The sequence below is a fragment of the Streptomyces sp. NPDC048196 genome, from assembly GCF_040652715.1.
Lineage (GTDB): Bacteria > Actinomycetota > Actinomycetes > Streptomycetales > Streptomycetaceae > Streptomyces > Streptomyces siderophoricus.
On sequence record NZ_JBEZMM010000049.1, the window covers coordinates 1 to 57,176 of the forward strand.

Annotated in this window: 47 protein-coding genes, 1 pseudogene and 1 riboswitch; of the genes and pseudogenes, 18 read left to right on the plus strand and 30 right to left on the minus strand. The window is 70.3% G+C overall.

Annotated elements, in window-relative coordinates; genetic code table 11:
• Positions 1-96: pseudogene (locus AB0E02_RS31940) on the plus strand (LacI family transcriptional regulator); the annotation flags it as partial.
• Here the strand turns inward: AB0E02_RS31940 and AB0E02_RS31945 are convergent.
• From AB0E02_RS31945 to AB0E02_RS31990, 10 genes are all read right to left on the minus strand, one after another.
• Positions 96-1,805, minus strand: a complete 1,710-nt coding sequence (locus AB0E02_RS31945) for a proline--tRNA ligase (protein ID WP_362145824.1) — start codon at positions 1,803-1,805, stop codon at positions 96-98. The pseudogene AB0E02_RS31940 and the gene AB0E02_RS31945 sit on opposite strands and share 1 nt — an antisense overlap.
• Before the next feature lie 315 nt (positions 1,806-2,120).
• Positions 2,121-2,657 carry a GNAT family N-acetyltransferase gene (locus tag AB0E02_RS31950; RefSeq protein ID WP_362145827.1) on the minus strand — a complete coding sequence of 179 codons (537 nt, stop codon included), beginning with the start codon at positions 2,655-2,657 and terminating at the stop codon, positions 2,121-2,123.
• A 25-nt stretch (positions 2,658-2,682) separates the two neighbouring features.
• Positions 2,683-3,528 carry a GNAT family N-acetyltransferase gene (locus AB0E02_RS31955; protein WP_362145830.1) on the minus strand — a complete coding sequence of 282 codons (846 nt, stop codon included), beginning with the start codon at positions 3,526-3,528 and terminating at the stop codon, positions 2,683-2,685.
• A 172-nt stretch (positions 3,529-3,700) separates the two neighbouring features.
• Complete coding sequence (gene ispG / locus AB0E02_RS31960; RefSeq protein ID WP_201808235.1) at positions 3,701-4,858, minus strand: flavodoxin-dependent (E)-4-hydroxy-3-methylbut-2-enyl-diphosphate synthase; 1,158 nt, start codon at positions 4,856-4,858, stop codon at positions 3,701-3,703.
• A 171-nt stretch (positions 4,859-5,029) separates the two neighbouring features.
• Positions 5,030-6,331, minus strand: a complete 1,302-nt coding sequence (locus AB0E02_RS31965; RefSeq protein WP_362145834.1) for a site-2 protease family protein — start codon at positions 6,329-6,331, stop codon at positions 5,030-5,032.
• Entirely contained in the window at positions 6,328-7,602 is a 1,275-nt protein-coding gene (gene dxr / locus AB0E02_RS31970; protein WP_362145837.1) for a 1-deoxy-D-xylulose-5-phosphate reductoisomerase, read from the minus strand. The genes AB0E02_RS31965 and dxr overlap by 4 nt, the downstream gene beginning before the upstream one ends.
• A gap of 99 nt (positions 7,603-7,701) precedes the next feature.
• The gene (locus AB0E02_RS31975; protein ID WP_362145840.1) at positions 7,702-9,621 is read right to left on the minus strand and encodes an acyl-CoA dehydrogenase family protein; all 1,920 of its coding nucleotides are present in this window, start codon (positions 9,619-9,621) and stop codon (positions 7,702-7,704) included.
• Between the two features lie 573 nt (positions 9,622-10,194).
• Positions 10,195-11,655: an aldehyde dehydrogenase family protein gene (locus tag AB0E02_RS31980; protein ID WP_362145843.1), complete on the minus strand. Its 1,461-nt coding sequence runs from the start codon at positions 11,653-11,655 to the stop codon at positions 10,195-10,197.
• Positions 11,656-11,852: 197 nt separating this feature from the next.
• Positions 11,853-13,622: a PucR family transcriptional regulator gene (locus tag AB0E02_RS31985; RefSeq protein ID WP_362145845.1), complete on the minus strand. Its 1,770-nt coding sequence runs from the start codon at positions 13,620-13,622 to the stop codon at positions 11,853-11,855.
• Positions 13,623-13,887: 265 nt separating this feature from the next.
• Positions 13,888-16,071 carry an ATP-binding protein gene (locus tag AB0E02_RS31990; protein WP_362145847.1) on the minus strand — a complete coding sequence of 728 codons (2,184 nt, stop codon included), beginning with the start codon at positions 16,069-16,071 and terminating at the stop codon, positions 13,888-13,890.
• Between the two features lie 283 nt (positions 16,072-16,354).
• On the opposite strand from AB0E02_RS31990, the gene gabT reads away from it, so the two are divergent.
• Together gabT and AB0E02_RS32000 are read left to right on the plus strand one after the other, a co-directional pair.
• The gene (gabT, locus tag AB0E02_RS31995) at positions 16,355-17,704 is read left to right on the plus strand and encodes a 4-aminobutyrate--2-oxoglutarate transaminase (protein ID WP_362145850.1); all 1,350 of its coding nucleotides are present in this window, start codon (positions 16,355-16,357) and stop codon (positions 17,702-17,704) included.
• A 571-nt stretch (positions 17,705-18,275) separates the two neighbouring features.
• Complete coding sequence (locus AB0E02_RS32000; protein ID WP_362145933.1) at positions 18,276-19,004, plus strand: phosphatase PAP2 family protein; 729 nt, start codon at positions 18,276-18,278, stop codon at positions 19,002-19,004.
• Between the two features lie 65 nt (positions 19,005-19,069).
• Here AB0E02_RS32000 and AB0E02_RS32005 read toward each other — a convergent pair whose 3' ends face one another.
• The 6 genes from AB0E02_RS32005 to AB0E02_RS32030 all read right to left on the minus strand — a co-directional run bounded on the left by AB0E02_RS32005 (position 19,070) and on the right by AB0E02_RS32030 (position 26,474).
• Positions 19,070-20,491, minus strand: a complete 1,422-nt coding sequence (locus AB0E02_RS32005) for an FAD-dependent oxidoreductase (protein WP_362145853.1) — start codon at positions 20,489-20,491, stop codon at positions 19,070-19,072.
• A gap of 14 nt (positions 20,492-20,505) precedes the next feature.
• Positions 20,506-21,375 carry an ABC transporter permease gene (locus tag AB0E02_RS32010; protein WP_362145856.1) on the minus strand — a complete coding sequence of 290 codons (870 nt, stop codon included), beginning with the start codon at positions 21,373-21,375 and terminating at the stop codon, positions 20,506-20,508.
• Positions 21,375-22,310, minus strand: a complete 936-nt coding sequence (locus AB0E02_RS32015; protein ID WP_362145859.1) for an ABC transporter permease — start codon at positions 22,308-22,310, stop codon at positions 21,375-21,377. The genes AB0E02_RS32010 and AB0E02_RS32015 overlap by 1 nt, the downstream gene beginning before the upstream one ends.
• Entirely contained in the window at positions 22,307-23,470 is a 1,164-nt protein-coding gene (locus AB0E02_RS32020; RefSeq protein WP_362145862.1) for an ABC transporter ATP-binding protein, read from the minus strand. The genes AB0E02_RS32015 and AB0E02_RS32020 overlap by 4 nt, the downstream gene beginning before the upstream one ends.
• A gap of 62 nt (positions 23,471-23,532) precedes the next feature.
• Positions 23,533-24,780, minus strand: coding sequence for a spermidine/putrescine ABC transporter substrate-binding protein (locus tag AB0E02_RS32025; RefSeq protein WP_362145865.1), 1,248 nt, complete (start codon positions 24,778-24,780; stop codon positions 23,533-23,535).
• Positions 24,781-24,956: 176 nt separating this feature from the next.
• Complete coding sequence (locus tag AB0E02_RS32030; RefSeq protein WP_362145867.1) at positions 24,957-26,474, minus strand: gamma-aminobutyraldehyde dehydrogenase; 1,518 nt, start codon at positions 26,472-26,474, stop codon at positions 24,957-24,959.
• A 261-nt stretch (positions 26,475-26,735) separates the two neighbouring features.
• On the opposite strand from AB0E02_RS32030, the gene AB0E02_RS32035 reads away from it, so the two are divergent.
• From AB0E02_RS32035 to AB0E02_RS32045, 3 genes are all read left to right on the plus strand, one after another.
• A complete protein-coding gene (locus AB0E02_RS32035; protein WP_362145936.1) occupies positions 26,736-27,317 on the plus strand; it encodes an NADAR family protein in 582 nt (193 codons plus the stop codon).
• Positions 27,318-27,430: 113 nt separating this feature from the next.
• Positions 27,431-28,453, plus strand: a complete 1,023-nt coding sequence (locus AB0E02_RS32040) for an adenosine deaminase (protein ID WP_351536647.1) — start codon at positions 27,431-27,433, stop codon at positions 28,451-28,453.
• 148 nt (positions 28,454-28,601) lie between these two features.
• On the plus strand, positions 28,602-29,243 hold the full coding sequence (locus AB0E02_RS32045) for a DUF2690 domain-containing protein (RefSeq protein ID WP_362145870.1): 642 nt from the start codon (positions 28,602-28,604) through the stop codon (positions 29,241-29,243).
• Between the two features lie 31 nt (positions 29,244-29,274).
• Here the strand turns inward: AB0E02_RS32045 and AB0E02_RS32050 are convergent, their stop codons facing one another.
• Entirely contained in the window at positions 29,275-30,456 is a 1,182-nt protein-coding gene (locus AB0E02_RS32050; protein WP_362145873.1) for a spermidine/putrescine ABC transporter substrate-binding protein, read from the minus strand.
• A 146-nt stretch (positions 30,457-30,602) separates the two neighbouring features.
• Positions 30,603-32,057 carry a gamma-aminobutyraldehyde dehydrogenase gene (locus AB0E02_RS32055; protein WP_362145876.1) on the minus strand — a complete coding sequence of 485 codons (1,455 nt, stop codon included), beginning with the start codon at positions 32,055-32,057 and terminating at the stop codon, positions 30,603-30,605.
• Between the two features lie 198 nt (positions 32,058-32,255).
• Between AB0E02_RS32055 and AB0E02_RS32060 the strand changes: the two genes are divergently transcribed.
• The 4 genes from AB0E02_RS32060 to AB0E02_RS32075 all read left to right on the plus strand — a co-directional run bounded on the left by AB0E02_RS32060 (position 32,256) and on the right by AB0E02_RS32075 (position 36,218).
• Positions 32,256-32,729: an Lrp/AsnC family transcriptional regulator gene (locus AB0E02_RS32060; protein WP_018087114.1), complete on the plus strand. Its 474-nt coding sequence runs from the start codon at positions 32,256-32,258 to the stop codon at positions 32,727-32,729.
• A gap of 2 nt (positions 32,730-32,731) precedes the next feature.
• Positions 32,732-34,093: an aspartate aminotransferase family protein gene (locus AB0E02_RS32065; RefSeq protein ID WP_362145879.1), complete on the plus strand. Its 1,362-nt coding sequence runs from the start codon at positions 32,732-32,734 to the stop codon at positions 34,091-34,093.
• Positions 34,094-34,323: 230 nt separating this feature from the next.
• Positions 34,324-35,064: an ATP-binding cassette domain-containing protein gene (locus tag AB0E02_RS32070; protein WP_362145882.1), complete on the plus strand. Its 741-nt coding sequence runs from the start codon at positions 34,324-34,326 to the stop codon at positions 35,062-35,064.
• Positions 35,046-36,218: a hypothetical protein gene (locus AB0E02_RS32075; RefSeq protein WP_362145885.1), complete on the plus strand. Its 1,173-nt coding sequence runs from the start codon at positions 35,046-35,048 to the stop codon at positions 36,216-36,218. The genes AB0E02_RS32070 and AB0E02_RS32075 overlap by 19 nt, the downstream gene beginning before the upstream one ends.
• A 518-nt stretch (positions 36,219-36,736) precedes the next feature.
• Here the strand turns inward: AB0E02_RS32075 and AB0E02_RS32080 are convergent.
• On the minus strand, positions 36,737-37,171 hold the full coding sequence (locus tag AB0E02_RS32080; RefSeq protein WP_362145888.1) for a RidA family protein: 435 nt from the start codon (positions 37,169-37,171) through the stop codon (positions 36,737-36,739).
• A 111-nt stretch (positions 37,172-37,282) separates the two neighbouring features.
• Here AB0E02_RS32080 and AB0E02_RS32085 point away from each other — a divergent pair, with 111 nt between their 5' ends.
• From AB0E02_RS32085 to AB0E02_RS32105, 5 genes are all read left to right on the plus strand, one after another.
• Positions 37,283-37,690 (plus strand): MarR family transcriptional regulator, encoded by a 408-nt coding sequence (locus AB0E02_RS32085; protein ID WP_362145939.1) that lies wholly within the window; start codon positions 37,283-37,285, stop codon positions 37,688-37,690.
• A 10-nt stretch (positions 37,691-37,700) separates the two neighbouring features.
• Positions 37,701-38,846, plus strand: coding sequence for an LOG family protein (locus AB0E02_RS32090; RefSeq protein ID WP_362145891.1), 1,146 nt, complete (start codon positions 37,701-37,703; stop codon positions 38,844-38,846).
• Between the two features lie 163 nt (positions 38,847-39,009).
• Positions 39,010-40,080, plus strand: a complete 1,071-nt coding sequence (locus AB0E02_RS32095; protein WP_362145894.1) for a hypothetical protein — start codon at positions 39,010-39,012, stop codon at positions 40,078-40,080.
• Between the two features lie 416 nt (positions 40,081-40,496).
• Positions 40,497-41,651, plus strand: coding sequence for a histidine kinase (locus AB0E02_RS32100; protein ID WP_362145897.1), 1,155 nt, complete (start codon positions 40,497-40,499; stop codon positions 41,649-41,651).
• Positions 41,645-42,331: a response regulator transcription factor gene (locus tag AB0E02_RS32105; RefSeq protein WP_362145900.1), complete on the plus strand. Its 687-nt coding sequence runs from the start codon at positions 41,645-41,647 to the stop codon at positions 42,329-42,331. Before AB0E02_RS32100 ends, AB0E02_RS32105 begins: the two co-directional genes overlap by 7 nt.
• 108 nt (positions 42,332-42,439) lie before the next feature.
• On the opposite strand, the gene AB0E02_RS32110 is transcribed toward AB0E02_RS32105, so the two are convergent.
• The 6 genes from AB0E02_RS32110 to AB0E02_RS32135 form a co-directional block, all read right to left on the minus strand.
• Positions 42,440-43,528 carry an ABC transporter ATP-binding protein gene (locus AB0E02_RS32110; protein ID WP_362145903.1) on the minus strand — a complete coding sequence of 363 codons (1,089 nt, stop codon included), beginning with the start codon at positions 43,526-43,528 and terminating at the stop codon, positions 42,440-42,442.
• Positions 43,529-45,178 (minus strand): iron ABC transporter permease, encoded by a 1,650-nt coding sequence (locus AB0E02_RS32115; RefSeq protein ID WP_362145942.1) that lies wholly within the window; start codon positions 45,176-45,178, stop codon positions 43,529-43,531.
• Between the two features lie 56 nt (positions 45,179-45,234).
• Entirely contained in the window at positions 45,235-46,311 is a 1,077-nt protein-coding gene (locus AB0E02_RS32120; RefSeq protein ID WP_362145906.1) for a thiamine ABC transporter substrate-binding protein, read from the minus strand.
• A 103-nt stretch (positions 46,312-46,414) separates the two neighbouring features.
• A riboswitch (TPP riboswitch) is annotated at positions 46,415-46,535 on the minus strand.
• A 33-nt stretch (positions 46,536-46,568) separates the two neighbouring features.
• On the minus strand, positions 46,569-47,675 hold the full coding sequence (gene rlmN, locus AB0E02_RS32125; protein WP_362145909.1) for a 23S rRNA (adenine(2503)-C(2))-methyltransferase RlmN: 1,107 nt from the start codon (positions 47,673-47,675) through the stop codon (positions 46,569-46,571).
• 218 nt (positions 47,676-47,893) lie between these two features.
• A complete protein-coding gene (locus AB0E02_RS32130; RefSeq protein WP_362145912.1) occupies positions 47,894-48,466 on the minus strand; it encodes an RICIN domain-containing protein in 573 nt (190 codons plus the stop codon).
• 661 nt (positions 48,467-49,127) lie between these two features.
• Complete coding sequence (locus AB0E02_RS32135) at positions 49,128-49,760, minus strand: TetR/AcrR family transcriptional regulator (protein ID WP_362145915.1); 633 nt, start codon at positions 49,758-49,760, stop codon at positions 49,128-49,130.
• An 80-nt stretch (positions 49,761-49,840) separates the two neighbouring features.
• Here AB0E02_RS32135 and AB0E02_RS32140 point away from each other — a divergent pair, with 80 nt between their 5' ends.
• Positions 49,841-50,068: a hypothetical protein gene (locus tag AB0E02_RS32140; protein ID WP_362145918.1), complete on the plus strand. Its 228-nt coding sequence runs from the start codon at positions 49,841-49,843 to the stop codon at positions 50,066-50,068.
• On the plus strand, positions 50,065-50,307 hold the full coding sequence (locus tag AB0E02_RS32145; RefSeq protein WP_362145920.1) for a hypothetical protein: 243 nt from the start codon (positions 50,065-50,067) through the stop codon (positions 50,305-50,307). Before AB0E02_RS32140 ends, AB0E02_RS32145 begins: the two co-directional genes overlap by 4 nt.
• A 184-nt stretch (positions 50,308-50,491) precedes the next feature.
• On the opposite strand, the gene AB0E02_RS32150 is transcribed toward AB0E02_RS32145, so the two are convergent.
• The 5 genes from AB0E02_RS32150 to rpsB form a co-directional block, all read right to left on the minus strand.
• Positions 50,492-51,664: a phosphatidate cytidylyltransferase gene (locus AB0E02_RS32150; RefSeq protein ID WP_362145923.1), complete on the minus strand. Its 1,173-nt coding sequence runs from the start codon at positions 51,662-51,664 to the stop codon at positions 50,492-50,494.
• Positions 51,664-52,221, minus strand: a complete 558-nt coding sequence (frr, locus tag AB0E02_RS32155; protein WP_006602824.1) for a ribosome recycling factor — start codon at positions 52,219-52,221, stop codon at positions 51,664-51,666. The genes AB0E02_RS32150 and frr overlap by 1 nt, the downstream gene beginning before the upstream one ends.
• 175 nt (positions 52,222-52,396) lie before the next feature.
• A complete protein-coding gene (gene pyrH, locus AB0E02_RS32160) occupies positions 52,397-53,167 on the minus strand; it encodes a UMP kinase (RefSeq protein WP_362145926.1) in 771 nt (256 codons plus the stop codon).
• Between the two features lie 163 nt (positions 53,168-53,330).
• On the minus strand, positions 53,331-54,167 hold the full coding sequence (gene tsf, locus AB0E02_RS32165) for a translation elongation factor Ts (protein ID WP_030413723.1): 837 nt from the start codon (positions 54,165-54,167) through the stop codon (positions 53,331-53,333).
• A 106-nt stretch (positions 54,168-54,273) separates the two neighbouring features.
• A complete protein-coding gene (rpsB, locus tag AB0E02_RS32170; protein WP_362145930.1) occupies positions 54,274-55,164 on the minus strand; it encodes a 30S ribosomal protein S2 in 891 nt (296 codons plus the stop codon).
• A 748-nt stretch (positions 55,165-55,912) separates the two neighbouring features.
• Here rpsB and AB0E02_RS32175 point away from each other — a divergent pair.
• Positions 55,913-56,950: a M23 family metallopeptidase gene (locus tag AB0E02_RS32175; RefSeq protein WP_362145945.1), complete on the plus strand. Its 1,038-nt coding sequence runs from the start codon at positions 55,913-55,915 to the stop codon at positions 56,948-56,950.
• The last annotated feature ends 226 nt before the right edge of the window (positions 56,951-57,176 follow it).

Sequence of the window (57,176 nt, forward strand, 5' to 3'; positions counted from 1 at the left end):
TGCGAGCGGGTCGGGCAGGATCCGGTCTACGAGTCGTACCCGGCCCACGACCCGTGTGCGGGCGCGGTGGCCGCCGACCGGCTGCTGGCCCGCCCTCAGGCGCTGAGCCGGGCGACGGCCTCCTCGACCGTCAGCTCCTCGCGCTCGCCGGTGCGGCGGTCCTTGACCTCGACCACACCCTCACCGGCGCGCCGGCCGGCGACCACGATGGTCGGCACGCCCAGCAGTTCGGCGTCGGTGAACTTCACGCCCGGCGAGACCCCGGCCCGGTCGTCGACCAGGACGCGCAGGCCGGCGTCGCCGAGCAGGTCGCCGATCTCCAGCGCCAGCTCGGTCTGCTTGGCCTTGCCCGCCGCGACGACGTGCACATCGGCCGGGGCGACCTCGCGGGGCCAGCACAGGCCCTTGTCGTCGTGGGTCTGCTCGGCCAGCGCGGCGACCGCACGGGAGACGCCGATGCCGTACGAGCCCATGGTGACCCGGGCCGGCTTGCCGTTCTGGCCGAGGACGTCGAGCTCGAAGGCGTCCGCGTACTTGCGGCCGAGCTGGAAGATGTGGCCGATCTCGATGGCGCGGTCGATCTTCAGGCCGGTGCCGCACTTCGGGCAGGGGTCGCCGGGCTCGACGACGACCACGTCGAGGTACTCGTCGACCTCGAAGTCGCGTCCGCAGACCACGTTCTTGGCGTGCACGCCCTCCTTGTTGGCGCCGGTGACCCAGGCGGTGCCGGGGGCGACGCGGGGGTCGGCGAGGTAGCGGAACGCCTTGCCGGCCAGGCCCTGCGGGCCGACGTAGCCGCGGACCAGGTCCGGGCGGTCGACGAAGTCCTCGGCGGTGACCAGCTCGACGGTGGCCGGCGCGAGGTGCTCGCCGAGCTTGCCCAGGTCCACCTCGCGGTTGCCCGGAACGCCCACCGCGACGATCTCGCCGTCGACCTTGACCAGGAGGTTCTTCAGCGTCGCGGAGGCCGGTACGCCGAGGAACTCGGCGAGCGACTCGATGGTCGGGGTGTCGGGGGTGTCCAGCTCCTCGACGGGGCCGTGGGCGGAACCGTCGGCGGGCTCGACCTTGACCGTGACGGCCTCGGTGTTGGCGGCGTAGTCGCAGCTCGGGCAGTCGACGAAGGTGTCCTCGCCGGCGGACGCGGGCGCCAGGAACTCCTCGGACGCCGAGCCGCCCATGGCGCCGGAGACGGCGGAGACGATGCGGTAGTCCAGGCCCAGGCGCCGGAAGATCTTCTCGTAGGCCTCGCGGTGCAGTGCGTACGACTGGGCCAGGCCCTCGTCGGTGGTGTCGAAGCTGTACGAGTCCTTCATGTGGAACTCGCGGCCGCGCAGCACGCCGGAGCGGGGGCGGGCCTCGTCGCGGTACTTGATCTGGATCTGGTAGAGGATCACCGGCAGGTCCTTGTAGGACGTGCACTGGTCCTTGACCGTGAGGGTGAAGATCTCCTCGTGGGTGGGGCCGAGGAGGTAGTCGGCGCCCTTGCGGTCCTTGAGGCGGAAGAGCAGGTCGCCGTACTCCTCCCAGCGGCCGCTGGTCTCGTAGGGCTCCTTGGGCAGCAGCGCCGGCAGCAGGACTTCCTGGCCGCCGATGGCGTCCATTTCCTCGCGGACGACGCGGGAGACGTTCTCCAGGACCTTCTTGCCCAGCGGCAGCCACGTCCAGATGCCGGCGGAGGAGCGGCGGACGTACCCGGCGCGGACGAGCAGCTTGTGGCTGGCGGTCTCGGCGTCGGCCGGGTCGTCGCGCAGTGTCTTGATCATCAAGCGGGACATGCGCTGGACCTGTGCGGCGTTGGCCATGGGAGTTTCTCCTGCGTAAGAAAGGTGACTCCCTGGAGGTTAGCGGGAGGGGTGTGTCCGGCGAAAATGCGTTGGCGCTGCGCTGGGCGTTTGGCCCACGTTTTTGGCTTCGCCGCCGTGGGGGTTTTGCGTCGTTGCGCCTGCGGCGGGCTGGGTTTGTGGTGGGTGCGGTGACGGGCCTCCGGGGCCGGGGTGTGGGACTGCTGACGCTTTACGTCCCACACCCCGGCCCCTCCGGCCCGTCCCCTCCCGTGTGTGGAAAGGGGAAGGCCGGGGGGCGTGCCCTTGATGTCGACTGCGGCCTTGCGGGGGCGGTCAGGGACGTTTCAGAGGCAAGGGGGCTCCCATGACCGCGTACGGGGTGGGGGCGCTGGGGAAGAGGACGCGGCGGGCCAGGTCGCGGTAGCCGAGGGAGCGGTAGAGCTTGCGGGCGGGGCTCTCTACGTCGATGGCGGAGAGGATGGAGCGGGGTTCGCCGGCTCCGTCGGTGATCCGGGTGATCAGTGTCCGGCCGAGGCCGCGGTGCTGGTAGGCGGGGTGGACGTGCAGCTCGGTGATGGTGAAGGAGTCGTCGAGCCAGTGGTCGAGGCCCTCGCTGCGCAGATAGGGCTCGACGACCGTGGACCACCAGTGGGTGCGGTCGTTGGGCATGCCGTAGATGAAGCCGACGAGCCGGCCGGCGGGGGTGGTGGCGCCCAGCGCGCGGGCGCCGGGGCAGCCGAGGTGGCGCAGGACGATGTGCCGGCGGACGGCGATCTCCTCCTCGCTGAGGCCGAAGGCGAGCGCCTGTACCGCGAGCGCGTCGTCCACGCGGGCGGCGAGATCGAGGGGGCCGACCGCGACGTCATCCATGGTCGCGAGCGTACAAGGCCGCGGGTCAGAACAGTACGCTCATGAACGCGCCGACTTCCTCGAAGCCCACCCGGCGGTAGGCGGCCCGGGCGGCGGTGTTGAAGTCGTTGACGTAGAGGCTGACGACGGGGGCGACGTCGCTGAGGGCGTAGCGGAGCACGGCGGCCATACCGGTTTCGGACAGGCCCTTGCCGCGGTGGGCGGGGTCGACCCAGACGCCCTGGATCTGGCAGGCGCGCGGGGTGGCGGCGCCGATCTCCGCCTTGAAGATGACCTTGCCGTCCTCGACCCGGGCGAAGGAGCGGCCGGCGCCGACGAGTTCGGCGACCCGGGCCTGGTAGAGCAGCCCGCCGTCGCCCGCCATCGGGGAGATGCCGACCTCTTCGGTGAACATGGCGACGCAGGCCGGCATGATCAGGTCCATCTCGTTCTTGCGGATCCGCCGGACGTACGGGTCGGGGGCGATCTCGGCGGACGTCGAGGTGGTGACCATCAGCGGCTGGTGGGCGCGGAGCTCGCGGGCCGGGCCCCAGTACGGCTCCAGCAGCGACCAGAGTTCGGCGGTCGGGCCGGCCGGGCCGACGATGGAGGAGCAGCGCCGGCCCTGGCGGCGGGCCCGCTCGGCGAAGCCGCGGACGGCCTCGGAGGTGGCGCAGACGGGGACGAGGTTGGCGCCGGCGTAGCAGAGCGATTCCAGCCGGCCGCCGACGTACCAGCCCCACATCTCGCCGCCCAGCCGCCAGGGGTCGAGGCCGGCGACCTGGACGCGGGCGGCGACGAAGGCGTTGGCGACCGGGTCGCGGTCGAGGACCGCGAGCGCATCGTCGAGGTCCCCTGGTTCGAGGACCTTGATGGTGGTGGTCGTCAGCACGTCTCGGTTTGCCTCACCGTTACGGGCCTGGAAGGCCAGGCGGGAGCAGGTCTTGGCACTTTACCTCGCGCCTGCGCGGGGCACCCTGTGCGCTGCCCGCGGGGCCGCTGCGGGCAGCCGGGAGCCCCGCGGCCCGGGTGGGCGGCGGGGCTCGGGAGGGCTGTGGGACGGGTCAGCCGGCGGCGGTGACGACCGGTTCGCCGGAGGCGACGCCGTCCTTCTCCATCTGCTCGGCGATCTTCATGGCCTCTTCGATGAGGGTCTCGACGATCTTCGACTCGGGGACGGTCTTGATGACCTCGCCCTTGACGAAGATCTGGCCCTTGCCGTTGCCGGAGGCGACGCCGAGGTCGGCCTCGCGGGCCTCGCCGGGGCCGTTGACGACGCAGCCCATGACGGCGACCCGCAGCGGCACCTCCATGCCCTCCAGACCCGCGGTGACCTCGTCGGCGAGCTTGTAGACGTCGACCTGGGCGCGGCCGCAGGACGGGCAGGAGACGATCTCCAGGCGGCGCTGGCGGAGGTTGAGCGACTCCAGGATCTGGATGCCGACCTTGACCTCTTCGGCGGGCGGTGCGGACAGCGAGACCCGGATGGTGTCACCGATGCCCTCGCTGAGCAGCGCGCCGAAGGCGACCGCGGACTTGATGGTGCCTTGGAAGGCGGGGCCGGCCTCGGTGACGCCGAGGTGGAGGGGGTAGTCGCACTGGGCGGCGAGCTGGCGGTAGGCGTTGACCATCACGACCGGGTCGTTGTGCTTGACCGAGATCTTGATGTCGCGGAAGCCGTGCTCCTCGAAGAGGGACGCCTCCCACAGCGCGGACTCGACCAGCGCCTCGGGGGTGGCCTTGCCGTACTTCTGCAGCAGGCGGCGGTCGAGGGAGCCGGCGTTGACGCCGATCCGGATCGGGGTGCCGGCGTCGGCGGCCGCCTTGGCGATCTCCTTGACCTTGTCGTCGAACTGCTTGATGTTGCCGGGGTTGACCCGGACCGCGGCGCAGCCGGCGTCGATGGCGGCGAAGACGTACTTCGGCTGGAAGTGGATGTCGGCGATGACCGGGATCTGGGACTTCCTGGCGATCACGGGCAGCGCGTCGGCGTCGTCCTGGGTCGGGCAGGCGACCCGGACGATCTGGCATCCGGAGGCGGTCAGCTCGGCGATCTGCTGCAGCGTCGCGCCGATGTCCGAGGTCCGCGTCGTCGTCATCGACTGCACCGAGACCGGTGCGTCTCCGCCCACGGCGACCGGACCGACGTGGATCTTGCGGCTGACCCGGCGGTCGGCCAGCTTGGTCGGTACGTCCGGCATTCCCAGTGAAATGGCAGTCATCTGGCGAGCAACCCCAAGGTGTGGATCAAGGCCCCGCATCGGCGGGCTCCGGCCTCCGAGATTACGGCACCGGGATCGCCCGGGGCACATCGAGGCCGTGCGCCCCCACCAATGGGGCGGCCGGGCACGCCCATACGGTCCTGGCGGGCCCGGCCGTCACGGATGTCCGGTTCAGGTGAGCTTTACCGGGTTCACCACGTCCGCCACCAGCACCAGCAGCGTGAAGCAGATGAAGATCCCGGCGACGACGTAGGCGACCGGCATGAGCTTGGCCACGTCGAAGGGTCCGGGGTCCGGCCGGCGGACGATCTTGGCGAAGGCCCGGCGGATGGCTTCCCACACGGCGCCGGCGATGTGTCCGCCGTCGAGCGGGAGCAGCGGCAGCATGTTGAACAGGAACAGCGAGAGGTTGAACCCGGCGACCAGGAAGAGCATGGTCGCCACCCGCTGCTCCGGCGGGATGTGCAGCGAGAAGACCTCGCCGCCGACCCGCGCCGCGCCGACCACGCCCATCGGGGAGTCCTGCTTGCGCTCGCCGCCGTTGAAGGCCGCGTTCCACAGGTCCGGGACCTTGCCGGGCAGGTTGACCAGGGAGGACACGCCCTGCTCGACCATGTTGCCCATGCGGTCGACGGACTGGCCGAAGGACTGCTGGACGACGCCGCTGGCCGGGGTGAAGCCGAGGAAGCCGGCGGTGACGAACTGGCCGGGGACGTAGCCGCCGTGTCCGTCGGTCTTGGCGACCTTGTTCTTGATCAGGTCGGCGTGCAGGGTCTTGCGGGCGCCGTGCCGCTCGATGACCAGCGTCGCGGGTCCGGTGGTGTCCCGGATCTGCTGCTGGAGGGTGCCCCAGTCGGGGACGTCGTGGCCGTTGAACGTGACGATCTTGTCGCCGGCGCGCAGGCCGGCGGCCTTGGCCGGGGAGTCCTTGGCGCCGGCCGGGCACTTGTCGGTCTTGGCGGCGGCCGAGATCACGCAGTCGGAGACGGAGCCGACCTGGGTGGTCTGGGTGTTGATGCCGAAGCCCATCAGGACGCTCATGAAGATCACGACCGCCAGGATCAGGTTCATGAACGGCCCGGCGAACATCACGATGACGCGCTTCCAGGGCTTGCGGGTGTAGAAGAGCCGCTTCTCGTCGCCGGGCTGCAGTTCCTCGAAGGCCGCCGAGCGGGCGTCCTCGATCATGCCGCGGAACGGCGAGGTGGAGCGGGCCTGCAGCTTCCCGTCGTCCCCGGGCGGGAACATCCCGATCATGCGGATGTAGCCGCCGAGCGGGATGGCCTTGATGCCGTACTCGGTGTCGCCCTTCCTGCGGGAGAAGATCGTCGGCCCGAAGCCCACCATGTACTGCGGCACGCGGATGCCGAACATCTTGGCCGTGGAGAGATGGCCGAGTTCGTGCCAGGCGATGGAGAACAGCAGGCCGACGACGAAGACGACTATGCCGAGGATGGTCATCCAGGTCGTCATGCGCGAGCCTCCGAGGGTGTCCGTGCCGCACGGGCGGCCAGTTCGCGGGCGCGGGCGCGCGCCCAGGTCTCCGCCTCCAGGACGTCCGCGACGGTCAGGGAAGTTCCCCTTGCGGGCGTGCCGTGTTCGGCGACCACATCGGCGACGGTATCCACAATCCCTGTGAACGGCAGCCCGCCCTTGAGGAACGCGTCCACACATTCCTCGTTCGCGGCGTTGAAGACGGCCGGTGCGGTGCCGCCCAGGGAGCCGACGTGGCAGGCGAGCGGGACGGACGGGAAGGCCTCGGCGTCCAGCGGGAAGAACTCCCAGCTCTGCGCCGTGGTCCAGTCGACGCCGGGGGCGGCGTCCGGGACCCGGTCGGGCCAGCCCAGGCCCAGTGCGATCGGCATCCGCATGTCGGGCGGGCTGGCCTGGGCGAGGGTGGAGCCGTCGGTGAACTCCACCATCGAGTGGATGAAGGACTGCGGATGGACGACGACCTCGATCGCGTCGAAGGGGACGTCGAAGAGCAGGTGCGCCTCGATGACCTCCAGACCCTTGTTGACCAGGGTCGCGGAGTTGATCGTGACGACCGGACCCATGGACCAGGTGGGGTGGGCCAGCGCCTGCTCGGGGGTGACCCCGGCCAGCTCGGCCCTCGTCCGGCCGCGGAACGGACCGCCGGAGGCGGTGACCACGAGCTTGCGGACCTCGGCGCGGTCGCCGCCGGTCAGCGCCTGGAAGAGCGCGGAGTGCTCGGAGTCGACGGGGATGATCTGCCCCGGCCGGGCGACGGCCTTGACCAGCGGGCCGCCGACGATCAGGGACTCCTTGTTGGCCAGCGCCAGCACCCGGCCCGCCTTGAGGGCGGCCAGGGTCGGGGCGAGACCGATGGAGCCGGTGATGCCGTTGAGGACGGTGTGGCAGGGGGAGGCGGCGAGTTCGGTGGCGGCGTCGGGGCCGGCCAGGACCTCGGGGAGCTTCTCGCCCGGGCCGTAGCGGTCGGCGAGCGCGGCGCGCAGCGCGGGGGCCGCGTCCGCGCGGGCCACCGCGACGGTGTCCACCCGCAGCCGGTGCGCCTGCTCGGCGAGCAGCTCGGTCCGGCCGCCGGCCGCGGAGAGCGCGGTCACCCGGAAGCGATCGGGGTTGCGCAGCACGATGTCGATCGCCTGGGTGCCGATCGAGCCGGTCGAGCCGAGGATCACCAGGGAGCGGGGCCCGACCGGGCCGCCGGGGTCGCCGGCGGCCGGCTCGAAGCGCAGGTGCGGATGGGCGAGGGAGTCCGTCATGGGGTCCATTGTGGCCGGTCGCGGGGGTGCCGTGGGCACCAAGGGCACACGCCGGGCCCGGTCCGGCCGATCAACGGCGGGACCGGGCCCGGGTGGGGTTCAGCCGATGGGGCGGTGGACGTTGTCCTTGGCGCTGGGGCCGGGGGTGGCGTCGGCGATCCACGGGCCGTCGCCGCTGGGGTCGACGATGCCCTCCTCCAGCCAGCCGTAGCTGCCGTCGAGGACCCCGGAGACGACCTTGCGGTCGAGCTCGTCGGTGTTGGTCCACAGCCGGCCGAAGAGCTCCTCGATCCGGATCCGCGCCTGCCGGCAGAACGCGTCGGCCAGCTGCTGCGCCTCGCGGCCGTGGTCACCGGTCTCGCGCAGGTGCTCGGCGCGGACGCAGGCCGCGCTCATGGCGAAGAGTTCGGCGCCGATGTCGACGATCCGGCCGAGGAAGCCCTGCTTGGTCTCCATCTTCCCCTGCCACCGGGACATCGCGTAGAAGGTGGAGCGGGCGAGCTTGCGGGAGGTCCGCTCGACGTACCGCAGGTGGCCGGCGAGGATGCCGAACTCCTGGAAGGTGCGCGGGAGTTGGCCGGGTCCGGCGACGAGCTTGGGCAGCCAGCGGGCGTAGAACCCGCCGGCCTTGGCGGCCGCCCTGCCCTTGTCGGCGAGGGACTTGTCGGGGTCGATGAGGTCACCGGCGACGGACAGGTGGGCGTCCACCGCCTCCCGGGCGATCAGCAGGTGCATGATCTCGGTGGAGCCCTCGAAGATCCGGTTGATCCGCATGTCGCGCAGCATCTGCTCGGCGGGGACCGCGCGTTCGCCGCGGGCGGCGAGCGAGGGGGCGGTCTCGAAGCCGCGGCCGCCGCGGATCTGGACCAGTTCGTCGGCCATCAGCCAGCCCATCTCGGAGCCGTAGAGCTTGGCGAGGGCGGCCTCGATGCGGATGTCGTTGCGGTTCTCGTCGGCCATCTGGGAGGACAGGTCGACGACCGCCTCCAGGGCGAAGGTGGTCGCCGCGATGAAGGAGATCTTGGCGCCGACGGCCTCGTGCTTGGCGATCGGCCTGCCCCACTGCTCGCGGGCCGCGGACCACTCCCGGGCGACCTTCAGGCACCACTTGCCGGAGCCGACGCACATCGCGGGCAGCGAGAGCCGTCCGGTGTTGAGCGTGGTCAGGGCGATCTTCAGGCCGGCGCCCTCGGGGCCGATGCGGTTCGCGGCCGGGACCCGCACCCGGTGGAAGCGGGTGACGCCGTTCTCCAGGCCGCGCAGGCCCATGAAGGCGTTGCGGTTCTCGACGGTGATGCCGGGCGAGTCCGCCTCGACGACGAAGGCGGTGATGCCGCCCTTGTGGCCCTCGGAGGCGGGCACCCGCGCCATCACCACCAGCAGGTCGGCGACCACGCCGTTGGTGGTCCACAGCTTGACCCCGTCGAGGACGTAGTGGTCGCCCTCCGGGACGGCGGTGGTCGCCAGCCGCGCCGGGTCCGAGCCGACGTCGGGTTCGGTCAGCAGGAACGCCGAGATGTCCGTACGGGCCAGCCGCGGCAGGAAGGTCTCCTTCTGCTGCGGGGTGCCGAACAGCTTCAGCGGCTGCGGTACGCCGATCGACTGGTGGGCGGAGAGGAGCGCGCCGATGGCGGGGCTGGCGGTACCGACCAGGGACAGCGCCCGGTTGTAGTAGACCTGGGTGAGGCCGAGGCCACCGTATTTGGGGTCGATCTTCATGCCGAGCGCGCCGAGCTCCTTGAGCCCGCGCACGGTCTCGTCCGGAATCCTGCCCTCGCGCTCGATCCGCGCGCCGTCGATCTGCGTCTCGCAGAATTCCCGCAGGGTGGCGAGGAACTTCTCACCGCGGCGCACGTCGTCCACGGCGGGCGTGGGGTGCGGATGGATGAGGTCGAGCCGGAAGCGCCCCAGGAACAGTTCCTTGGCGAAGCTCGGCTTGCGCCAGTCCTGCTCGCGGGCCGCCTCGGCGACCTGGCGTGCTTCGCGCTCGGAAACGTTGCGGATGGATGGAGCGGTCATCAGGAGCTCACCTCGCCGCGGGGTCGGGAGTTCAGCGCCGGCGGCCGGTCGGCCGCTGGACAGCGCTACTTGTGAGAGTTACCCGATCCACGCGGCTTGCACCACTGGAGGTACCGGCCGCTGCGGGCCGCAACGGCGCCTTACGGCCATGGGGGGCCTGCGCCCCGGCGGGCCCGGCGATCCGGCCCGCCGACATCGGCCCTTCGGGGGGTGTGCGCATACCGCGCTGGTTGTACGTACCCGCGGGTGTCCCCCCGGGGACACGGTCGCGATTCCACCTGGGACAGGAGGCGCCGGGGCGGTCCGCGCCGTACGGTCAAGATCCGGCACGACGGGGGAACGGTGCCGAGAACGGGGGACGCGGCGCGCTCCGGAAACAGGGTGCCGGAGCGCGCCGCGTCGAGGGGGCCGGCGCCGGGGGGTGCGCCGGCCGGGGTCAGGACGGTGATTCGGCCCGAGGGAAGGCCGTCGCTGTCCACCGGTCCCGACCTGGTCGGGGGTGCGCAGGAGTGATGCGGCACCGGCTCTCGGTGCCGCCGGACGGTGCCCCTCGCGGGGCACCGGGTCCGGGTCCTACAGGGCCAGGCCGGTGAGGACCAGCACCCGCTCGTAGGTGTAGTCGTCCATGGCGAACCGGACGCCCTCGCGGCCCACGCCGGACTGCTTGACGCCGCCGTACGGCATCTGGTCGGCGCGGTAGGACGGCACGTCGCCGATGACCACGCCGCCGACCTCCAGCACCCGGTGGGCGCGGAAGGCGGTCTTGGCGTCGTGGGTGAACACGCCCGCCTGCAGGCCGTACTTGGAGTCGTTGACCGCCGCGAAGGCCGCGTCGACGCCGTCGACCTTGGTCAGGGTGAGCACCGGGCCGAAGACCTCCTCGCAGGCGAGGGTCGCGCCCGCGGGCACGTCCGCCAGCACGGTCGGCGCGTAGGAGGCGCCGTCGCGCTTGCCGCCGGCGAGCAGCTTCGCGCCGCCCTGCACGGCCTCGTCCACCCAGGCCTCGACGCGCTTGGCGGCGTCCTCGTTCACCAGCGGGCCGACCTCGGTCGCGTCGTCCGACGGGTCGCCGGTGACCTGGGCCTCGACGGCCGCCACGATCTTCGGCACCAGCCGGTCGTACACCGAGGCGTCCGCGATCACCCGCTGCACGGAGATGCAGGACTGGCCGCCCTGGTAGTTGGAGAAGATCGCGATCCGCTGCGCGGCCCAGTCCAGGTCCTCCTCGGAGGACCAGTCGGGCAGGACGACGGCCGCGCCGTTGCCGCCGAGCTCCAGGGTGCAGTGCTTGCGCGGCACCGAGTCGAGGATCGCGTAACCGACCTTCTCGGAGCCGGTGAAGGAGACGACCGGCAGCCGCTCGTCCTGGACCAGCGCCTCCATGCGCTCGTTGGGCACCGGGAGGATCGACCAGGAACCGGCCGGCAGGTCGGTCTCGGCGAGCAGTTCACCGAGGATCAGACCGGACAGCGGCGTGGCCGGGGCCGGCTTGAGGATGATCGGGGCGCCGGCGGCGATGGCCGGGGCGACCTTGTGGGCGCAGAGGTTGAGCGGGAAGTTGAACGGCGCGATGCCGAGGACCGTGCCGCGGGGGAAGCGGCGGGTCAGCGCGAGCCGGCCGGCGCCGCCCGCGTCGGTGTCCAGCCGCTGCGCCTCGCCGCCGTTGAAGCGGCGGGCTTCCTCGGCGGCGAAGCGGAACACGGAGATCGCCCGGCCGACCTCGCCGCGCGCCCACTTGATGGGCTTGCCGTTCTCCGCGGAGATCAGCTGCGCGATCTCCTCCGTGCGCTCGACGAGCCGGCGCTGCACGTGGTCCAGCGCGGCCGCCCGTACGTGCGCGGGGGTCGCCGCGAACTCCTCCTGGACCGCGACGGAGGCCGCGACGGCCTCCTCGACCTGGTCCTCGGTGGGCACGCTCACCGTGCCGACGAGACGTCCGTCCCACGGGGAGGTGACATCGAAGGTGGCCTCGCCGGTGGCCTCGCGGCCGGCGAGCCAGAAGGCGGTGGGGGCTGCATCAGTGGGGATCGGCACAGTGGAACCCGGCCCTTCAGACGTGGTGGGTGGTGCGCATGGCTCGGCGAGCGGCTCTGCGGTGTGGACTGCTGCCCCCACGGTAGGGGCGCGCCGCCACGATGGCGTTTGTCCGAAGCGGCGTAATCAGGGGGCGGGGCTCTCCGTGGTGGAGGGGGTGCCCGGGTCCCGCCGGAGGCCACTGCCCTCCCTGGAAGTCATTCCTCTCCCCGGGGCTGCGCCGCCGACGCGTTCGACGAGGTCGCCTTCAGCGCCAGCCACAGCTCCATCCGCACGTCCGCGTCGTCCAGCGACCGGCCCAGGATCTCCTCCACCCGCCGCATCCGGTAGCGCAGCGTGTGCCGGTGGACGCCCAGGTCGGCGGCGGCCGCGTCCCACTGGCCGTGCCGGGCGAGCCAGGCCCGCAGCGAGGCCACCAGATCCCCGCGGCCGGTCGCGTCGTGCTCGCGCAGCGCCCGCAGCAGCCCGTCCGCGAAGGCCCGGACCGCGTCGTCGGCGAGCAGCGGGAGGACGGACCCGGCGGCCACGTCCTCGTGCTCGACCAGCACCCGGCCGCGCCGCCGGGCCACCGACAGCGCCTGCTCGGCCTGCCGGTACGCGTTCGCGGCGGCCGCCGGCCCGGTCGGCGCGGACAGCCCGACGGCCAGTCCCTCGCCGCCGCCCGGTTCGGTACGGCCCGCCCGGCCCCGTGTGCGGGCCTGCGCACCGGCCCGGGCCTCGGCCTGCGCCGCGTACGACGCGCAGGCGTCGGCCGCCGCGCCGCCGTCCGTGACCAGCACGATCAGCCGGCCGCCGTCCGGCACCGCGAGCACCGCCTCACCGGTCCGCGCGGCCGCCGAGTCCATGGCATCGGCCAGCGCGTCCAGCGTTCCGCCCGCGCCGGTGGCCCGAGTGCTTGCCGTCCCCCGCGACGTACCGGCCGGGCTCCCCGACGGACCGCCGGTGCCTCGCGACGTACCGGAGGTGCCTCGCGACGTACCGGCGGACGAGGAGCCGGCCGGCCCGCCGCCCTCCTCCCCCGCCAGCGCTTCCGCGACCACCATCCGGAACGGCGCGTCGAGCAGCCCGCCGTACAGCCGCCCCGCCACCGCCCGTGCATGATCCGGCTCGCCCGCCAGCAGCATCTTCAGCACCGCGGCACCCAGCCGCTGCTCGGCGTCCTGCAGTGCCCGGGACCGCTCGGTGGTCAGCGTCAGCAGCGCGACCGCGGAGTGCACCGCGTACCGCCCGGCCGTCCCGAGCGGCGCACCGGTGCCCACCGCGAGCACCCCGCGCGCCCGTCGTCCGGTGCCCAGCGACTGCAGCTCGACCCGGTCGTCGCCCTCGGCGTCGCTCACCACCGAGCTCGCCGGCGCGGGCCGCTCCCGCAGCCGCGCCACGTCCTCCGCGAGCCGCGCCGCCCGCCGTGCCGCCCAGTCGGGGGCGGCCGCCACGACCGCCCCCGACGCGTCGTACAACGCCGCCCAGCCGTCCAGGTGCGCGGCCAGCCGGGCCAGGAGTTCGGCCGGGCCCTCGGCACTGAGCGCCGCCCGGGTCAGCTCCCGCTGCGCCTCGAAGCCCGCGGTGACGGCGCGGTACTGATCGGCGGCCACCGCCGCCGACACGGCCTTGCTGATCGCGATGAACGGCGTCCGGCGCGGCACGCCCAGCAGCGGCAGCCCCTGCTCCCGGGCCGCCGCCACCAGCGGCTCCGGCACGTCCTCGTAATTCACCCCGACCGCGAAGCCCAGCCCGACCACCCCGGCCTCCGCCACCCGCCGCACGTACCTGCGGGTGGCCTCCGGATCCTCGGCGTCCAGCTTCAGCGCCGTGATCAGCAGCAGCTCGCCGCCCTCCATGTACGGCACCGGATCGATCAGCTCACTGGCATGCGCCCAGCGCACCGGCACGTCCAGCCGCTCCTCGCCCGCGAGCACGGTCAGCTTGAGCGCGGTGTGGTTGACCAGAGAAGCGAGCGTGTGCGGCATAGGACCTTCGATGGCTTCGGTGACTTCGGCGGCTTCGCTGACGTGGATGACCTCGACGAACCCGAACGGACAACCGATCGTCGACCACCCGACAACCGGCCCACGCCCCATTCTTTACGCCGCCCCGTACGAACGGCCACTGCCGATTCTGCCTCAACGGAGGAATCGGGGGGACTGGGGTGCGAGGGACTTGGGTGCGGGGGGCAGGGGGGCGGCGCGGGGGTCGGGGGTCGGGAGTCGGGGGGCGGGGGTCAGGGGCCGGGGGTCAGGAGCGGAGGTCCACCAGGACGGGTGGGGCGTGTTCCCCCTTCACGCTCGTCACCGAGAGCACCGCGTGTCCCGCCGGGACGGAGTTGGCGAGGTCGGAGGCGGACCAGCGTTCCCGTTCCACGGTCCGCACGGTGACGGCCTTGGCGGTGGCGGCCTTGCCGGTGACCAGGTGACGGAAGATGTGGAACGCCTTCCCCGCGGCGCTCTCCGCGATGATCTGACGGTCCGTCACATCACGGGTCTCCACCCACTCCTTGCCCCAGACCTCGGCGAACCGCGCGCCGTCCCAGGTCGTGACGCCCGCGAACGCCATCCGGCAGCCGACCGTGCCGAGCAGCGTGCCGCGCAGCGCGTCCGGGACGTCGTCGAGGGAACGCAGGGTGAGCACCACCCCGGCATTCGCCGAGCGCAGCCGCTGGAGACCACGGAGCGCCTCGGCGGTGATGGTGTGCCCGGCCTCGTCCAGTACCAGGCAGGCGAACAGCGAGCGGTCACTACGGGCCACCGCGCATTCGGTGAACTGCGCCAGCACCAGCCGGGCGAGGATCCGCGAGGCCTCCACATGGCCCCGCTCGGGCAGTTCGATGCGTACCCGCAGCGGATGGTCCAGGGCGTGCAGCGAGACCTGGCGGGTGCCCCCCGTCGGGTCGAAGAACGCGGCGAAAGCGGGCCGGTCCAGGAGAGCGAGGCGGTCGGCGAGGAGGACGGCGGCGTCACCGGGGCGCTCGGCCTGACGGGCCCGGGCGTCCAGTTCCCGCAGCAGGGTGTGGGCCTCGGCCTCCTCCAGGGCGGTGCGCAGCGCGGTCATCGCCTCGGGCGCCGCGTCCAGGAGCGCCCGCAGCTCGGGAACCGTCGGGAAGCGATCGTGGGCGGCCCGGAAGGGGCCGAGCAGCTGGGCCAGCGCGGTGGCGGCCCGTCGGCTGTCCCCGCCGGGCAGCTGCTCGGCGAGGTCACCGACCAGCGCCTCCGCGAGGATGCCCGCCGCTTCGTCGGGGTCCGTGGTGCCGCCGTAGAGATCGAGGTCGCAGTCCGGGTCCGAGCGACCGATCCGGACCACCACGTCGAACGCCTCGTCCGGGCCCAGGTCCGAACCCGCCGGTCCGACGGCGATCACGGCGCACTGCCCGGCCAGCGCCTGCAGACACATCGACTCCACGACCGGCTTCACGACCCGGGTGGTCTTCCCGCTCCCGGCGGGCCCGACGGCCAGCAGGGACGTGCCCAGGACACCGGGCTCAAGGGCACAGCCGACACCGCGGTGCTGGTAGGGGTTACGAGGGTGATCGGCGGCGGTGCCGATACGGACCTGGTGGGCGAGCAGGTCGTGCGCGGCGGTCCGGCGGGGCAGGTCACGCCGGCCCGAGGGATGCGCACAGGCGGCCGCGCCGTGCCGCAGCACGGTGTCGGTGAAGGTCGCGAGGGAGTTCTTGCCGGACCGGACGGACCGCCAGGCCCGCTCGATCCTGGCCACGTCCACGTCGTTCATCCGCCCGGCCCGCGCTTCGGCAGCCAGCTTCTCGGCCGCGTCCGGCGCACCGTGCGCCCGCAGCTCCGGCCACTGCGCGGGATCGGAGGCGGGTGGGGGCTTGGGGGCGGCTGCGGGGGTGCGGAGGCGGCGGAAGGCGGGCCCGAACAGGCGGCGGACGAGCTCGGGCCAGCGGCCGAGGCGGCCGAAGATGACGACCAGGAGCGCCACCACGAGCCCGTCGTAGATGTATGCGGCCCAGACGTAGTTCATCTGGTCGCCGCCGGCCTCACGCCAGGAATCCGGCGTGAAGAACAGCAACGGCAAAAGCCAGTAGTCGCCCAGGTACCCGTTCCACAACAACGACCACAACAGCCACCCGCACAGAAACGAGATCACCGCCCCGCTGACCAGCTGGCGTCCCGGGACCCGGTCCGGCTCCTCCGCGGGGCGGGGGCGGTGCCCGTACGTCCAGACGCCGGGTGCCGCCGCCGGGCGGGGCATGCGGAGCCAGCTCAGGACCGGTGGCTCGGGCGCGCCCGGGCCGGCGGTCGGTGGGAGGGGAGGCACGGCCGGTACCGCCGGCGGGGCGGAGGGCGGTGGCGGTGCGGCGGGCGGGGCCGCGGGACGCGGCACGGTGGGTTCGGTGCGGTGCGCTCCACCCGATGGCTGGGGAGCGGTGTGACGTGCGTCGTGCGTGCCCTCGGTGTCCATCCGGTGCCCCTTGTCCCCCTTGAGCCGTGGCCTGGTGTGCGGTGCGGCGGTGCCGGTGGCCGGCGGTGCCGCGTTGTCATTGTCATGCCCGCGCTGGTGGGCGCCGCTGCCGGGCGCGCCGGCGCTCAATCTACTGGCCGGGAGCCGTCGCTATGTCCGGTGCGGACAACGCAACACGCGCACTTCTCCCGAACGGAACATGCCAGACCCGCTCCCCCGCCCCTAGCCTGCGAGAACAAGACTCAAGACGTCTGTCCGTTCCCGTTCCATCCAGGAGACTGCCATGAGCGAACTGTCCGGAGGCCCCGCCCTTCCCCAGGAGCGTCGCGTCGTCACCGCGATCCCCGGCCCGAAGTCGCAGGAGCTGTGGGCCCGTAAGCAGGCCACGGTGGCCAGTGGCGTCGGCGCCGTGCTCCCCGTCTTCGTGAAGCGTGCGGGTGGCGGCGTCCTGGAGGACGTGGACGGCAACTCCCTGATCGACTTCGGCTCGGGCATCGCGGTGACCTCGGTCGGCAACAGCGCGGAGGCGGTCGTCCGCCGGGCCACCGCGCAGCTCGCCGACTTCACCCACACCTGTGTGATGGTGACCCCCTACGAGCCCTACATCGAGGTCTGTGAGGCGCTGGCCGAGCTGACCCCGGGCGACCACGAGAAGAAGTCGGCGCTGTTCAACTCCGGTGCGGAGGCGGTCGAGAACGCCGTCAAGATCGCGCGGGCGTACACCAAGCGGCAGGCCGTGGTCGTCTTCGACCACGGGTACCACGGCCGGACGAACCTGACGATGGCGCTCACCGCCAAGAACATGCCGTACAAGCACGGCTTCGGCCCGTTCGCGCCCGAGGTCTACCGCGTGCCGCTGGCCTACCCCTACCGCTGGCTGACCGGCCCGGAGAACTGTGCGCAGGAGGCCGCGGAGCAGGCCATCTCGCAGATCACCAAGCAGATCGGCGCCGAGAACGTCGCGGCGATCATCATCGAGCCGGTGCTCGGCGAGGGCGGCTTCATCGAGCCGGCCAAGGGCTTCCTGCCCGCCATCGCGAACTTCGCGAAGGAGAACGGCATCGTCTTCGTCGCGGACGAGATCCAGTCCGGCTTCTGCCGTACGGGCCAGTGGTTCGCCTGTGAGGACGAGGGCATCGTGCCCGACCTGATCACCACCGCGAAGGGCATCGCCGGCGGTCTGCCGCTGGCGGCCGTGACCGGCCGCGCGGAGATCATGGACGCCGCGCACGCGGGCGGCCTGGGCGGCACCTACGGTGGTAACCCGGTGGCCTGCGCCGCGGCGCTCGGCTCGATCGAGACCATGCGCGAGCAGGACCTCAACGGCAAGGCCAAGCGCATCGAGGAGGTCATGAAGGGCCGCCTCGTCGCGATGCAGGAGAAGTACGACATCATCGGCGAGGTCCGCGGCCGCGGCGCCATGATCGCGATCGAGCTGGTCAAGCCCGGTTCGAAGGAGCCGAACGCGGAGGCCACCGGCGCGCTCGCCAAGGCGTGCCACCAGGAGGGCCTGCTCGTCCTGACGACCGGTACGTACGGCAACGTGCTGCGCTTCCTGCCGCCGCTGGTCATCGGCGAGGACCTGCTCAACGAGGGCCTGGACATCCTTGAGGCGGCGTTCGCGAAGATCTGATCCGCCCGGGAGTCGATCCCGCCAGGAGTGAGCGGCCCGCGGCCTGTCCGCGGGCCGCTTTCCGTTGTCCGGACGGGCCGCTTCCCCTTGCCTTTCCCTTGCCCCGCTTTCCCTGGGCAGCTGGCCCCGGACAGGCTTTCCCAAGCGGGTCGCCGCAGGTGGTGGCCGTCGGTGGCGAGCCCGGCCCGATCACCCCCTTCCCGGTGGACGCGCGTAGCTGGAGGCGCCGAGTGAAGAAGATGTGGGGGGCCGATGGCGGGCGGGTGATGCGGCTGTCCGGTGCGCTCCCGGTGCCGTACGGTTTCTGCAGATGAGAGAAACACCCCGCCCGCAGGGGACTGCGGGCGACGCCCGGTCGGCGCTTCCCCGGCTCCGGCCAGGCCGTGCCCTCGCGCACAAAGCCGGTCCTCCTCGCGAGAGGGGCTCCGGGAATCCTCACCGATCGGATGTCCGCCCGCCCCATACCCCCCGGGGCGCGCGGGACACCGGTCAGCGCGGCCGCCTCGGAACCACCCCCCCTGTTCCGAGGCGGCCGAACCTTTTCCCGGGCCTGTTCACCACCTGGTCCGTGATGCTCCTCTGCGCGCTGCTGTTCGCCGTGCTCACCTGGCAGGTGGCGGCGCACGGTCCGCTGCGGGCGTACGACGAGCGGCTCGGGCGTGGTATCGCCGGTGCTCGCGAAATCCCCTCCCCCGTCGCCGGGTTCTTCGCCGATCTCGGCAACACGGTCGTGGCGTTGCCCTTGTTGCTGGGGATCATGGGGCTGGTGGTGGTCCTGGCGTGGGTCGGGTGGCGGTCACGACGGTGGGCCGGGGCGACCGGCGGTCCGCCCGGGCGGTGGTGGCTGCCGCCGCTGGCCGCCGGGCTCGCGCTCGCCGCGGTACCCGCGCTCGTCGTCCCGCTCAAACTGTGGCTCGCCCGGCCGGGCCCGCCGCAGATGGCCGGCGGTGGCCAGGACGGCTTCTTCCCGTCGGGCCATGCCGCCACGGCGGCGGTCGCCTACGGGGTGGCCGCGTTGTTGCTGGTCCGCGGGCCGGGGCGCGCGACGGGGCCCGGCACGGGCCGGGCCGGCCGCAGGAACCGGGGGCTGCTTTCCGTGGCGGTGGCCACTGCGGCCGTGCTGCTCAACCTCGGTGTCGGCGTGGGGCTGGTGCGCCGCGGCTATCACTGGCCGCTGGACGTCCTCGGCAGCTGGTGCCTGGCCGGGGTGGTGCTCGCCCTCTGGTGCGCCGTCTGCGACCGCTGGGCGCCGGAGGTCACCGCCTCCTCCGCACCCGTCAGCGCTCCCACCGGCGGATAGGAAGCGGATCAGGAAGGGGCGGACTGAAGTCGTCCGCCCGCCCCCGTAGCGCCCCCCTGTCAACCTCAGCTGTCGAAGCCCAGCCCCACCTTGTCCATCGCCTTCAGCCACAGGTTGCGGCGTCCGCCGTGGTTGTCGGCGCGGGTCATCGACCACTGGGTGATGCCGATGCCGGCCCAGCGCAGCGGCTCGGGCGGGAAGGGCAGCGGCTTGCTGCGGACCATCTCCAGCTCGGTGCGCTCGGTGCGTTCGCCGGCGAGCAGGTCGAGCATCACATCGGCGCCGAAGCGGGTGGCGCCCACGCCGAGGCCGGTGTAGCCGGCGGCGTAGGCGACCCGGCCGGCGTGGGCGGTGCCGAAGAACGCCGAGAAGCGGGCGCAGGTGTCGATCGCGCCGCCCCAGGTGTGGGTGAAGCGCAGGCCCTCCAACTGCGGGAAGCAGCGGAAGAAGTGCCGGGCGAGCTTCTCGTACGTCTCCGGGTGGTGGTCGTACTCGGCGCGGACGCCGCCGCGGTAGCGGTAGACGATGTCGTAGCCGCCCCACAGGATGCGGTTGTCGGCGGTGATGCGGAAGTAGTGGAAGTGGTTGTTGGAGTCGGAGAGGCCCTGGCGGTTCTTCCAGCCGATGGCGGCCAGTTGCTCGTCGCTCAGCGGCTCGGTCATCAGCGCGTGGTCGTAGACCGGGACGATGTACGGGCGGATCCGCTTGACCAGGGACGGGAAGGCGTTGGTGCCGAGCGCGACATGGCGGGCGAAGATCCGGCCGTACGGGGTGCGGACGGCCATGCCCAGGCCCTCGGAGGCGAGCGCGGTGGCGCGGGTGCGCTCGTAGATGCGCACGCCGAGGCCCAGGCAGGCCTGCTTCAGGCCCCAGGCGAGCTTGGCCGGGTTGACCATGGCGACGCCGTCGCGGTCCCACAGGCCGGCCCGGAAGGTGGGCGAGTCGACCTCGGCGCGCAGTTCGTCCTCGTCGAGGAAGGTGTGCCGGTCCAGGCCGAGCTTCGCGGCGTCCTCGGCGGCCTCCTGGAGCTCGGCGATCTGGTGCGGCTCGGTGGCGATGTCGATCTCGCCGGTGCGCTCGAAGTCGCAGTCGATGTCGTAGCGGGCCACCGCCTCCCCGATGGCGTCGAGGTTGCGGATGCCGAGTTCTTCGAGCTTGGCGAGTTCGCCGGGCCAGCGGGCCAGTCCGTTGCCGAGGCCGTGGGTGAGGGAGGCGGCGCAGAAGCCGCCGTTGCGTCCGGAGGCGGCCCAGCCGATCTCGGCGCCTTCGACGAGCACGACCTCGCGCTGCGGGTCGCGCTCCTTGGCGAGCAGTGCGGTCCACAGGCCGGAGTAGCCGCCGCCGACGACCAGCAGGTCGCAGTTCTCGTCGCCGACGAGGGCGGGCTGCGCGGCGGGGCGGGCGGGGTCGTCCAGCCAGAAGGGCGTGGGGGCGGCGTCCGCGAGCGCGTGGACGGGGGACGGGGCGTTCATGGCAGCTCGTGCCATGGTTCTCAGCTCCTCTAGCTCCTCTTACGGCGTTTGCCGGCCAGTTGGCCGACCACTACGCACACCACGGCGACCAGGAACATCGCCGTACCGATGACATTGATCTGAACGGGTGTGCCCCGCTGTGCCGATCCCCAGACGAACATCGGGAAGGTCACGGTGGAGCCGGCGTTGAAGTTGGTGATGATGAAGTCGTCGAAGGAGAGCGCGAAGGAGAGCAGGGCGCCGGACGCGATGCCGGGCGCGGCGATCGGCAGCGTCACCCGCAGGAAGGTCTGCGTGGGCGAGGCGTAGAGGTCCTGGGCGGCCTGTTCGAGCCGCGGGTCCATGCTCATCACGCGGGCCTTGACGGCGGTGACGACGAAGCTCAGGCAGAACATGATGTGGGCGATGAGGATCGTCCAGAAGCCGAACTGGATGCCCATGTTGAGGAAGAGGGTCGCCAGCGAGGCGGCCATGACGACCTCGGGCATGGCCATCGGCAGGAAGATCAGGGTGTTGACGCCGGCCCGGGCGCGGAAGCGGTAGCGGGCCAGCGCGAACGCGATCATCGTGCCGAGGACGGTCGCGCCGACCGTGGCCCATACGGCGATCTGCAGGCTGAGGCCCAGCGAGCCGCACAGGTCGGCGACTCCGCAGGGGTCGGTCCAGGCGTCCGTGGAGAACCGCTGCCACTGGTAGTTGAAGCGGCCGTTGGGCTTGTTGAACGAGAAGACCATCACGACGAGGTTGGGCAGGATGAGGTAGCCCAGGGTGCCCAGCCCCGCGAGGGTGATGATGTTGCGGCGCAGCCAGCGCAGGCCCTTGTTGGGCGTGCGGCCGTTCGTGGGCGCCGTGGTTGCCGTGCTCGTGGCCGTGGTGGCCGTGGTGCTTGTCGCCGCCATCAGACCAGATCCTCCGTCCCGGACTTGCGGATGTAGATCGTGACCATGGCGAGGATGGCCGCCATGAGGATGAAGGAGAGGGCGGCGGCGGTCGGGTAGTCCAGGACGCGCAGGAACTGCGACTGGATGACGTTGCCGATCATCTTCTGGTCGGTGGAGCCCAGCAGTTCGGCGTTGATGTAGTCACCGGCGGCCGGGATGAAGGTGAGCAGGGTGCCCGCGACGACGCCGGGCATCGACAGCGGGAAGGTCACCCGGCGGAAGGTGGTGGCCGGGCGGGCGTAGAGATCGCCGGCCGCCTCGTGCAGCCGCGGGTCGATCCGCTCCAGCGAGGTGTAGAGCGGCAGGACCATGAACGGCAGGAAGTTGTACGTCAGTCCGCAGACCACCGCGAGCGGGGTGGCCAGCACCCGGTGTCCCTCGGTGATGCCCAGCGCGCTGGTGACGTCGAGGAGGTGCAGCGAGTTCAGGGCGGCGACGACCGGTCCGCCGTCGGCCAGGATCGTCTTCCAGGCCAGCGTGCGGATCAGGAAGCTGGTGAAGAACGGGGCGATGACCAGGATCATCACGACGTTGCGCCAGCGGCCCGCCTTGAAGGCGATCAGGTACGCCAGCGGGTAACCCAGGAGCAGGCAGAGCGCGGTGGCGATGCCGGCGTAGCCGACCGAGCGGACGAACTGCGGCCAGTATTCGCCCAGTGCGTCCCAGTAGGTGGCGAAGTGCCAGGTGACCTTGAAGCCCTCTTCGAGGGAGCCGGTCTGGATGGAGGTCGACGCCTGGTAGACGAGCGGGGCGGCGAAGAAGACGATCAGCCACAGGATGCCGGGCAGCAGCAGCCAGTAGGGCACCAGCCGTTTGCGGGCCGGGGTCTTGCGCACCTCCAGGGGTGCGGTGCTCTGCTCCTGTGGTGGCGCGGGGGCTTCGGTGGTGGTCACGCGGCCTCCTCGTCGAGGTCCGCGCCGGCCTGGATGTCCTGGGTGGCGTCCAACCCGAAGGTGTGCGCCGGGCTCCAGTGCAGCACGGTCTCCGCGCCGGGGACGAGCCTGCCGTCGCGCTCGATGTTCTGCTCGTAGACGGCGAGTTCGCCCAGGCCCGGAACGTCGACGACGTACTGCGTGGAGACGCCGATGAAGCTGGCGTTTTTGATGCGGCCGGGCAGCCGGTTGTGGCCCTCGGTGATGGACCCGGCGTCGTCGGCGTGCCGCAGGGCGACCTTCTCGGGCCGGACGCCGGCCAGCACCTTCTCGCCCGTGCGGGCCGAGGCGCTGCATCGGGCGGCGGGCATCCGGAGCTTGGCGTCCGCGGCCTTGAGCAGCAGTTCGTCGCCGCCGGCCTCGACGACCTCGGCCTCGATGAGGTTGGAGGTGCCCAGGAAGTTGGCGACGAAGGTGGTGGCGGGGTTCTCGTAGAGGTCGGCGGGGGCGCCGAGTTGCTCGACCCGGCCGCCGTTCATCACGGCCACGGTGTCGGCCATCGTCATGGCCTCTTCCTGGTCGTGGGTGACGTGTACGAAGGTGATGCCGACCTCGGTCTGGATGCGCTTGAGCTCCAGTTGCATCTGGCGGCGCAGCTTGAGGTCGAGGGCGCCCAGCGGCTCGTCGAGGAGCAGCACCTGCGGGTGGTTGATCAGCGCACGGGCGACCGCGACGCGCTGCTGCTGGCCGCCGGAGAGCTGCTGCGGCTTGCGGCGCGCCATCGGGCCGAGCTGGACCAGGTCGAGCATCTCCTCGACCTGCTTCTTGACGGACTTGATGCCGCGGCGGCGGAGTCCGAAGGCGACGTTCTCGTAGATGTCGAGGTGCGGGAAGAGCGCGTAGTTCTGGAAGACGGTGTTGACCTGGCGCTTGTAGGGCGGCAGGACGGTGACGTCCTGGCCCGCGAGTTCGACGGTCCCGGTGGTGGGCTCCTCCAGGCCGGCGATCATCCGCAGGGTGGTGGTCTTGCCGCAGCCGGAGGCGCCCAGCAGCGCGAAGAAGGAGCCCGCGGGGACGGTCAGGTCGAGCGGATGGACGGCGGTGAAGGAGCCGTAAATCTTGCTTATCCCTTGGAGGCGGACGTCGCCGCCGCTGCTCTGGGGGGTCGCGGTCTTGGTCATGTCGGTCGTCCCGTGGGTCGGTGGGCGAAACGGCTCGGGGGCGGGCCCGGTGCGTGGTGGGGTCAGGCGCCGGTGAGGTCGGAGAACTTCTGGCTGAACGCCTTGTTCTCCTTGGCGGTCAGCGCGCGGAAGGAGTGGGACCTGGCGGCCATTTCCTTGTCCGGCAGGATCAGCGGGTTGTCCGCCGCCTTCTTGTCGATCTTGGCGAGTTCCTCGCGGACGCCGTCGACCGGGCAGACGTAGTTGATGTACGCCGCGAGCTGCGCCGCCACCTTCGGCTCGTAGAAGTAGTCGATGAGCCGTTCGGCGTTTTCCTTGTGGCGGGCCTTGTTCGGCACCATCAGGTTGTCGGTGGACGTCATGTAGCCGCTCTTGGGGACCACGTACTCGATGTCCGGGTTGTCGCTCTGCAGCTGGACGATGTCGCCCGCCCAGGCCACGCACGCGGCGAGGTCGCCCTTGTCCAGGTCCGTGGTGTAGTCGTTGCCGGTGAAGCGGCGGATCTGCTTGGAGTCGACGCCCTTCTGGAGCCGGGCGATCGCCGCGTCGAAGTCGTCCGCGGTGACCTCCTCGGGCTTCTTGCCCATGTCCAGGAGGGTCAGCCCGATGGAGTCGCGCATCTCGGAGAGGAAGCCGACCCGGCCCTTGAGCTGCGGATCCTCCAGCAGCTGGCTGACCGAGTCGACCTTCCGGCCGCCGGTGGCCTTCTTGTTGTACGCGATGATCGCGGGGATGCCCTGCCACACGTAGGAGTGCGCCCGGCCGGGGTCCCAGGCGGGGTCGCGGAACTGCGCCGAGAGGTTGGCGTAGGCGTGCGGCAGATTGGCCGGGTCCAGCTTCTGGATCCAGCCGAGGGAGATCATCCGTGCGCACATCCAGTCGGTGAGCACGATCAGGTCGCGGCCGGTGTCCTGGCCGGCCGCCAGCTGCGCCTGGACCTTGCCGAAGAACTCGTCGTTGTCGTTGATGTCCTCGGTGTATTTGACGGCGATGCCGGTGCGCCGGGTGAAACGGTCCAGCGTCGGGTGGTGCTTGCCGTCGTCGCTGACGTCCATGTACTCGGTCCAGTTGGAGAAGTTGAGCCGCTTCTCCTTCCGGGAGTGGTCCTGGGACGCCACGGCGTCGGTACGGCCGGCGGGCGGGATGCCGCAGGCCCCCAGGGCGCCCAGGCCGCCGGTGACGGCCGCCATGGCACTGCCCGCGCGCAGCAGCGAGCGGCGGGTCATGGCGAGCCGGCCGTTGGTCGCGCTCCGGCGCACGGCGGCGAGTTCGACCGCCGACAGGGGTTCGGGCTGCTGGTGGTGCTCCATGCGCGGTGCCCTTTCAGGGGTGAGCCCGGCGCTCGGCCGGCGGTGACGGTGCCGTGCGGCCGCTGGCCGCGGGATTGCGCCCGTACGGGCGGGGAACGGGCGGGGCGAGGTGGGGGCTCGCTCCGGGGAGGCGTCCGGGGACCGGTCCGGGGGCCGTACGGACCCCGGTGGTCCCGTCAGGCGCGGTCCCCGAAGATCGTGCGGTGCCAGTCCTTCCTGGCGACCGCGGTGTTGTCGTACATCACGTGCTTGACCTGCGTGTACTCCTCGAAGGAGTAGGCCGACATGTCCTTGCCGAAGCCGGACGCCTTGGCGCCGCCGTGCGGCATCTCGCTGATGATCGGGATGTGGTCGTTGACCCAGACGCAGCCCGCCTTGATCTCGCGGGTGGCGCGGCCGGTGCGGTAGACGTCCCGGCTCCAGGCGGAGGCGGCCAGCCCGTACGGGGTGTCGTTGGCCAGGGCGATGCCCTCGTCGTCGCTGTCGAAGGGCAGCACGACCAGCACCGGGCCGAAGATCTCGGACTGCACGACCTCGCTGTCCTGGGCGGCGCCGGCGATCAGCGTGGGCAGGTAGTACGCGCCCTTGGCCAGCTCGCCCTGGGGGGCCGCGCCGCCGGTGACGACGGTGGCGTAGTCGCGCGCCCGGTCGACGAAGGCGGCCACCCGGTCACGCTGGGTGTGCGAGATCAGCGGGCCCAGGTCGGTGGACGGGTCGAAGGGGTCGCCGAGCCGTACGGTCGCCATGAGGTCCGCGACGCCGCTGACGAAGGCGTCGTAGAGCGGGCGCTGGACGTAGGCGCGGGTGGCGGCGGTGCAGTCCTGGCCGGTGTTGATCAGCGCTCCGGCGACCGCTCCGTGGACGGCCGCCTCCAGGTCCGCGTCGTCGAACACGACGAACGGGGCCTTGCCGCCGAGTTCGAGGTGGAGGCGCTTGACGGTTCCGGTGGCGATCTCGGCGACGCGCTTGCCGACGGCGGTCGAGCCGGTGAAGGAGGTCATCGCGACGGTGCGGTGGCCCACCAGGTGCTCACCGGCGTCCCGGCCGGCCCCGGAGACGATGTTGAGCACTCCGTCGGGCAGCCCCGCGCGCTGGGCTGCCTGCGCGAAGAGCAACGAGGTCAGCGGGGTGATCTCGGCCGGCTTCAGGACGATGGTGTTGCCCGCGGCGATGGCCGGCAACACCTTCCACGCGGCCATCTGGAGCGGATAGTTCCAGGGCGCGATGGAACCGACGACGCCGATGGGCTCGCGGCGGATCACGGAGGTGTGGTCGGCGCTGTATTCGCCGGCCGCCTTGCCCTCCAGATGGCGGGCCGCACCGGCGAAGAATGCGGCATTGTCGATCGAACCCGGCACATCGAACTCATTGCTGAGCTTGATCGGCTTTCCGCAGTTCAGTGATTCGGCGAAGGCGAGATCGGCGGCGTCCTCGGCGAGCGCGGCGGCGAAGCGGTGGAGGGTGTCGGAGCGCTCGCCGGGCGTGGCCCCGGCCCACTCCGGAAAGGCCCGTCCGGCCGCCTCGACGGCCGCGTCGACATCGGCCGTACCTGCGAGTTCGTAGCGGTACACCGTCTCACCGGTCGCCGGGTCCACGACCTCCTGGCTGCGGCCGGAGGTGCCGCTCCGGAGGCTGCCCGCAATGAATTGCGCGCCCTGGGCGAATCGCTCGGTGACGTCGAATCGGTGATCCATGGTGCTCTCCTCCGCCGGGCGCCGGGGCGGCTCCGCGGCACTGCCTGGCGTAGCTATTTCCGGAATCGATGGCCGATCTTGACAGAGTAGAACAGCCTCAACAAGGGATTCCGTTGTTGCCTTTTGGTTACGCGACGAATTCTGCGATTTCTGCGGTGCGGACCCCGACACGTTGTCAGTGCCCGCTGACAGAATCCCGGCATGATGCACGACAGCACGGGGAGTGATCCGGGGCGGGCCCCCGGGATCGCCGGGGGGATCATGGGCGGGCGCGCCGCGGACGGGCCGCGCTCGGTCGAGGAACTGCGCCGGGAGACATCCGCCAGCAAGCGTCCGAAATACGTCTTTTTCTGGGGGCACCGCCCGCATCGCGACGGCGGCCTGAGCCCGAGCTGCTTCAGCCAGTGGTGGCCGGCCCCCTTCACGGTCGACGGGACCACCTACGCCACCGCCGAGCACTGGATGATGGCCGGCAAGGCCCGGCTCTTCGGCGACGCGGAGGCGGAGCGGCAGGCCGTCGCGGCCGGCCACCCCAAGCAGGCCAAGGACGCCGGCCGGAAGGTCCGGGGCTTCGACGAGGAGGCCTGGCGGCGCCACCGCTTCGCCCTGGTCGTCGAGGGCAGCCTGCACAAATTCGGCCAGGACCCCGCCCTGCGGGACTTCCTGCTGGGCACGAACTCCCGGGTCCTGGTCGAGGCCAGCCCGCTGGACCGCATATGGGGCATCGGCCTGGCCGCCGACGACGAACGCGCCGCGGCCCCGGAGCGCTGGCGCGGGCTGAACCTGCTGGGCTTCGCCCTGATGGAGGCCCGCCAGCGGCTGCGCGAGGACGCGGCGGCGTAGCGGGCGGGGCGCCCCCGAGGGCAGCCCCCTGGCCCGTCACCCGCCCGGCATAGCATGACGGGGCCGACCGGGCCGTTCCGCTCATCCCGCCCATCCCTGACCAGGAGGATCCGTTGTCCGATCTCGATGCCTTCATCGCGGGCCTGCCCAAGGCGGAGCTGCACGTCCACCACGTCGGCTCGGCCTCGCCGCGGATCGTCTCCGAGCTGGCCGCCCGGCACCCGGACTCCGCCGTCCCCACCGACCCCGAGGCGCTGGCCGACTACTTCACCTTCCGCGACTTCGCGCACTTCATCGAGGTCTACCTCTCCGTCGTGGACCTGATCCGCGACGCCGAGGACGTCCGGCTGCTGACGTACGAGGTCGCCCGGGACATGGCGCGCCAGCAGATCCGCTACGCCGAGCTGACCATCACGCCGTTCAGCTCCACCCGCCGCGGCATCCCCGACGCCGCGTTCGTCGAGGCCATCGAGGACGCCCGGAAGTCCGCGGAGTCCGAGCTGGGCGTGGTGCTCCGCTGGTGCTTCGACATCCCCGGCGAGGCCGGTCTGGAGGCCGCCGAGGAGACCGCCCGGATCGCCTGCGACCTGCAGCCCGAGGGACTGGTGTCGTTCGGGCTCGGCGGACCCGAAATCGGCGTCCCGCGCCCGCAGTTCAAGCCGTACTTCGACCGCGCGATCGCCGCCGGACTGCACTCCGTACCGCACGCCGGCGAGACCACCGGCCCCGGCACGATCTGGGACGCGCTCCGCGACCTCCGCGCCGAGCGCATCGGGCACGGCACCAGCGCGACCCAGGACCCCGCGCTGCTCGCCCATCTCGCCGAGCACCGCATACCGTTGGAGGTCTGCCCCACCTCCAACATCGCCACCCGCGCGGTCCGCACCCTGGACGAGCACCCGATCAAGGAGATGGTCGACGCGGGCGTCCTGGTCACCATCAACAGCGACGACCCGCCGATGTTCGGCACCGACCTCAACACCGAATACGCCGTCGCCGCCCGGCTGTTGGGCCTGGACGCCGCCGGGCTGGCCGCCCTGGCCAAGAACGGCGTCGAGGCCTCCTTCATGGACGCCCCGGCCAAGGCCCGGCTGGCCGCCGAGATCGACGCGTACACCGCCTCCTGGCGCGGCTGAACGGCACCTCCGGCCGCCGACCGGCGGCGTTCCCCCGCGGGGACGCCGCCGTCATCGGCGACACAACGACCGGATCTGCCCGCGTCATATCCGGCCAATCGCCTTATCCTGCCCTCCTGACGAAGAGTCATACGGTGCAGGAGGTCGCGTGCCCGGCTCACGAGGCGATGCGGATGATCCCCAGGACGGCACGGACCACTCGGGACCGGGCCCGCGTACGGCCCCGCCCGTCGAGCGCTCGTGGCTGAAGCGGCACGGCCCCGAGACGCTGATCGGTTCGGTGATCGTGGCCGCGGTGACCACCGTGCTGACCGTGGCGATCCCGCTGCTCGCGGGCGGTGAACGGGACGACGACCGCGGCGGCGGGGCCGGTCCCGCCGTCCCGTCCGCCGTCACGGCCGCGACCGAGCCCCCGACCTGCACGATGATCGAATGCGACGGCCTCGACCCCAAGGACACCCACTGCGACCGGGGCGCGGTCACCCTGGCCCGGGAGCTGGCCGGGAGCATGCAGGTCTCGGTCCGCTACAGCCCCGGCTGCCGCACGGTCTGGGGCAAGCTGGTCGGCGCCGAGGAGGGCGACACGATCGAGATCGCCACCTCCCCGACCAAGAAGGAACGAAAAGCGGTACACACCGGGCACACCCAGTACACGGCCATGCTCCCGGCCGGCAGGACGTTCTCCGCCCAGGCCGTCGGCACCAGCCTCAAGGGCCAGCCCTCCCACGACCTCCCGCCGGGCAACCAGGTGCGCATCGGAGCCGGCCAGAACGACATCCCGCCGCTCTAGACGCCGCCCGCACCGCGCTCCGCACCCCTCCCTACAGCCCCACGATCCCGTTCCACTCCTTCGCGAACTCGGTCCGCTCCTTGGACGTGATGTCCCGGGCGATGGCCAGCCGCTTGCGCATCGCGTCATCGGGGAAGATCAGCGGGTCCTCGGCGAGCGCGGCCCGCTCCTTGTCCTTGGAGGAGGCCAGCACGTCGCGCGCGGCCGGTACGGGACAAACGTAATTGACCCAGGCGGCCAGGTCCGCGGCGACCTCCGGCGCGTAGTAGTAGTCGATCAGTCGCTCCGCGTTGCGCTTGTGGTCGGCGAGGTTGGGGATCATCAGGCTCTCCGCCCACAATTCGGCGCCCTCCTGGGGCACCACGAACTCGATGTCCGGGTTGTCCGCCTGGAGCTGGATCACATCGCCCGAGTAGGCCTGGGCGGCGAGCACGTCCCCCGAGTCGAGGTCCTTGATGTAGTCGTTGCCGGTGAAGCGCCGGATGTGGCCCTTGTGGACCAGGCCGCGGATCTGGTCGGTCATCCGGTAGAAGTCGTCCGCCGTCCAGCGGGTGATGTCGGCCCCGTTCCCCTGCATGAGCAGGGCGAACGCCTCGTCGAGCCCCGAGAGCAGGGTGATCCGGCCGCGCAGATCGGGCTTCCAGAGGTCCGAGGTGTGCTTGATCTCCCGGCCGAGCTTCTTGCGGTTGTAGGCGATGCCGGTGATCCCGGACTGCCAGGGCACCGAGTGCAGCCGGCCGGGGTCGAAGTGCGGGGTGCGCAGCAGCGGGTCGAGGTATTTGGCGACATTCGGCTGGGCGGCGCGGTCCATCTTCTGCACCCACCCGAGCCGGACGAACCGCGCGCACATCCAGTCGCTGATGACGATCAGGTCGCGGCCGGTGCTCTGGTGGTTCATCAACGCCGGGCTGATCTTGCCGAAGAACTCGTCGTTGTCGTTGATCTCCTCGGTGTACGTGACGGAGATCCCGGTGCGCCGCTGGAACGCGTCGAGGGTGGGGCGCCGCTCCTTGTCGTGGTCGTCGACGTCGATGTAGAGCGGCCAGTTGGCGAAGACGACCTTCCGGTCCCGCCCGGAACGGTCCGGGCCCCCGCGGTCCGCGGCCTCGACGTACGCGGGCGGCACCCCGCATCCGGTCAGGGCGGCCAGCGCTCCCGTCACACCCGTTGCGCCCATGCCCCGAAGCAGCGCCCGCCGCGAAAGATCAGCCATGGCGAGCACTCTCACGTGCCGCGGGCGGAGGCGGCAAGCGACAGAGCGTCAGTTGCCGGGCCTCCGCCCGCGACGGTGTGTCGAGCGTTCCGTGCCGCTCGACGGTGGGGATCCCCCGGGTCGGCCGGTCAGGCCGGCCGGTCCGCTCAGTCGTTGAGCGAGGTCATCACGTGCTTGATCCGGGTGTAGTCGTCGAACCCGTAGGCCGAGAGGTCCTTGCCGTAACCGGACTTCTTGAATCCGCCGTGCGGCATCTCGGCGACCAGCGGGATGTGGGTGTTGATCCACACACAGCCGAAGTCGAGGCTCTTGGACAGCCGCATGGCTCGGGCGTGGTCCTTGGTCCACACCGAGGACGCCAGCGCGTACTCGACGCCGTTGGCCCACGCCACCGCCTGCTTCTCGTCGGAGAAGGACTGGACGGTGATGACCGGGCCGAACACCTCCTGCTGGACGATCTCGTCGTCCTGCTGGAGACCGGAGACGACGGTCGGGGCGAAGAAGTAGCCCTTCTCGCCGACCTGCTCGCCGCCCGCCTCGATCTTGGCGTGCGCGGGCAGCCGCTCGATGAAGCCCTTGACCTGCTTGAGCTGGTTGGCGTTGTTCAACGGGCCGTAGAGCACGTCCTCGTCGTCGATCGCACCGGTCTTGGTCTCCGCGGCCTTCTTGGCGAGCGCGGCCACGAACTCGTCGTGGATGGACTCCTGGACGAGCACGCGGGTGGCGGCCGTACAGTCCTGGCCGGCGTTGAAGTAACCGGCGACCGCGATGTCCTCGACGGCCTTGGCGATGTCGGTGTCCTCGAAGACGACGACCGGGGCCTTGCCACCGAGCTCCAGGTGGACCCGCTTGAGGTCCTTGGAGGCGGACTCGGCGACCTGCATACCGGCGCGCACCGAGCCGGTGATCGAGGCCATCGCCGGGACCTCGTGCTCGACCATCAGGCGGCCGGTCTCGCGGTCACCGCAGATGACGTTGAACACGCCGCGCGGGTGGCCCAGCTCGTCCAGCACGCTGCCGATGATGTCGGCGATCAGGACCGTCGAGGCGGGGGTGGTGTCGGACGGCTTGATGACGACGGTGTTGCCCGCGGCCATGGCCGGGGCGAACTTCCAGACGGCCATCATCATCGGGTAGTTCCACGGCGCGACCTGGGCGCAGACGCCCACCGGCTCGCGGCGGATGATGGACGTGAAGCCGTCCATGTACTCGCCGGCCGCGCGGCCCTCCAGCATCCGGGCGGCACCCGCGAAGAAACGGATCTGGTCCACCATCGGCGGGATTTCCTCGGAGCGGACGAGCGCGATCGGCTTGCCGCAGTTCTCGGACTCGGCGGCGATCAGCTCCTCGGCGCGCTCCTCGAAGCGGTCCGCGATCTTGAGCAGTACCTTCTGCCGCTCGGCGGGGATCAGGTCACGCCATACGGGAAAAGCAGCCTCGGCCGCGGCCATCGCCGCGTCCACGTCGGCGGCACCCGAGAGAGGGGCGGTGGCGTATGCCTCACCCGTCGCGGGATTGACCACCTCCGTGGTCCGCCCGTCGGCGGCGTCCCGGAACTCCCCGTCGATGTAGTTGCGCAGACGACGCAGTGCGGTGGTCACTGTGCGCCCCCTTCAGTCAGATGTCCGGTCATTGGGAACCACTGTCCGGTGGTTAGGCACCACCCTAGCCGCGGAACCCACGTTTTCAACACACCCGCCACTCGGGAACAACGGAATCAGTGAAATTCTGACCGCGACACGACTAATTTCATCGATTTGGGGTTGCAAGACTGTCGAGGCTCGTGCACAGTGAGGGACGTGGCCACTCGTGACAGAAACGGCACTCCGTCGATCGACTCCGTCTCCCTGGCGATCATCGAGCAGCTCCAGGAGGACGGGCGCCGTCCGTACGCCGCGATCGGCAAGGCCGTAGGCCTGTCCGAGGCGGCCGTGCGCCAGCGCGTACAGAAACTGCTCGACCAAGGCGTGATGCAGATCGTCGCGGTCACCGACCCCCTCACGGTCGGTTTCCGTCGGCAGGCAATGGTCGGCATCAACGTCGAGGGTGACCTCGACCCCGTGGCCGACGCCCTGACGACCATGGAGGAGGTCGAGTACGTCGTCATGACGGCAGGCTCCTTCGATCTCATCATCGAGATCGTCTGCGAGGACGACGACCACCTTCTGGAAATGATCAACAAGCGGATCCGCACGCTTCCCGGCGTTCGATCCACCGAGAGCTTCGTGTACCTCAAGCTCCGGAAGCAGACCTACACCTGGGGAACGAGATAGCAATGAGCGCCGACCTCTCCAAGACGGCGTACGACCACCTGTGGATGCACTTCACCCGCATGTCGTCGTACGAGAACTCTCCCGTGCCCACGATCGTGCGCGGTGAGGGCACCAACATCTACGACGACAAGGGCAAGCGCTACATCGACGGCCTCGCCGGCCTCTTTGTGGTCAACGCCGGACACGGCCGGGTCGAGCTCGCCGAGACCGCCTACAAGCAGGCGCAGGAACTGGCCTTCTTCCCCGTGTGGTCCTACGCCCACCCCAAGGCCGTCGAGCTGGCCGAGCGCCTGGCCCAGCACGCCCCGGGCGACCTGAACAAGGTCTTCTTCACCACCGGTGGCGGCGAGGCCGTCGAGACCGCCTGGAAGCTGGCCAAGCAGTACTTCAAGCTCACCGGCAAGCCCACCAAGCACAAGGTCATCTCGCGTGCGGTCGCCTACCACGGCACCCCGCAGGGCGCCCTGTCGATCACCGGCCTGCCGGGCCTGAAGGCCCCCTTCGAGCCGCTGGTCCCCGGCGCGCACAAGGTGCCGAACACCAACATCTACCGCGCCCCGATCTTCGGTGACGACCCGGAGGCCTTCGGCCGCTGGTGCGCCGACCAGATCGAGCAGCAGATCCTCTTCGAGGGCCCCGAGACCGTCGCGGCAGTCTTCCTGGAGCCGGTGCAGAACGCCGGTGGCTGCTTCCCGCCGCCGCCCGGCTACTTCCAGCGGGTCCGCGAGATCTGCGACCAGTACGACGTGCTGCTCGTCTCCGACGAGGTCATCTGCGCCTTCGGCCGCCTCGGCACGATGTTCGCCTGCGACAAGTTCGGCTACGTCCCGGACATGATCACCTGCGCCAAGGGCATGACCTCGGGCTACTCCCCGATCGGCGCCTGCATCATCTCCGACCGCCTGGCCGAGCCGTTCTACAAGGGCGACAACACCTTCCTGCACGGCTACACCTTCGGTGGCCACCCGGTCTCCGCGGCCGTCGGTATCGCCAACCTCGACATCTTCGAGCGGGAGGGCCTCAACAAGCACGTCCTCGACAACGAGGGCAACTTCCTGAGCACCCTGCAGAAGCTGCACGACCTGCCGATCGTCGGCGACGTCCGCGGCAACGGCTTCTTCTACGGCATCGAGCTCGTCAAGGACAAGGCCACCAAGGAGTCGTTCAACGACGAGGAGACCGAGCGCGTCCTCTACGGCTACCTCTCCAAGGCCCTGTACGACAACGGTCTCTACTGCCGGGCCGACGACCGTGGCGACCCGGTCATCCAGCTGGCCCCGCCGCTGATCGCCGATCAGTCGGTCTTCGACGAGATCGAGCAGATCCTGCGCGCGGTCCTCACCGAGGCCTGGACCAAGCTCTGATCATCGCGTCACCTCCTGTTTCGCTGATGCGGAGCTCACAGATACACAACTGAACACCCAGCGGCTCAGATTCACTCACTTCAAGCCATACGAGTGAATCTGGGCCGTTGTGCTGCCAAGCGGCGAATACCGGGGGTCAGCAATCCTTACCGTGCTAGTGACCGATACCCTCCATGGTCGTTCACCCGCTCGGGGGAACGAATCGACGCGAACGAGCAAGAGGTGCGCAGATGGTGGCCCCGCCTGACAACGACGTTCTCTGGGCCCGCGGCCTGCATCACACGTACGGTGGGACCACCGCCCTCGCCGGCATCTCGCTCGGCGTCCGCGAGGGCGAGATCCTCGCCGTCAACGGCCCGCGCGGCAGCGGTAAGACCACTCTCCTGAAGTGCCTCTCCGGTCAACTCGTCCCCACCGAGGGCGAGGTCTGGTTCAACAGCGCCCCCGTGCACACCCTCTCCTCGCCCAGCCGCGAACGGCTGCGTCTCGACCGGTTCGGCTGGATCGACACCGAACCTCACCTCGTTCCCGAACTCACCGCCTGGGAGAACGCCGCCCTCCCCCTGCTGCTGCGCGGCACCGGCGCCCGCTCCGCGAAGCACACCGCGATCGAATGGCTCGACCGCCTCGACGTCGGCATGTGCGCCCGCCGCCGCCCCGCCCAGCTCGACCAGTCCCAGCGGCAGCGCGTCGCCATCGCCCGCGCCCTCGCCACCACCCCGCAGGTGCTCTTCGCCGACGAGCCCACCGCCCCCCTGCACCACGCCGACGGCACCCAGGTCCTGCGCACCCTGACCACCGCGGCCCGCTCGCACCAGATCACCGTGGTCCTGGCAACCCACGAACCGGACATCGGCACCCTCGCCGACCGGTCCGTCGCACTTCTCGACGGCCGCCAGTCGACCGCCGCACCGGCCGGCGCCGGCTCCCCCGATGAGGAAAGCAGGGCAGCGTGCTCGCTCTCCGTCTAGCCCGCGGTTCTCACCCCCTCGTCCTGCTGCGCCGACTCCTCGTGTCCACCGCCGCGGCCGGCACCGGCTTCCTCATGCTGTCCACCATCGGCCACGCCGCCGGCCACCCGGCCGCGGCCGAGGAATCCGTCGTACGGCTGCTGTGGTGCGCCGCCCCGCTCGCCGCCACCGCACAGCTCGCGGTTTCCACGGCCCGCACCGACCCGGCCGCCCGCCTCCAGCGCGGCATGACCGCCGCCGGCCTGGGCCCCCTCCGTCTCACCCTCCTCGCCACCGCTTCCACCGCGCTGACCTGCTTCCTCGGCGTCCTCCTCTCGCTGCTCGTCTTCCTGCGCCTCCGCGGCGACCTCGGCGGCACGGACACCGCCCGCTCCCTCGGCATCGACGCCGACCTGCTGGGCGCCGGCCACCCCCTGCCGCTCGTCGGAGCCCTCCTCCTGCTGGCCCTCGTACCGCTGACCGCGTCCGCCGCGACCGCCGTCTCCCTGCGCCCCCGCGACGACGCCGGGTCACAGGACGCCGAGCCCCGTCCCCGGACCGCCCCGCCGTCCGGTCTCCCCTGGGGCATCGCGCTGGCCGCTGCGGGCCTGGCGATCGAGGCCTACACCAGCCCCGCCTCCAAGGCCCACGGCGGACTGCTCCCCCTGCCCGGCCGGCTGATCGGCAGCCCCCCGGGCGTACTGGGCGGCTGGGCCCTGTCGGCCCTGGGACTCGTCCTGGCCGGCCCCGGACTGGTGCATCTCTGCGGCCGCCTCCTGTGCGCCGGCCGACCCGGCGCCCTGCGCCTCCTCTCCGGACGCGTCCTCCAGGAGGAGTCCCACCGCCTGGGCCGCCCGCTGGGCGTCCTGTGCGCGGTCGCCTCCGCTGCCTACGTCGCCGTCAAGGTCTACGACTCCGTACCCTCCCGTCCTTTCGGTCCCCTCACGGGCGTCGGCGCAACGGTCGTCCTCGCCTGTGTCACCGCCAGCGCCCTGACCGCCGCCCTGGAATCCCGCTCGGCCCGCGCCCGGACCACGGCCGCCCTCCGCCGCTTGGGCGCTTCCGCCTCCGTCCTCCACCGTGCCGCCGCTCTCCGCACCCTGGTCCTCTTGATCGTCCTGGTTCCCCTGACCTGGACCGTGGCTGAAATGGCGACGCTGCCGTTGATGCATTGAGCTGGCGGGTGGGCTGCGCAGTGGACTGGGCCTTGAGCTGTGCGATGAGTTGACGGTGAGCTATGCATCGTGTTGGCGGGTGAGCTGGGGGAGCTGTGGGTTGTGCTGGGGGTTGTGCTGTGGTTCAGCTGAGGGGGTAGGGAGTTGGGCGGTGGCTGGGGTGGTGTGTCCAGCTTCTGAGTGGGTCTCCTGAGGCCGGTGCGGGCGGCCTCAGCCAGGTGGTGGCCAGGCTGTTGGTGTCAGGTGGTGGAACCCGCCAGCCAGTTGGCCTGCCTGCGGCGACGTCGGGCGGGCAGGTCGGGCTGGCAGGGCGTGGCGGTGGGTGGTCGGTGGCTGAGGGAGTGCGTCGTAACAGCACGGTGCGTGCACGTATGCCGTACGCATCTGGCCCATACTGCGGTGCGCCTGACGCAGTGCCCGCTGCGGCAGGGCTGGGTAGGGCCCTACTCCCCCTCGAACCGCGTTGCCCAGCTAGGGGCGATGACGGGCCCTTGCCCAACCTGAGTGCGTGCCCGCGGTCAGCGGCGGTCCAGCGCCGTGACCTCCACCTCTATTCGCCAGTCCGGTTGGGCAAGAGCTGACACTTCCAGCAGCGTGTCGGCGGGATAGGGCTCGGACAGGAACTCCTCGCGCAGCGTGATGACATGATCGAGGTGGGCCGCCATGTCCGTCACGAAGATGCCGACCTTGACGACGTCGGCCAGCGAAGCATCCGCCGCGGCCAGGACCCGTTGGACGTTCGCGAAAGCCTGCCGGCCTTGTTCCAGGAAATCGTCCGAGACGGTCCGCCCCTGCTCGTCGATTCCCGCCTGCCCCGAGACGTGGATCAAACCGCCCGCCCTGATGGCCTGTGAGATCTTGTACGGCTCGTACCAGTCCGGCACGGTGGCGATCCGCTCGATCTCGGTCGCGTTCCGCGCCTCGAGTGCCACGTTCTCCGTCGCCATCTTCATCTCCCCCTCGTTCAATGCACACGCATCAGTTGCATGCGCATACATAAGTTTCGGACGCATGTACGCTGCTGTCAAGGGCCCAGCGGAAAAAGGCAGAAGGGGCGGATGGCGATGGACGCGGAGCACTGGGACCGGCTCGGAGCACTGCACACGCGCGTCGAGCAGGAACTGGCAAAAGCCCTGCAGCAGCACCACAGCATCGGACTGTCGGAGTACCGCGCGCTGGCACGGCTGGCAGAGGCAGGCGACGGCGAACTGCGGATGCAGGAACTCGCCGATCTCATCGGCCTCAACCAGAGCTCGGTGAGCCGACTGGCCTCGCGTCTGGAGTCCTCCGGCCTCACCCGCCGCGACCTGTGCCCCGACGACCGGCGCGGTGTGTACAGCGTGATCACCGAGGAAGGCCGCAAGCTGCAGAAGAAGGCACGGCCGACGTACGACGGCGCCCTGCGCGCCGCCCTGGATTCCGCGGCCGCCGACCGTAACCTCCGTCCCCTGGTGGAGTCCCTGCGGCCCTAGCATGTCGGGCGTGCACCGGAATTCAGAGTCCCCAGCGTCCGACCGTCACCCCGAACGCGACCGTGAGATCGAGTCCCTGGAGGAGTTCGACCAGGTCGCCTCCACCAGCAGCCTCGCCGGCTACCGCATCCAGTCGGTCGATCTGACGGACCGTACGTTCGCGCTCCTCAGCACGGACACCACGGAATCCGTGTTTCTCGGCTGCGCCATGGAACCGGACGCGGCGGCCAAGGTCCGGGCCGGCGGCGCCTTGGTCTTCCCGCCCATACCGGACCTGCCGTTCGATCCCTATCGGGGCAGCTTGTACGGGCCGGAGGAGCTTTTCGAGGGGTTGGTCGACGCGGGCTACGACACCACCCCGGACGCGCTCACCTATCACTGGTACCAGGACACCAAATCGGACGGCGACATCTTCGCCTCGATGCTGCGCAGCATCCACGACGACGCCGTCTCCGATGCCCTCGACGAACACCTCGCGGGCGCACAGGTGGTGGGCATCATGGGCGGACATGCGCTGGAGCGCGGGTCCGCAGCCTACGCAGGGGCGGCCCGACTCGGTCGCCGCCTCGCGCGCGACGGCCTGACCGTGGCGACGGGTGGTGGTCCGGGCGCGATGGAGGCCGCGAACCTCGGCGCGTATGCCGCGCCCTTCGAGGACGACATGCTCGATTCCGCTCTGGAGATCCTTTCCAAGGCACCCCACTTCGGCCCGTCGATCACCGACTGGGCGCGTGCCGCCTTCGACGTACGCCGGAGCCGGCCGGGCGGCGGCTCCTCGGTCGGCATCCCGACCTGGTTCTACGGACACGAACCGCCCAATGCCTTTGCGTCCCACATCGCCAAGTACTTCGTCAACGCGGTGCGCGAGGACGGCCTGCTGGCACGCTCGAACGCCGGCGTCGTGTTCCTGCCCGGCGCGGCGGGGACCGTCCAGGAGATCTTCGACAATGCGACGCCGAACTACTACCAGTCGCGGGGTGAGCCAACCCCGATGGTGCTGGTGAACCGCGCGCACTGGACCGAGAAGCTGCCCACCTGGCCCCTGCTCCAGGCCCTCGCCGCGGACCGCCCCATGGCTACCCGGATCGCCCTTGTCGACTCGGTGGAGGAGGTCCCGGACGCGCTCGTCCGCCTGAGGGGCGGGGCTTCATCCTGAACGAGGGAACGTTCTTCCACCCGGCCATCCGAAAAGACGAACGGGCGCTCCTGCCGGCGACGTGTGATCCGTTTGCCCGCTGAGGCAACTCCCCTCCCGAAATGCACGTCTGCCAAGCAGGCAATGAACAGGTAATGCAGACAGTGGGCGAACGGAGCTCTCGGTGATCATCGGCCTTCTGACGGCCGTGGCGGCCTCGGCCTGCTACGGCACGGGTTCGGTCCTACAGGCGGTCGGCTCCCGTAAGTCCGCCCGCCAAGAGGCGGCCAAGGCCTCCACCACGGGTGTCACCCAGCACGGCGGCCCGAGCCTCTCCTCGACCGCCAAAGCCGCCGTGACCTGGGAATTCCTGCTGGGCTCCGTGCTGGACTTCATCGGTTTCGGGCTCGGCGCGCTGGCGGCCCGGCTGCTGCCGCTGTTCCTCTCCCAGACCGTGATCAGCGCGAACCTCGTGATCACCGCCGTTCTGAGCATCAAACTCCTCGGCATCCGGCTCAGCAAGGCCGAGTGGGGCTCCATCGGCGTGGTCTGTTCCGCGCTGGTGCTGCTCGCCACGGCCGCAGGCCCGGAAGGCAGCGGCCACACCCCGATCGCCACCCACTGGTGGCTGCTCGCCGCCTCCGTCCTGCTCATGGGCGGGGGCACCTTGATCGTGCGCCTGATGGGTGGACGGGCTGCAATCTTCGCCGGTCTGCTCTCCGGCCTGGGCTTCGGTGCCCTCGGCGTCGGCGTACGGGTGCTGAACGGCGCCGACCCCTTCCATCTGCCGTCCATGCTCGCCGACCCTGCCCTGTATGCGATCCTCGTCGCGGGTCTCGGCGGCATGTATCTGCACACCGTCGCCCTGCAGATCGGTTCGGTGAACGGCGCCACGGCGGCGCTCGTGGTGGGCGAAACCGTGGTGCCCGGCATCCTCGGCGTCCTCTGGCTCGGCGACTCCTCCCGTCCGGGATTCGCCTGGGTCGCCGTCCTCGGTTTTGTAGTGGCCGTGGCGGGAGCGGTCGCAGTCGCCTGGTTCGGCGAGCCCGAGCCGGACGGTTCCCACGCCGCGACGGCGTCGACCTCGGCAGCACGATCGAGCACGGGGGCTGACAAGGAGCTGGGGTCCCTAGGTCCGGGCGCGCCCGAGGCGGCGAATGGGGCTCTGCCCGATGGTGCCGCGCCTTCTCCCGGTCACGACCAGACCTCGGGCGCGGCGAGGGATGTCCGGCCCAGCGCCGAGCGCAGCCGATAGCCCTTTCATCCTTTGGTCAGTCATCACGCCGGATCGTTGTAGGAGCCGGTCCCAGTCGCAGTCTCACTCTGAACTGCCCCGGGCACGCCCTTTCTCCCTCCGTCAGTCGCACGGCGTCAGGGCTGATCAGTACGGCCTTGAGGTATTTCGAAACGGCATGTCGACTGCGACCGTCGGCCATATGACTGACCACGGCCGCTTCGCCGACCACAACGTCGGCAACTCCCTTACACATAAGGGGTATTGGTAGCCCATGGCTCCTCCGTCCTCGCGTGATCACGAGGCTACGGAGTGCTGGCTCGCGGGGCGTCAACCCAGCAACTGAACCTCGACGTCAACCCGTGGCATGACATGCGGTCGAGAGATCAACCCGTGCGGCGACGCTGCGGCATGGCGCGGTTTTGAAAAATATCGGCATGAGCAAATCTCTCCAGCAGCGGCTGCGCGGATGGATCGCGTCGCCCTCATACCCCTGGATCACCGGCGGAGCGCTGACGGCGTTCGCTGCCGCGGAACTGGTGGTCGTGCCGCGGCACTCGCTGGTGATCGCGCTCGCCGTGCTGGCGTCCGCCGCGGCCCTGGCTTGGCGCCGTTCGCACCCGGCCATCGCGGTGGTCGCGGTAGTAGCGGTCCAGGTCAGCTTCGCGGCCGGCAGCGACCTCTATATCGCGGCCGCCGCGAGCGGGCTGATCAGCTGCTACACCCTCGGGCGTCGCAGAGTTGCCCACCCCGTGGTCGTTGTCGTCGCCGGCTCGGTTCTCTCGCTCATCGTGAACCAGTGGCACATTGCGACATGGGAATGGCCCACCTACTCCCCCAGTCTGTACGCCGAGTGGTTCGTACTGAGCGTGGCGATCCTCGCGGCGGTGTCGATGGGTGATGCGGTGCGTGCACGGGAGGAAACACGTCGGGAGCGCGCCGCGGCACAGGCTCGGTTGATCGAGATGGAGCGGCAGCAGGCCGCCGATGCCGAGCGGGCGGCGATCGCCCGCGAACTCCACGATGTCATCTCGCACTCGGTCTCGATGATCGCGGTCCAGGCCGAGAGCGCCACCTACACCACGCCTGGTCTCTCACCGCAGGCCCGCGAGGGTTTTCAGCAGATCGCCACCTCCGCCCGCTCGTCGATGGCCGAGCTGCACCGACTACTGGGCGCCCTGCGGACCGGACCCGAGGACAAAGCCGGCACGGCTCCCCAGCCGACCCTCGACGCACTGGACGACCTCATAACCCAGCACCGCTCGGTGGGCGGTGAGGTCGAGCTGCGCATCAGCGGTGAACGTGTTGCGCTGCCCACCTCCTGGGAGCTGTCCGCATACCGCATCGTGCAGGAGGGGCTGACCAACGCGCGTCGACATGCGCCGGGGGCTCATACGGTGGTGGAGATCGGCTACTGCTCCGACCGGCTGGCGGTGCGCATCGCGGACGACGGACCAGGTCCGGTGGATGCGGCCCACACCGGCCACGGGCTGGTCGGCATGCAGGAGCGGGCGGCGCTGCTCGGCGGGAAGTTCACGGCCGGGCCCGGACCCGACGGCGGCTTTCTCATAGAAGCGGAAATCCCTTGGTGATCAGAGCAATCGTCGCTGACGACCAGGCGGTCGTCCGCACCGCATTTATCAATCTGCTGGGCACTCAGGACGACATCGAGGTGGTCGGTGAGGCCGAGGACGGGGTTCAGGCGGTGCGTGTCGCCGCGGAGCAGCGGCCCGACCTGGCGCTGCTGGACATCCGCATGCCGCACAAGAACGGCATCGAGGCTGCCCGTGAGATCACCCGGGCGTCCGGCAGCACCACGAAAGCGCTGATGCTGACGACGTTCGGTCTCGACGAGTACGTCTATGACGCGCTCGCGGCCGGGGCCAGCGGCTTCCTGCTCAAAGATGCGACATTCCCGGAACTCCTCCATGCCGTAAGGGTGGTGGCGGAGGGGAATGCCCTTCTCGCGCCGGAACTGACGAAGCGGCTCATCGCGGCCTTCGTCAAGCAACGCGCGGCGCCGGTGCCCGTACGCACGGTTGAGGAGCTGACCGGCCGCGAGGTGGAGGTGCTCGTCCAGATCGCCCAGGGACTTTCCAACGCGGAGATCGCCGAGCGACTGACGATCACCGACCACACCGTCAAGACGCACATCAACCGGCTGTTCACCAAGATGGGTCTACGTGACCGCGCTCAAGCCGTGATCCTCGCCTACGAGTTGGGTCTGGTGGTCCCACAGGGCCGCCGGCCGGACTCCCTTCCCCTCGGATGACCAACAAACCACCCCTCAACAAGGCACGACGACCACCTCAAGGAGCACTCCATGGCCATGGCAGAGGCGCAAGCACAAGCACAGACACAGTTACTCCGCACCCACCAGTTATTCCGCCGGGTTCGAAACGTCCTGTTCCACAGCGTCCAGGACCACGACGTCCTGTGCGGTGAACGCGATCCCCACGCGCTCCCCCACCTCCGGCGCCTCGCGCAGGGCGCAGGCCGCCTCCAACTGCGGTCCGCCAGAGGGCTGGAGCAGCAGGGCGACGTGCGTACCGCGGAAGGTGCGGGCCGCGACCCTACAGGGCAGGCCCTCGGGCGCCGGCATCAGCCGCACACCGGCCGGACGTACGAGCAGCCGGCACGGTCCGTCCGGGGTCCCGTTGGGGATCGGCACCTTGCCCCACGGGGTAACGGCGGCCTCACCCTGCACCGTCGCCTCGACCACGTTGTCGAAGCCGAGGAAGCGGGCGACGAATTCCGAGGCCGGGCGCTGCCAGACCTCCAGCGGGGTGCCGATCTGCGCGATCCGGCCCTCCTGCATCACCACGACCCGGTCGGCGAGCGCGAAGGCCTCACCCTGGTCGTGCGTGACGGCCAGTACGGTCGTCCCCAACTCCTGGAAGAGACTGCGGAGTTCGACGACCAGCCGCTCGCGAAGACCGCGGTCGAGCTGACCGAGCGGTTCGTCCAGCATCAGCAGGCGGGGGCGCGGAGCGAGCGCGCGGGCCAATGCGACCCGCTGCTGTTCACCGCCGGACAGGGACGCCACGGCGCGTCGCTGGGCGCCCGGAAGCCCGACGAGGTCGAGCAGTTCGGTGACCGTACGGTCCCGGTCGGTGCGCGCGGTGCGTCGCATCCGCAGCCCGAAGGCCACGTTGCCCGCGACGTCCCGCTGCGGGAAAAGCTGGTGGTCCTGAAACATCAGGCCGACCCCGCGCCGGTGCGTGGCCACTCCCGCCTGATCCCGCCCTTCCAGCAGCACCCGACCCGCGTCTGCCTGCTGAAGACCGGCGACCACCCGCAGCAGGGTGGACTTGCCGCTGCCGCTCGGGCCCAGGACGCACACGATTTCGTGCGCGGCGACATCCAGGTCCACCGAGTCCAGGGCGGGGCGGTCGGCGGAGCCGAAGCGGACGGTCACGCCGTCCAGGCGCAGCAGGTCCGGCGCAGTGGTCTCGGCCCGTGCCGTCATCTAGAACTCCCCGGGGTGGTTGATGCGGATGCGCTCCAGGACCAGCAGGGCGCCGGCGCAGACCATCATCAGGATGGTCGAGAGGGCCATCGCCTGCCCGTAGTTGAGCTCTCCCGCTCGCCCCAGCAGCCGTGCCACGGCCACCGGCAGCGTCGGGTGGTCCGGCCGTGCGATGAACACCGTCGCGCCGAATTCGCCGAGCGACACGGCGAAGGCGAACCCTGCGGCGATCAGCACGGCTCGCCGCACCATCGGAAGATCGACCTCGCGCCATACCCGCCATGGCGAGGCACCGAGGACGGCGGCGGCCTCGCGCAGTCGCCCGTCGACCGCCTTCAGTACGGGCAGCATCGTCCGGACCACGAACGGCACCCCCACCAGCGCCTGGGCAAGCGGGACCAGCCACCAGGAGGCACGCAGGTCCAGAGGTGGCCTGTCGAGGGTGATCAGAAAGCCGAAGCCGACGGTCACCGCGGAGACACCGAGGGGCAGCATCAAGAGGGCGTCGAAGCCCCGGACGAACCGGTTGACCACGGGTGTCCGCCCGGACGGCCTTCTGCGGAGCCGAGGCAAGGTCAGGGCGGCGGCCGCCAGTCCGCCGATCACCAAGGCGATCAGCGTCGCCGCGGCTCCGTAGGCGAGGGAGTTCCCCAGGGCGTCGAGCGGGGCGACGGCGAAGGTGCTGTCGGCGGACGCGGCGGAGCGCAGCGAGTCGTAGAAGATCGTCCCGTAGCCGTCAGGGCCGGCGAACGACCGCTCGACGAGCACGACCAGCGGGCCGATGAGCAGCACGGTGATGACCAGGAAGTTGCCCCACAGGAGCGCCCATTGGCCGCGGCCGCGCGGTCGACGGGCGGCCTGCGAGGCGTCCACGAGCCGGAGGGCGGTTTCCCGTCGGCGCACCGTCCAGGCGTGCAGCGCGAGGACGCCCAGTACGGCCGCGAACTGGATCATGGTGAGGACCGCGGCGGTCGGCAGGTCCAGGAAGTCCGCGGTCTGCCGGTAGATCTCCACCTCCAGCGTCGAGAAGGTGGGGCCGCCCAGGATCTGGACGACGCCGAAGGAGGTGAAGGTGAAGAGGAAAACCATCAGTGCGGCCGCCGCGACGGCCGGCCCCAGTGCAGGCAGCGTCACCCTGCGCCAGGCCGCGAACCGCCCGGCGCCCAGTACCCGCGCGGCCTCTTCCTGGCGCGGATCGAGTTGCCCCCACAGCCCGCCGACGGTCCGCACGACCACGGCGTAGTTGAAGAAGACGTGCGCGAGCAGGATCGCCCACACCGAGGTGTCCAGGCGCAGGCCCCAGAGTTCGTCCAGCAGCCCTCCACGGCCGACGAGGGCCAGGAAGGCGGAGCCGACGACAACGGTCGGCAGCACGAACGGCACCGCCACCACCGCACGCAGCAGCTGTTTGCCGGGGAAGTCGAAACGCGCGAAGACGTAAGCCCCGGGCAGTGCGATGAGCAGTGTCAGGCCGGTGGAGGCCGCTGCCTGCCACACGGTGAACCACAGCACATGGACGATGTCCGGGTCGGTCAGTACGGCTCCGAGCCGGCCGAGCTGCCACTGTCCGCCGTCCTTCAGCCCCCGTCCGACGATGGCGGCCACCGGATAGGCGAAGAACAGCGCGAAGAAGGCGAGCGGCACCGCCATCAGGCCGAGCCGCACCGCCGTTCCCCGCGCGGGGCGCGTGCGCCGCCGGGTGTGGACTACTTCAGAACGAGCGAGGACCACTGCTTGATCCACTGTTCACGGTTCTTGGTGATCGTCTCCGGCGGCAGCGTCGTCGGCTTGTCGATCTTGGTGCCGTACTTGGTGAACAGCGTGGGCACCTTGGCGTCCTTGCGCGCCGGGTTGACGAACATCTTCAGCGGTTCGTCCTCCTGGAACTTCTTGCTCAGGAGGAAGTCCAGAAGCGCCTTGCCGCCCTTCTCGTTCTTCGCGCCCTTGAGCAGACCACCGAATTCGATCTGCCGGAAGCAGGTACCGGTCGCGACCCCGGTCGGAGCCTCCTTGGGAGCGGGCTTCTTGCCGAGGACCTCGGCCGGCGGGCTGGAGGCGTAGGAGACGACCAGCGGCTTGTCGCCCCTGCCCGCGCCTGCGGCGGAGCCCGAGAAGCGGTCGTTGTACGCCTGCTCCCAACCGTCGACGACCTCGACGCCGTTGGCCTTGAGCTTTTTCCAGTAGTTCTGCCAGCCGGCGTTCCCGTACTTGGCGATGGTGGCGAGCTGGAAGGCGAGCCCCGGAGAGGAGGTGGCGGAGTTCTCCGTGACGAGCAGGTTCTTGTACTGCGGCTTGGTCAGATCGTCGAGGGTGGTCGGCGGCGCGAGCTTGTGCTTGGCGAAGTAGGCGCGGTCGTAGTTGACGCAGATGTCGCCGTAGTCGAGCGGGGTGACGCGGTGCCGGTCCTTGTCGAGCTGCAGGGCGGCCGGGACGTTGTCCAGTCCCTTGGCCTTGTAGGGGGTGAACAGCCCCTCGTTCAGTCCCCGTGAAAGGAGAGTGTTGTCGATTCCGAAGAAGACATCGCCCTGGGGGTTGTCCTTGGACAGGATCGCCTGGTTGACGGCCTTGCCGGCATCCCCGCCCTTGACGAAGTTGACCTTGTAGCCACTCTCCTTCTCGAAGGCGGCCAGGACGGATTTGGAGACAGCGAACGAATCATGGCTGACGAGCGTGACGGTCTTGGCGTCCGCGCTCCCGCCGCCCGAGCCGCCGCATGCGGCAAGCGTGGTCATACCGACCGCGGCGGCGAGCGCTGCCGCGGTGATCCTGCTGGTGGTGCTCACTGATTTCCTCCTGGCTGGCCAGGAAGAGACGCGGCCCCGCCCGGTGTCCTCGGCTCTCGACGTCGGGGGACGTACGGAGGGAACTCAGGGCGGGGCGCAACAGCATGAGTGACGACCGAACTTCCTACCCGGAATGACCCGGGCGAGGTTCAAGGGTCTGCGGGCACCGTATGGCTACGACGCTTCCGCACTCTCAGCGCTGTGGCGCTCCCCTGTCGGAATGTGCATTTGTTCGATCACACAGTACCAGCGGACAGTCAGCGTTCCGAGGCGGCGAGCTGACCGCAGGCGCCGTCGATCTCCTGACCGCGGGTGTCCCGGACGGTCACCGGCACCCCGTGCGCCTCGATGGCCTGGACGAACGCGCGCTCGTCCTCGGGGCGCGAGGCGGTCCACTTCGACCCGGGCGTCGGGTTGAGCGGAATGAGGTTCACATGGACCCGCTTGCCCTTGAGCAGCCGTCCGAGGAGGTCACCGCGCCATGCCTGGTCGTTGATGTCGCGGATCAGGGCGTACTCGATCGAGATCCGGCGGCCGGACTTCTCGGCGTACTCCCACGCCGCGTCCAGCACCTCGCGGACCTTCCAGCGCGTGTTGACGGGGACGAGCGTGTCGCGCAGCTCGTCGTCCGGGGCGTGCAGCGACACGGCGAGACGGCACTTGAAGCCCTCGTCGGCGAACCGCAGCATCGCGGGGACCAGGCCGACCGTGGAGACGGTGATGCCGCGCTGGGAGAGACCCAGTCCGTCGGGCTCCGGGTCGGTCAGCCGGCGGATGGCGCCGACCACCCTCTTGTAGTTGGCCAGGGGCTCGCCCATGCCCATGAAGACGATGTTGGACAGCCGCGCCGGGCCGCCCGGCACCTCACCGTCACGCAGTGCCCGCATCCCGTCGACGATCTGGTGAACGATCTCCGCGGTCGAGAGATTACGGTCCAGCCCGGCCTGGCCGGTCGCGCAGAACGGACAGTTCATCCCGCACCCGGCCTGCGAGGAGATGCACATGGTGACCCGGTCCGGGTAACGCATCAGGACGGACTCGACGAGCGTGCCGTCGTGCAGCTTCCACAGCGTCTTGCGGGTGGTGTCGTCGTCGCACGAGATGTGCCGTACGACGTTCATCAGGTCCGGCAGCAGCTCGCTCGCCAGCTTCTCGCGGGCCGCCGCCGGGATGTCGGTCCACTGCGCCGGATCGTGCGCGTAACGGGCGAAATAGTGCTGCGACAGCTGCTTGGCGCGGAACGGCTTCTCACCGATCGCGGCCACCGCCTCGCGGCGCTCGACGGGGCTGAGGTCGGCAAGGTGCCGCGGCGGCTTCTTGGCCCCGCGCGGCGCGACGAAAGTGAGTTCTCCGGGTGCAGGCATGGTTCGTCCAGTGTCGCAGATCGTCTTGGGAGGCCCAGGTGCGATATGCGACGAGCCGGTCACCCTCAGTCGTCATGTGGTCATGTCGCCTTCTGACGTCGTTGTCGTTGGTCGGCCTGAGGCGAGCCGCGGGATGTCGGCAACGGCTGGCCGCTACGCCGACAGCCGGCGACTTCGGCGGGCGGTGGAACGCTTCCCCGATGATTCCGCCAACCCGTTCAGTCGATGTTTCCGCCGACCCGACGCAAAATCCAACGGCGCGACGGATGTGTGTCGCAGGTGAACTGGACGAGCGTGACGTTGTTGTCGGTGGAGACACCGCCCGCAACCGTCATGCACTTGCCGGTCTGCGCATTGACGAGCTGGAACGAGTTGCCGTTCTGGTTGGTGATAATCCAGCGGCGCGAGGGGTGCGTATCGCAATTGAACTGGACGAGCTCGACGTTGTTGTCGGTAGAGACACCGCCGGCGACGGTCGCGCACTTGCGGGTCTGGTCGTTGACGATTTGATTGGACCGGCCGTTGCTGTTGGTGACGAGCCAGCGACGCGAGGGATGCGAATCGCAATTGAACTGGACGAGCCTGACGTTGTTGTCGGTAGAGACACCGCCCGCAACCGTCGCACACTTACCGGTCTGCGCGTTGACGAGCTGGAAGGTTCCCGATATCCGTGCCGGGGAAGTATCCGTAGCCGACTGTGCGACCGCGCCATCGGGAAAGAGCATGACGCCCCCGGCCACAAGTACTGTCGAGGCCGTCAAAAGACGGCGCGTCCGGTTGTTTTTGCGCATAGGAGTGCCCTCTCGGAACTTCTGCGAGGAGGTGAGAAGGAAATACGTTGGCTCGTCCGCCGGCCCCTTTCCAGAGTTTCTGCGAAACGAACTCCGATGCCGTGTCGACGGCTGACAGTAGGCCACCGATGAAGGCGCGGCAGCGCTTCCCACCATCGAAGCACGACTCGCACCGATCGGCAGCCGGTAAGAGATGGAGCTCGCGTCGAGGTGCTGTGCCTCCCCATCTATCGGCGGGGAAGCCGTCATGAGTCAGCTCGACCGGACAGCTTTCTGACTGACCTACGGCGCGCCGGTCCGTCCACTCCGAGCCCGGCGGACGCGTGCCGCAGCATTGAGGAGTGAGTGCGCCACACATTCCCACACGTTCCGCGTCTTCGATTGCCAGCAGAATTTCTTGAGTCCAGAGCATCGCGAAGCGAAATGTGCCGTCGAGCGCATTTGTCGCTACGTCTATCTCAAGTCCGTTGCCGGAGACATCGGTAACGTTCAGGTCCAGGTGGGCAAGTAACTCGCTGCTAGTGGAGCCGACTTGCCGTCCGGCGAGGACGGGCCGCGAATGGGCCACGAAGGAACCACGAAGGGGCGCTTTCGCCTCTGGACGGCCTTGCCCGGCACGATGTCGAGGACCCGAGCGATCGACTCCAGCGCCAGCCCCTCCCTAACCCTCTATCCCTCCCCCCGCCAACTCCCCCAGATGGGCCGCCAGTACGGCGGTGCAGACCTGTGGGCTCAGGACGTCGGGGTTGCGGACCGCGCCAAGGCCCAGGCCGTCGAGGAGGGCGGTCAGGCGCTCGGTCTCGATGTCCAGATCGCGGCCCGGGCGCAGGGTGCCGGACTCGTCGAGGCGGGTCAGGACGCGGCGGACCAGTCGTCGGGCGCCGGCGGCTGCCTGGTCGGAGAGGCCCTTGAAGGCCGGGTTGGTGCGGGCCGCCGCGTTGAAGTCGAGGAAGACGGTGACCTCCGCGCGGCGGCGTTCGTCGAGCGGAAGCAGTTCGGCCAGCAGACCGGCGGCAAGTCGGAGGCGTTCCGCGGGGGGTTGCCGGCTCAGGTCTCCGATGTGCTCGACGTGGCGGAGCAACCGGTCGGTGAGGCCGTCGAGCATCGACTGCATGGCGAAGTCCATCAGTTCCTGCTGGCTGGCGAAGTAGTGGCGCAGGGAGCCGATGTTGAGTTCGGCCTCGTCGGCGACGGCGCGCAGCGAGGTGCGCTGCAGACCGTCCCGTACGACGACTCGGAACAGGGCGTCGACGACCTCGCGGCGGCGGGCGTCCGGATCCACGATCTTGGGCATGACCTCTTTTCTATCACGTTGCATCACGGCCGTGATAAATTGTTTTGTGTCACACCTGTGATAGAAAACGGGAGGCTCCGGTGGAGACGTATCTCAACCTCATGCTCATCAGGTTCGGCGTGATCGCGGGCGGCATCGTGGCGCTCGCCCTGGTGGTGTTCGGCGTGAGCGTGTTCCTCAAGCGCAGGGGCCGGCTCGACGAGGCACGCCGCTATGCCGACCCCGCCCTACGGGCCGCCCTGCGCATGGCGGCCCGGCGGCTTGAGGACGGGGCCGGCCGGACCCGGCGGCGGGACGGCCGACGGTGACCGGGCTCGCCCCGAGGGCGCCTGACCTCGCCCTGGACGCGTCCCATTGCTACCTGGTGGCGTCCGATCTCGCCCACCATCTGCTGATGGATTTCGCCCTCAAGATCCTCATCGTCGTCGTGGCCCTGGTGGTGCTCGGGCTGGGGATGGCGGTGATCTGGAGGCGAGTCGGACGAGTCGGCCAGCCGGACGAACGGCAGCGGCAGTTTGACGAGCGAGGCCCCCACCCGCGGAAGTAGCCAACCACCCGGCGTCCGCCCCCGCCCCTGACCCGCCTCCGCCCACCACCCGCCACCCGCCACCCGCGCACACCCCCGCACGCAAAAGCCCCCCGCCAGCGCAATCCGCTGGCAGGGGGCTCCGGCTCGTTCTCGTCAGCTCGGGCGGCGGGCGCGGCTCGGGAGCCGGGCGGCGCCGTCAGGCTCAGCCCGCTCCGACGAAGACCACGAAGAGCAGCCACACGATGGGCGCCGTCGGCAGGAGGGAGTCCAGGCGGTCCATGATGCCGCCGTGCCCCGGAAGCAAGGTGCCCATGTCCTTGATGCCCAGGTCCCGCTTGATCATGGATTCGCCGAGGTCACCGAGGGTGGCGCTGGCCGCGACCGCAAGGCCGAGCAGCAGGCCCTGCCACCACGCGCCGTGCTTGATCAGGAATTCCATGCACAGCGCGCCGGCGACCATCGCGAAGAGCAGTGCGCCGACGAGTCCCTCACGGGTCTTGCCGGGGCTGATGCGCGGCGCGAGCTTGTGCTTGCCGAACCGCCAGCCGACCGCGTACGCCCCGGTGTCGCTGACGACGGTGAGCAGCAGGAACGTCAGCACGCGTTGCGGCCCGTCGTCGGCCGCGAGCATCAGCGCCACGAACGTCGCGAGGAACGGCACGTAGAACGCCGCGAAGACACCGGCGGTGACGTCCCGCAGATAGTTCTCGGGCGCCTCGGTCATCCGCCACACGAGGACGGCGAGCGCGGTGAGCGCCATCGCCACCCAGGCGCCCTCGGCGCCGCGCACGTAACCGGCGACGACCATGGCGGTGCCGCCGACCGCGAGCGGAACGAGCGGCACCCGGATGTCCTTGCGTTCCGCCAGCCGCGAGGTCAGCTCCCACAGCCCGACGACTACGGCGATCGCGATCACGCCGATGAAGACCGGCTTGTAGACGAAGAGCGAGGCCAGGATGACCGCGCCGAGACCGGCACCGACCCCTATCGCGGCGCGCAGATTGCGCCCCGCGCTCTTCTTCGTGGGCTTCTCTGAGTCCGGCGAACGGTCGGACCCGGGAACGGAGGTGGGCATGGGCTCCTGCGGCTGGTCGTCGCGGAACAGGGGGCCGCTCCGTGGAGCAGCCCCCCGGTCGTCCGGGTAATCCCGGTTATCCCGGATGTGCCGATGTTCCCGGTGGTCCCGGTCGTCGTCCTGGTGTCCGCCTGGCTCGGGCACGATGGGCATGGGCCGAGTCTGCGCCGCATCGCCCCAGTCGTGCACGGGACCCGCCGAGGCGGTCGGCGCCACCCCGCGAAGCGAGGAGGCCGGTCCGTATTCGGGCGGTCCCCATTGACCGGCGCCGGGCGGGGCCCCCCAGGATGACTCGTTCATCAGACCTCGAGGAGCTCGGATTCCTTGTGCTTGAGCAGCTCGTCCACCTGCGCGACGTACTTCGCGGTGGTGTCGTCGAGCTCCTTCTCGGCGCGGCGCACCTCGTCCTCGCCGCTCTCCTTGTCCTTGACCAGCTTGTCCAAGGTCTCCTTGGCCTTGCGGCGGACGCTGCGGATCGAGATCTTCGCGTCCTCGCCCTTGTTCTTGGCGACCTTGATGAACTCCTTGCGGCGTTCCTCGGTCAGCTCGGGGAAGGTCACCCGGATGATGTTGCCGTCGTTGCTCGGGTTGACGCCGAGGTCGGAGTCGCGGATCGCCTGCTCGATGTTGCGCAGGGCGCTCTTGTCGAACGGGGTCACGACGGCCATCCGCGGTTCGGGAACCGAGAACGACGCCAGCTGGTTGATGGGCGTCATGGCGCCGTAGTAGTCCGCCACGATCTTGTTGAACATCGCCGGGTGCGCACGCCCGGTGCGGATCGCGGCGAAGTCCTCCTTGGCGACCACGACGGCCTTCTCCATCTTCTCCTCGGCTTCGAGGAGGATCTCTTCGATCACCACTTGCTCCTGGTCTTTTCGGTAAGAAGCAGAGCCTCGCCCCTGCCGCGCGTCTACTCCTGCACGGTGTCCGACCGGCAGGCGGTTGTCCATCCCCGTACCGAGGTCTTACCCCGGCCGGTGGTTGCCGCCCGTACGGTCCGATGCCCGTACGGAAAGGCGGCAGTTGGGGCCGTCAGGCCCGGGTGTCCTGATCGCTGACGAGCGTGCCGATCTTCTCACCCTTCACCGCACGCGCGATGTTGCCCTCGGCGAGCAGTTCGAACACGAGGATCGGGAGCTTGTTGTCCCGGCACAGCGTGATGGCGGTGGCGTCCGCGACCTTCAGGTCACGGGTGATGACCTCACCGTATTCGAGGGCGTCGAACTTGACCGCGTCCGGGTTGACCTTGGGGTCGGAGTCGTAGACCCCGTCCACGCCGTTCTTGCCCATCAGCATGGCCTCGGCGTCGATCTCCAGGGCGCGCTGGGCGGCGGTGGTGTCGGTGGAGAAGTACGGCATGCCCATGCCGGCGCCGAAGATGACGACCCGGCCCTTCTCCAGGTGGCGCACCGCGCGCAGCGGAATGTAGGGCTCGGCGACCTGGCCCATGGTGATCGCGGTCTGGACCCGGGAGTCGATGCCCTCCTTCTCCAGGAAGTCCTGGAGGGCCAGGCAGTTCATCACCGTGCCGAGCATGCCCATGTAGTCGGACCGGGCCCGGTCCATGCCGCGCTGCTGGAGTTCGGCACCGCGGAAGAAGTTGCCGCCGCCGATCACGATGGCGATCTCGTAGCCGTCGCGCACCACGGCGGCGATCTCGCGGGCCATCGCGTGCACGACGTCGGGGTCGACGCCCAGTCCGCCGCCGCCGGCGAACGCCTCGCCGGAAAGCTTCAGCAGGAAGCGCCGCCTGCCGTCCTTGGCGGCATGGTCGGTGTGCGCGCTGTCGGCACCGTGATTCATTGAGCTCTCCTCGTGCACATACGAAGAAGGCCATTGCCGTGGGTCTGGTCCAGATCCCTGTGCGGCAATGGCCTCCTCGTCACATCTGCGGCCGGCCGGTGAGCGGCCGACTGCGTACGACCCTAGCGGGGTCGTAGGTCATTCGCTGCCTTGCGGCAGGCTCTCAGATGCCGACCTTGATGCGCGAGAAGCGCTTCAGGCTGACACCGGCCTCCTGGAGGACCTTCTCGACGGACTTCTTGTTGTCGAGCGCGTACGGCTGGCCGAGCAGCGTCGCGTCCTTGAAGAAGCCGTTGAGGCGACCCTCGACGATCTTCGGAAGGGCGGCCTCGGGCTTGCCCTCCTGGCGGGTGGTCTCCTCGGCGACGCGGCGCTCGGCCTCGACGACCTCGGCCGGGACGTCCTCGCGGGCGAGGTACTTCGGCGCGAAGGCGGCGATGTGCTGGGCGACACCCTTGGCGACCTCGGCGTTCTCCTTGTCGAGCTCGACGAGGACACCGATCTGCGGCGGCAGGTCAGGCATGGTGCGGTGCATGTACGCCGTCACGTAGCCGCCGGAGAACTGCGCGAAGCGGTCCAGAACGATCTTCTCGCCCAGGTTGGCGTTGGCCTCGTCGACGAACGCCTGGACCGTCTTGCCGGCCTCGATCTCGGAGGCGAGCAGGGCCTCGACGTCGGCCGGGGAGGTCTTCGCGACGTGCTCGGCGATCGCCTTGGCGACGGCCTGGAACTTCTCGCCCTTGGCGACGAAGTCCGTCTCGCACTTGAGCTCGACGATGACGCCGGAGGTGTTGTCGTCCGCGATCAGGGAGACCACCGCGCCGTTCTCGGCGGAGCGGCCCTCGCGCTTGGCGACACCCTTCTGGCCCTTGATGCGCAGCGCCTCGACGGCCTTGTCGACGTTGCCCTCGGCCTCGTCCAGGGCCTTCTTGCAGTCCATCATGCCGGCGCCGGTGAGCTCGCGGAGCTTCTTGACGTCGGCGGCGGTGTAGTTCGCCATGGTCTGTGAATCTCTTCTCGAAATCTCGAAGTCGAAAGATCTACGGGTGGACGGCGGGGGCGGCGCTCGTGGCGCACTCCCCCGCCGTCGTCAACCGGTCCTGAGGTCAGGCCTGCTCGGCGTCCGCAGCCGGCTTCTCGGCCTCGGCGGCCGGGGCCTCGACGGCAGGGGCCTCGGCGGCCGGAGCCTCGGCGGGCTTCTCGGCCTCGTCGGCCTTCTTCTCGCCCTCAAGCAGGTCGCGCTCCCACTCGGCCAGCGGCTCGGCGGCAGCCTTGTCGCCGGGCTTCTGGTCGCCGGTGGCGGCGCCGGAGCGGGCGATGAGGCCCTCGGCGACGGCGTCGGCGATCACGCGGGTGAGCAGGGTGACGGAGCGGATCGCGTCGTCGTTGCCCGGGATCTTGTAGTCGACCTCGTCCGGGTCGCAGTTGGTGTCGAGGATCGCGACGACCGGGATGTTGAGCTTGCGCGCCTCGCCGACGGCGATGTGCTCCTTCTTGGTGTCCACGATCCAGACGGCGCTCGGCACCTTCTGCATCTCGCGGATACCGCCCAGGGTCTTCTCCAGCTTGGCCTTCTCACGGGAGAGGACCAGGAGCTCCTTCTTGGTGAGGCCGGACGCGGCCACATCCTCGAAGTCGATCTGCTCGAGCTCCTTGAGGCGCTGCAGGCGCTTGTAGACGGTCGAGAAGTTGGTCAGCATGCCGCCGAGCCAGCGCTGGTTCACGTAGGGCATGCCCACGCGGGTCGCCTGCTCGGCAATGGCCTCCTGGGCCTGCTTCTTCGTACCGACGAACATGACGGAGCCGCCGTGGGCGACGGTCTCCTTGACGAACTCGTAGGCGCGGTCGATGTACGACAGCGACTGGAGCAGGTCGATGATGTAGATGCCGTTGCGCTCGGTGAAGATGAAGCGCTTCATCTTCGGGTTCCAGCGGCGGGTCTGGTGCCCGAAGTGGACGCCGCTCTCCAGCAGCTCCCGCATCGTGACGACGGCCATGGCCGTACTCCTTGTTGTTCTCGGTTCCACTGCGACCGGTCGGCCGCGGTGCCTGACGCCCCGACGCGCCTGCCGGGGAAGACACCTTGCGGAGCCGTCCAAGGACCGAGGAGCGCGGCCGACGTGCTGCCCGAACGGGACTGCTGCACTGACGGCGGGGCGTGCGAAGTCGACCCGGTGACCCGGATCGCCACCAGAAGTGTACGGGACGGCCGATGCACCGGGCGACACGCATCATTTCGAGCCCTGACCGGGTGAGACCGACACCCGTCCGAGTGAGGCAGTTGTCCACATCCGGCCCGTTGTCCACAGTTCCGGACCAAGATCCCCACGCCCGGCCGGACTGCGTCACCGTCGACCCATGCGACAGCAACCACAGCAACAGGCGCGACAGCAGCGACCGCAGCAAGGACAGGGGCGAAGGCCCGCGTCACGGCAACTCCACGCCCGACTACGACAGGCGCGACAAGGTCGGCAGCACGACGTACGACGGGACGTGCGGCGGGACCGACCCCACGGCGTACCGCACAGCATCCGGCTCAGCCGCGAGGGCACGGGTGGGGTCCGACCACACGGTGACTACCTCGACCGCGAGGGTTCGGGCGGGGACCCACCGCGCGACGTCGGCCTTGGCCACGACGGCTCGGGCGGGGACCGACCACGCGGCGGGCGGCACACCCCCTCGGGTGCACTGGGCGGCCACCGCCGGCTCCTCGGCGTGCGAGGCCGACCGGACCGCGGGTCGATGATGAGGAGCTCAGGCTCGACGGGGAGGGCTCCGGCTCCCTTACCCCTGCCCCCGTCGCCTCCGTTCCCCTCCCCGCCCTTGCCGCCGCTCTGCGACCCGGCCGCCTACGGGCCGAGCTGCTTCTTTCCGGCCCGCGTGACCAAAGCCCTGCTGGCCCCGGCGCTGGCTCTGGGACTGGCCTTGACCACCTCACCGCTCGCACACGCGGCGGCTGGGCGGCTGGGGTCGGAGGTGGCGACGGTGCGCGAGGCGCAGCTGACGGGCCGTGCCGAGGCGGGTGGTACGGGGAGGGGCGATACGGGGGCTGGTGGCGCTGAGTCCGGTGGCACGCCGACCACTGCAGGTGAACGGGCCTGGCCGGTGGCGGGACCGGAAGGGATAGGCCCCACGGTGTTACGCGGCTGGGATCCACCGCCGGCACCATGGGCGGCCGGACACCGCGGCGTGGACCTGTCCGCGTCCGTCGGCGCGACGGTTAGGGCCGCCGCACCAGGCCAAGTGGCGTATGCCGGGACCGTGGCCGGCCGCGGCGTGCTGACCATCGAGGTGTCCCGCTCCGGTCGCCCTCCCTTACGGACGACGTACGAACCCGTCCGCGCCACCGTCCGAAAGGGCCAGCGCGTCGCAGCAGGCCAGCCGGTCGCCGTACTCCAGCGAGGCCCTTTCCACTGCCGGGCACCGTGCCTCCACTGGGGACTGCGCCGCGGCAAGACCTACCTGGACCCGCTGTCCCTGCTTCCGCCGAGCATGCGCGGCGGGGGCCCGTCACGCCTGCTGCCGGTGTTCGGAGTCCCTTTGCCGCCGGTCAGCAGTAAGGAGCCTGGATATCCGCGCCCGCACCAGTCGGTGAAAGCAGCGAGTCCGGTGGGTGCGACACCCGCGGCACGGGAGACGGGGGCGGCGCCGACGGGAGCTGCCGTCATGGGTGCGGTCGTGCTGGCGGGGGCGGCGCTGTGGGCACTGGGTCGACTTCGCTCTGATCGCTCGCCGAGAGGTCGGCCGGCGCGAGGGGCTGGGGGCGCGGAGCGGCAGCGGTGAGGTGCACGCTGGGCGGTTCGCTCGGGTCGTCCGGTGCGCCTTGAGTCCGTGACCTCGCGAGGGCCTGACGTCTCGAATCCCACCGAGTCCCTCCCTCCGGCCGCCCTGCCAGCCAGCCGGCACAGCGGGCTGCGGGCTGCGGGCTGCGGGCTGCGGGCTGCGGGCTGCGGGCTGCGGGCTGCGGGCTGCGGGCTGCGGGCTGCGGGCTGCGGGCTGCGGGCTGCGG

Coding starts and splice junctions, on each gene's coding strand:
- AB0E02_RS31950 (WP_362145827.1), bottom strand. CDS start 2,657: ATGGATGACGTCGCGGTCGGCCCCCTCGATCTCGCCGCCCGCGTGGAC.
- rlmN (WP_362145909.1), bottom strand. CDS start 47,675: ATGCCTGCACCCGGAGAACTCACTTTCGTCGCGCCGCGCGGGGCCAAG.
- pyrH (WP_362145926.1), bottom strand. CDS start 53,167: ATGAATCACGGTGCCGACAGCGCGCACACCGACCATGCCGCCAAGGAC.
- AB0E02_RS31945 (WP_362145824.1), bottom strand. CDS start 1,805: ATGGCCAACGCCGCACAGGTCCAGCGCATGTCCCGCTTGATGATCAAG.
- AB0E02_RS32050 (WP_362145873.1), bottom strand. CDS start 30,456: ATGGCTGATCTTTCGCGGCGGGCGCTGCTTCGGGGCATGGGCGCAACG.
- AB0E02_RS31975 (WP_362145840.1), bottom strand. CDS start 9,621: ATGACCGCTCCATCCATCCGCAACGTTTCCGAGCGCGAAGCACGCCAG.
- AB0E02_RS32085 (WP_362145939.1), top strand. CDS start 37,283: ATGGACGCGGAGCACTGGGACCGGCTCGGAGCACTGCACACGCGCGTC.
- AB0E02_RS32010 (WP_362145856.1), bottom strand. CDS start 21,375: ATGGCGGCGACAAGCACCACGGCCACCACGGCCACGAGCACGGCAACC.
- AB0E02_RS32175 (WP_362145945.1), top strand. CDS start 55,913: ATGAGGAGCTCAGGCTCGACGGGGAGGGCTCCGGCTCCCTTACCCCTG.
- AB0E02_RS32020 (WP_362145862.1), bottom strand. CDS start 23,470: ATGACCAAGACCGCGACCCCCCAGAGCAGCGGCGGCGACGTCCGCCTC.
- AB0E02_RS31965 (WP_362145834.1), bottom strand. CDS start 6,331: ATGACGACCTGGATGACCATCCTCGGCATAGTCGTCTTCGTCGTCGGC.
- AB0E02_RS32025 (WP_362145865.1), bottom strand. CDS start 24,780: ATGGAGCACCACCAGCAGCCCGAACCCCTGTCGGCGGTCGAACTCGCC.
- tsf (WP_030413723.1), bottom strand. CDS start 54,167: ATGGCGAACTACACCGCCGCCGACGTCAAGAAGCTCCGCGAGCTCACC.
- AB0E02_RS32135 (WP_362145915.1), bottom strand. CDS start 49,760: ATGCCCAAGATCGTGGATCCGGACGCCCGCCGCCGCGAGGTCGTCGAC.
- rpsB (WP_362145930.1), bottom strand. CDS start 55,164: ATGGCCGTCGTCACGATGCGGGAGCTGCTGGAGAGCGGCGTCCACTTC.
- AB0E02_RS31990 (WP_362145847.1), bottom strand. CDS start 16,071: ATGGACACCGAGGGCACGCACGACGCACGTCACACCGCTCCCCAGCCA.
- AB0E02_RS32100 (WP_362145897.1), top strand. CDS start 40,497: ATGAGCAAATCTCTCCAGCAGCGGCTGCGCGGATGGATCGCGTCGCCC.
- AB0E02_RS32150 (WP_362145923.1), bottom strand. CDS start 51,664: ATGAACGAGTCATCCTGGGGGGCCCCGCCCGGCGCCGGTCAATGGGGA.
- gabT (WP_362145850.1), top strand. CDS start 16,355: ATGAGCGAACTGTCCGGAGGCCCCGCCCTTCCCCAGGAGCGTCGCGTC.
- AB0E02_RS32000 (WP_362145933.1), top strand. CDS start 18,276: ATGCTCCTCTGCGCGCTGCTGTTCGCCGTGCTCACCTGGCAGGTGGCG.
- AB0E02_RS32065 (WP_362145879.1), top strand. CDS start 32,732: ATGAGCGCCGACCTCTCCAAGACGGCGTACGACCACCTGTGGATGCAC.
- AB0E02_RS32005 (WP_362145853.1), bottom strand. CDS start 20,491: ATGGCACGAGCTGCCATGAACGCCCCGTCCCCCGTCCACGCGCTCGCG.
- AB0E02_RS32130 (WP_362145912.1), bottom strand. CDS start 48,466: ATGCGCAAAAACAACCGGACGCGCCGTCTTTTGACGGCCTCGACAGTA.
- AB0E02_RS32115 (WP_362145942.1), bottom strand. CDS start 45,178: ATGGCGGTGCCGCTCGCCTTCTTCGCGCTGTTCTTCGCCTATCCGGTG.
- AB0E02_RS32035 (WP_362145936.1), top strand. CDS start 26,736: ATGGGCGGGCGCGCCGCGGACGGGCCGCGCTCGGTCGAGGAACTGCGC.
- AB0E02_RS32110 (WP_362145903.1), bottom strand. CDS start 43,528: ATGACGGCACGGGCCGAGACCACTGCGCCGGACCTGCTGCGCCTGGAC.
- AB0E02_RS31985 (WP_362145845.1), bottom strand. CDS start 13,622: ATGCCGCACACGCTCGCTTCTCTGGTCAACCACACCGCGCTCAAGCTG.
- AB0E02_RS32070 (WP_362145882.1), top strand. CDS start 34,324: ATGGTGGCCCCGCCTGACAACGACGTTCTCTGGGCCCGCGGCCTGCAT.
- AB0E02_RS32030 (WP_362145867.1), bottom strand. CDS start 26,474: ATGGATCACCGATTCGACGTCACCGAGCGATTCGCCCAGGGCGCGCAA.
- AB0E02_RS32080 (WP_362145888.1), bottom strand. CDS start 37,171: ATGAAGATGGCGACGGAGAACGTGGCACTCGAGGCGCGGAACGCGACC.
- ispG (WP_201808235.1), bottom strand. CDS start 4,858: ATGACTGCCATTTCACTGGGAATGCCGGACGTACCGACCAAGCTGGCC.
- dxr (WP_362145837.1), bottom strand. CDS start 7,602: ATGACGGACTCCCTCGCCCATCCGCACCTGCGCTTCGAGCCGGCCGCC.